The sequence below is a fragment of the Curvibacter sp. CHRR-16 genome, from assembly GCF_018474005.1.
Taxonomy (GTDB): Bacteria; Pseudomonadota; Gammaproteobacteria; order Burkholderiales; family Burkholderiaceae_C; genus Allorhodoferax.
Window position 1 is genome coordinate 1 of the sequence record NZ_JAHCSH010000006.1, and the last position, 56,423, is coordinate 56,423.

General features: G+C 59.2%; 58 protein-coding genes, 1 pseudogene and 1 riboswitch (1 of these 60 running past the window's edge). Of the genes and pseudogenes, 28 read left to right on the forward strand and 31 right to left on the reverse strand.

The window, feature by feature from the left end:
- Positions 1-211: 211 nt before the first annotated feature.
- Positions 212-664, reverse strand: coding sequence for a protein tyrosine phosphatase family protein (locus tag KIK84_RS13335; protein ID WP_214123606.1), 453 nt, complete (start codon positions 662-664; stop codon positions 212-214).
- A gap of 155 nt (positions 665-819) precedes the next feature.
- Here KIK84_RS13335 and KIK84_RS13340 point away from each other — a divergent pair.
- Positions 820-1,668, forward strand: a pseudogene (locus KIK84_RS13340) (integron integrase); the annotation flags it as partial.
- 68 nt (positions 1,669-1,736) lie between these two features.
- Here KIK84_RS13340 and eda read toward each other — a convergent pair.
- Positions 1,737-2,375 (reverse strand): bifunctional 4-hydroxy-2-oxoglutarate aldolase/2-dehydro-3-deoxy-phosphogluconate aldolase, encoded by a 639-nt coding sequence (gene eda, locus KIK84_RS13345; RefSeq protein WP_214123607.1) that lies wholly within the window; start codon positions 2,373-2,375, stop codon positions 1,737-1,739.
- Between the two features lie 44 nt (positions 2,376-2,419).
- On the reverse strand, positions 2,420-4,270 hold the full coding sequence (gene edd / locus KIK84_RS13350; protein ID WP_250207981.1) for a phosphogluconate dehydratase: 1,851 nt from the start codon (positions 4,268-4,270) through the stop codon (positions 2,420-2,422).
- Between the two features lie 206 nt (positions 4,271-4,476).
- On the opposite strand from edd, the gene KIK84_RS16935 reads away from it, so the two are divergent.
- On the forward strand, positions 4,477-6,456 hold the full coding sequence (locus tag KIK84_RS16935; protein ID WP_214123608.1) for a methyl-accepting chemotaxis protein: 1,980 nt from the start codon (positions 4,477-4,479) through the stop codon (positions 6,454-6,456).
- Here the strand turns inward: KIK84_RS16935 and KIK84_RS13360 are convergent.
- Positions 6,404-7,384, reverse strand: coding sequence for an AEC family transporter (locus tag KIK84_RS13360; protein WP_502757565.1), 981 nt, complete (start codon positions 7,382-7,384; stop codon positions 6,404-6,406). The genes KIK84_RS16935 and KIK84_RS13360 overlap by 53 nt on opposite strands.
- Positions 7,385-7,451: 67 nt before the next feature.
- Here KIK84_RS13360 and pdxH point away from each other — a divergent pair, with 67 nt between their 5' ends.
- The 20 genes from pdxH to KIK84_RS13460 all read left to right on the forward strand — a co-directional run bounded on the left by pdxH (position 7,452) and on the right by KIK84_RS13460 (position 29,206).
- A complete protein-coding gene (gene pdxH / locus KIK84_RS13365) occupies positions 7,452-8,111 on the forward strand; it encodes a pyridoxamine 5'-phosphate oxidase (protein WP_214123609.1) in 660 nt (219 codons plus the stop codon).
- A 31-nt stretch (positions 8,112-8,142) separates the two neighbouring features.
- A riboswitch (cobalamin riboswitch) is annotated at positions 8,143-8,387 on the forward strand.
- Between the two features lie 173 nt (positions 8,388-8,560).
- Positions 8,561-9,385: a precorrin-4 C(11)-methyltransferase gene (gene cobM, locus KIK84_RS13370; protein ID WP_349815933.1), complete on the forward strand. Its 825-nt coding sequence runs from the start codon at positions 8,561-8,563 to the stop codon at positions 9,383-9,385.
- Complete coding sequence (locus KIK84_RS13375; protein WP_214123611.1) at positions 9,382-10,422, forward strand: sirohydrochlorin chelatase; 1,041 nt, start codon at positions 9,382-9,384, stop codon at positions 10,420-10,422. The genes cobM and KIK84_RS13375 overlap by 4 nt, the downstream gene beginning before the upstream one ends.
- Positions 10,419-11,129, forward strand: coding sequence for a precorrin-8X methylmutase (locus tag KIK84_RS13380; RefSeq protein ID WP_214123612.1), 711 nt, complete (start codon positions 10,419-10,421; stop codon positions 11,127-11,129). The genes KIK84_RS13375 and KIK84_RS13380 overlap by 4 nt, the downstream gene beginning before the upstream one ends.
- Entirely contained in the window at positions 11,126-12,334 is a 1,209-nt protein-coding gene (locus tag KIK84_RS13385; RefSeq protein WP_214123613.1) for a cobalt-precorrin-5B (C(1))-methyltransferase, read from the forward strand. The genes KIK84_RS13380 and KIK84_RS13385 overlap by 4 nt, the downstream gene beginning before the upstream one ends.
- Positions 12,331-13,686, forward strand: coding sequence for a precorrin-6y C5,15-methyltransferase (decarboxylating) subunit CbiE (gene cbiE, locus KIK84_RS13390; RefSeq protein ID WP_214123614.1), 1,356 nt, complete (start codon positions 12,331-12,333; stop codon positions 13,684-13,686). Before KIK84_RS13385 ends, cbiE begins: the two co-directional genes overlap by 4 nt.
- Positions 13,683-14,513, forward strand: a complete 831-nt coding sequence (gene cobI, locus KIK84_RS13395) for a precorrin-2 C(20)-methyltransferase (protein ID WP_214123615.1) — start codon at positions 13,683-13,685, stop codon at positions 14,511-14,513. The genes cbiE and cobI overlap by 4 nt, the downstream gene beginning before the upstream one ends.
- Entirely contained in the window at positions 14,510-15,298 is a 789-nt protein-coding gene (locus KIK84_RS13400; RefSeq protein WP_214123616.1) for a cobalamin biosynthesis central domain-containing protein, read from the forward strand. The genes cobI and KIK84_RS13400 overlap by 4 nt, the downstream gene beginning before the upstream one ends.
- Entirely contained in the window at positions 15,295-15,774 is a 480-nt protein-coding gene (locus KIK84_RS13405; protein WP_349815934.1) for a cobalamin biosynthesis protein, read from the forward strand. The genes KIK84_RS13400 and KIK84_RS13405 overlap by 4 nt, the downstream gene beginning before the upstream one ends.
- Before the next feature lie 9 nt (positions 15,775-15,783).
- Positions 15,784-16,437 carry an energy-coupling factor ABC transporter permease gene (locus KIK84_RS13410; protein ID WP_214123617.1) on the forward strand — a complete coding sequence of 218 codons (654 nt, stop codon included), beginning with the start codon at positions 15,784-15,786 and terminating at the stop codon, positions 16,435-16,437.
- A gap of 11 nt (positions 16,438-16,448) precedes the next feature.
- Complete coding sequence (gene cobJ / locus KIK84_RS13415) at positions 16,449-17,453, forward strand: precorrin-3B C(17)-methyltransferase (protein WP_214123875.1); 1,005 nt, start codon at positions 16,449-16,451, stop codon at positions 17,451-17,453.
- An 87-nt stretch (positions 17,454-17,540) separates the two neighbouring features.
- Positions 17,541-18,077, forward strand: coding sequence for a sigma-70 family RNA polymerase sigma factor (locus KIK84_RS13420; protein WP_214123618.1), 537 nt, complete (start codon positions 17,541-17,543; stop codon positions 18,075-18,077).
- On the forward strand, positions 18,061-19,002 hold the full coding sequence (locus KIK84_RS13425) for a FecR domain-containing protein (RefSeq protein ID WP_214123619.1): 942 nt from the start codon (positions 18,061-18,063) through the stop codon (positions 19,000-19,002). The genes KIK84_RS13420 and KIK84_RS13425 overlap by 17 nt, the downstream gene beginning before the upstream one ends.
- 86 nt (positions 19,003-19,088) lie before the next feature.
- The gene (locus tag KIK84_RS13430) at positions 19,089-21,890 is read left to right on the forward strand and encodes a TonB-dependent receptor (protein WP_214123620.1); all 2,802 of its coding nucleotides are present in this window, start codon (positions 19,089-19,091) and stop codon (positions 21,888-21,890) included.
- Positions 21,880-24,687 carry a M16 family metallopeptidase gene (locus KIK84_RS13435; protein ID WP_214123621.1) on the forward strand — a complete coding sequence of 936 codons (2,808 nt, stop codon included), beginning with the start codon at positions 21,880-21,882 and terminating at the stop codon, positions 24,685-24,687. The genes KIK84_RS13430 and KIK84_RS13435 overlap by 11 nt, the downstream gene beginning before the upstream one ends.
- Positions 24,688-24,699: 12 nt before the next feature.
- A complete protein-coding gene (locus tag KIK84_RS13440) occupies positions 24,700-26,376 on the forward strand; it encodes an ABC transporter ATP-binding protein/permease (protein WP_214123622.1) in 1,677 nt (558 codons plus the stop codon).
- A 15-nt stretch (positions 26,377-26,391) separates the two neighbouring features.
- The gene (locus tag KIK84_RS13445) at positions 26,392-26,811 is read left to right on the forward strand and encodes a (2Fe-2S) ferredoxin domain-containing protein (protein WP_214123623.1); all 420 of its coding nucleotides are present in this window, start codon (positions 26,392-26,394) and stop codon (positions 26,809-26,811) included.
- The gene (gene cobA, locus KIK84_RS13450; RefSeq protein WP_214123624.1) at positions 26,808-27,563 is read left to right on the forward strand and encodes a uroporphyrinogen-III C-methyltransferase; all 756 of its coding nucleotides are present in this window, start codon (positions 26,808-26,810) and stop codon (positions 27,561-27,563) included. The genes KIK84_RS13445 and cobA overlap by 4 nt, the downstream gene beginning before the upstream one ends.
- A 54-nt stretch (positions 27,564-27,617) precedes the next feature.
- Positions 27,618-28,787, forward strand: coding sequence for a 6-phosphofructokinase (locus tag KIK84_RS13455; protein ID WP_214123625.1), 1,170 nt, complete (start codon positions 27,618-27,620; stop codon positions 28,785-28,787).
- A gap of 119 nt (positions 28,788-28,906) precedes the next feature.
- A complete protein-coding gene (locus KIK84_RS13460) occupies positions 28,907-29,206 on the forward strand; it encodes a zinc finger Ran-binding domain-containing protein (RefSeq protein ID WP_214123626.1) in 300 nt (99 codons plus the stop codon).
- 6 nt (positions 29,207-29,212) lie between these two features.
- Here KIK84_RS13460 and KIK84_RS13465 read toward each other — a convergent pair whose 3' ends face one another.
- From KIK84_RS13465 to KIK84_RS13485, 5 genes are read right to left on the reverse strand one after another with little or no spacing between them, the layout of a single operon-like run.
- Positions 29,213-29,818 carry a DUF3299 domain-containing protein gene (locus KIK84_RS13465; protein WP_250207982.1) on the reverse strand — a complete coding sequence of 202 codons (606 nt, stop codon included), beginning with the start codon at positions 29,816-29,818 and terminating at the stop codon, positions 29,213-29,215.
- A gap of 44 nt (positions 29,819-29,862) precedes the next feature.
- A complete protein-coding gene (locus tag KIK84_RS13470; RefSeq protein ID WP_214123627.1) occupies positions 29,863-30,114 on the reverse strand; it encodes a hypothetical protein in 252 nt (83 codons plus the stop codon).
- Positions 30,115-30,151: 37 nt separating this feature from the next.
- A complete protein-coding gene (locus tag KIK84_RS13475) occupies positions 30,152-31,354 on the reverse strand; it encodes an ABC transporter permease (protein ID WP_214123628.1) in 1,203 nt (400 codons plus the stop codon).
- Between the two features lie 23 nt (positions 31,355-31,377).
- Entirely contained in the window at positions 31,378-32,091 is a 714-nt protein-coding gene (locus KIK84_RS13480; protein WP_214123629.1) for an ABC transporter ATP-binding protein, read from the reverse strand.
- Positions 32,088-32,558, reverse strand: a complete 471-nt coding sequence (locus tag KIK84_RS13485; protein ID WP_214123630.1) for a Fur family transcriptional regulator — start codon at positions 32,556-32,558, stop codon at positions 32,088-32,090. Before KIK84_RS13485 ends, KIK84_RS13480 begins: the two co-directional genes overlap by 4 nt.
- Before the next feature lie 82 nt (positions 32,559-32,640).
- Here KIK84_RS13485 and KIK84_RS13490 point away from each other — a divergent pair, with 82 nt between their 5' ends.
- From KIK84_RS13490 to KIK84_RS13515, 6 genes are all read left to right on the forward strand, one after another.
- Entirely contained in the window at positions 32,641-32,895 is a 255-nt protein-coding gene (locus KIK84_RS13490; RefSeq protein WP_214123631.1) for a hypothetical protein, read from the forward strand.
- Positions 32,892-33,695 (forward strand): zinc ABC transporter ATP-binding protein AztA, encoded by an 804-nt coding sequence (gene aztA / locus KIK84_RS13495; protein ID WP_250207983.1) that lies wholly within the window; start codon positions 32,892-32,894, stop codon positions 33,693-33,695. The genes KIK84_RS13490 and aztA overlap by 4 nt, the downstream gene beginning before the upstream one ends.
- A complete protein-coding gene (locus KIK84_RS13500; protein ID WP_214123632.1) occupies positions 33,692-34,594 on the forward strand; it encodes a metal ABC transporter permease in 903 nt (300 codons plus the stop codon). Before aztA ends, KIK84_RS13500 begins: the two co-directional genes overlap by 4 nt.
- Before the next feature lie 40 nt (positions 34,595-34,634).
- Positions 34,635-35,582 carry a metal ABC transporter substrate-binding protein gene (locus tag KIK84_RS13505; protein ID WP_250207984.1) on the forward strand — a complete coding sequence of 316 codons (948 nt, stop codon included), beginning with the start codon at positions 34,635-34,637 and terminating at the stop codon, positions 35,580-35,582.
- 27 nt (positions 35,583-35,609) lie between these two features.
- Positions 35,610-35,810, forward strand: coding sequence for a hypothetical protein (locus KIK84_RS13510; protein ID WP_214123633.1), 201 nt, complete (start codon positions 35,610-35,612; stop codon positions 35,808-35,810).
- A gap of 400 nt (positions 35,811-36,210) precedes the next feature.
- The gene (locus tag KIK84_RS13515) at positions 36,211-37,929 is read left to right on the forward strand and encodes a S8 family peptidase (RefSeq protein ID WP_214123634.1); all 1,719 of its coding nucleotides are present in this window, start codon (positions 36,211-36,213) and stop codon (positions 37,927-37,929) included.
- Here the strand turns inward: KIK84_RS13515 and KIK84_RS13520 are convergent.
- From KIK84_RS13520 to rpmF, 22 genes are all read right to left on the reverse strand, one after another.
- Positions 37,888-38,487: a rhomboid family intramembrane serine protease gene (locus KIK84_RS13520; protein WP_214123635.1), complete on the reverse strand. Its 600-nt coding sequence runs from the start codon at positions 38,485-38,487 to the stop codon at positions 37,888-37,890. The two genes, KIK84_RS13515 and KIK84_RS13520, sit on opposite strands and share 42 nt — an antisense overlap.
- A 44-nt stretch (positions 38,488-38,531) precedes the next feature.
- Positions 38,532-39,641 carry a beta-N-acetylhexosaminidase gene (gene nagZ, locus KIK84_RS13525; RefSeq protein WP_214123636.1) on the reverse strand — a complete coding sequence of 370 codons (1,110 nt, stop codon included), beginning with the start codon at positions 39,639-39,641 and terminating at the stop codon, positions 38,532-38,534.
- 29 nt (positions 39,642-39,670) lie between these two features.
- A complete protein-coding gene (gene acpS / locus KIK84_RS13530; protein WP_214123637.1) occupies positions 39,671-40,096 on the reverse strand; it encodes a holo-ACP synthase in 426 nt (141 codons plus the stop codon).
- Positions 40,097-40,108: 12 nt separating this feature from the next.
- Entirely contained in the window at positions 40,109-40,855 is a 747-nt protein-coding gene (locus KIK84_RS13535; RefSeq protein ID WP_214123638.1) for a pyridoxine 5'-phosphate synthase, read from the reverse strand.
- Positions 40,856-40,880: 25 nt separating this feature from the next.
- Complete coding sequence (recO, locus tag KIK84_RS13540; protein WP_214123639.1) at positions 40,881-41,642, reverse strand: DNA repair protein RecO; 762 nt, start codon at positions 41,640-41,642, stop codon at positions 40,881-40,883.
- A gap of 12 nt (positions 41,643-41,654) precedes the next feature.
- Complete coding sequence (gene era / locus KIK84_RS13545; RefSeq protein WP_214123640.1) at positions 41,655-42,641, reverse strand: GTPase Era; 987 nt, start codon at positions 42,639-42,641, stop codon at positions 41,655-41,657.
- Positions 42,638-43,327, reverse strand: a complete 690-nt coding sequence (gene rnc / locus KIK84_RS13550; RefSeq protein ID WP_214123641.1) for a ribonuclease III — start codon at positions 43,325-43,327, stop codon at positions 42,638-42,640. Before rnc ends, era begins: the two co-directional genes overlap by 4 nt.
- The gene (locus KIK84_RS13555; protein WP_214123642.1) at positions 43,324-43,677 is read right to left on the reverse strand and encodes a DUF4845 domain-containing protein; all 354 of its coding nucleotides are present in this window, start codon (positions 43,675-43,677) and stop codon (positions 43,324-43,326) included. Before KIK84_RS13555 ends, rnc begins: the two co-directional genes overlap by 4 nt.
- Positions 43,678-43,709: 32 nt before the next feature.
- Complete coding sequence (gene lepB, locus KIK84_RS13560; RefSeq protein WP_250207985.1) at positions 43,710-44,693, reverse strand: signal peptidase I; 984 nt, start codon at positions 44,691-44,693, stop codon at positions 43,710-43,712.
- Positions 44,690-46,501, reverse strand: a complete 1,812-nt coding sequence (gene lepA / locus KIK84_RS13565) for a translation elongation factor 4 (protein ID WP_214123643.1) — start codon at positions 46,499-46,501, stop codon at positions 44,690-44,692. Before lepA ends, lepB begins: the two co-directional genes overlap by 4 nt.
- A 155-nt stretch (positions 46,502-46,656) precedes the next feature.
- The gene (locus tag KIK84_RS13570; RefSeq protein ID WP_250208002.1) at positions 46,657-48,060 is read right to left on the reverse strand and encodes a DegQ family serine endoprotease; all 1,404 of its coding nucleotides are present in this window, start codon (positions 48,058-48,060) and stop codon (positions 46,657-46,659) included.
- Between the two features lie 92 nt (positions 48,061-48,152).
- Positions 48,153-49,142, reverse strand: a complete 990-nt coding sequence (locus KIK84_RS13575; protein ID WP_214123645.1) for a MucB/RseB C-terminal domain-containing protein — start codon at positions 49,140-49,142, stop codon at positions 48,153-48,155.
- A complete protein-coding gene (locus KIK84_RS13580; protein ID WP_214123646.1) occupies positions 49,139-49,732 on the reverse strand; it encodes a sigma-E factor negative regulatory protein in 594 nt (197 codons plus the stop codon). Before KIK84_RS13580 ends, KIK84_RS13575 begins: the two co-directional genes overlap by 4 nt.
- A 4-nt stretch (positions 49,733-49,736) precedes the next feature.
- On the reverse strand, positions 49,737-50,357 hold the full coding sequence (gene rpoE / locus KIK84_RS13585; RefSeq protein ID WP_214123647.1) for an RNA polymerase sigma factor RpoE: 621 nt from the start codon (positions 50,355-50,357) through the stop codon (positions 49,737-49,739).
- A complete protein-coding gene (locus KIK84_RS13590; protein WP_214123648.1) occupies positions 50,350-50,706 on the reverse strand; it encodes a hypothetical protein in 357 nt (118 codons plus the stop codon). The genes rpoE and KIK84_RS13590 overlap by 8 nt, the downstream gene beginning before the upstream one ends.
- A 70-nt stretch (positions 50,707-50,776) precedes the next feature.
- The gene (gene fabF, locus KIK84_RS13595) at positions 50,777-52,021 is read right to left on the reverse strand and encodes a beta-ketoacyl-ACP synthase II (protein ID WP_214123649.1); all 1,245 of its coding nucleotides are present in this window, start codon (positions 52,019-52,021) and stop codon (positions 50,777-50,779) included.
- Positions 52,022-52,156: 135 nt separating this feature from the next.
- Positions 52,157-52,396 carry an acyl carrier protein gene (acpP, locus tag KIK84_RS13600; protein ID WP_214123650.1) on the reverse strand — a complete coding sequence of 80 codons (240 nt, stop codon included), beginning with the start codon at positions 52,394-52,396 and terminating at the stop codon, positions 52,157-52,159.
- Positions 52,397-52,515: 119 nt separating this feature from the next.
- On the reverse strand, positions 52,516-53,262 hold the full coding sequence (fabG, locus tag KIK84_RS13605; RefSeq protein ID WP_214123651.1) for a 3-oxoacyl-ACP reductase FabG: 747 nt from the start codon (positions 53,260-53,262) through the stop codon (positions 52,516-52,518).
- Positions 53,259-54,209, reverse strand: a complete 951-nt coding sequence (gene fabD, locus KIK84_RS13610) for an ACP S-malonyltransferase (RefSeq protein WP_214123652.1) — start codon at positions 54,207-54,209, stop codon at positions 53,259-53,261. The genes fabG and fabD overlap by 4 nt, the downstream gene beginning before the upstream one ends.
- A gap of 9 nt (positions 54,210-54,218) precedes the next feature.
- Complete coding sequence (locus KIK84_RS13615; protein ID WP_214123653.1) at positions 54,219-55,196, reverse strand: beta-ketoacyl-ACP synthase III; 978 nt, start codon at positions 55,194-55,196, stop codon at positions 54,219-54,221.
- A 41-nt stretch (positions 55,197-55,237) separates the two neighbouring features.
- Complete coding sequence (gene plsX, locus KIK84_RS13620; RefSeq protein ID WP_214123654.1) at positions 55,238-56,275, reverse strand: phosphate acyltransferase PlsX; 1,038 nt, start codon at positions 56,273-56,275, stop codon at positions 55,238-55,240.
- Positions 56,276-56,401: 126 nt separating this feature from the next.
- Positions 56,402-56,423, reverse strand: the end of a protein-coding gene (rpmF, locus tag KIK84_RS13625) for a 50S ribosomal protein L32 (RefSeq protein WP_214123655.1). Its footprint extends 161 nt past the window's final position; the window shows 22 of its 183 coding nt (coding positions 162-183); its start codon lies beyond the right edge, outside the window — the gene reads right to left on this strand; it ends in the stop codon at positions 56,402-56,404.

Consider the following 56,423-nt stretch of genomic DNA (forward strand, 5'->3'; position numbering starts at 1 on the left):
CAATAGGCAACGACACAGATCACGCAGTGATAGGCAAGGGGAAGAAGGAATCAGGTTTCGTGGTCAATCGCTGCGCGATTCACCACGATGGGATTCTGTTTGACAAAGGTGGGGAAGCCCTTGTAGTTTGACGTGAGGGGCCGCCGTAGCGGCGAAGCCGCGAAGGGAACCCACAAGCGCAGCTTGTGGGCGGTCCCTCTCGACGGAATTGTTAGCCACGAGCCGCAACCATTTCGCAGAAGTAATTGCTCCAGACTTCGTCAGCCTGCCAAATCTCGGACGCCCATTGATGTGCGGACTCCACCGACCAATTTTCCACGAGGACAAGATAGATTGCCATAAACACCGACACTCGCTTGTTGTGAGCGCAATGGACGAGTGTTTTTCGATCCGTTGCTTTCTTCATTGCAGCAAGAAATTTCTTGAAATCTTCTTGTGTTGGGGCTGCAAACTGAACTGGAATGTGGAGGTATTCGATACCTTGGCTTTCCAGAATTGTTGGCTCTTCAGGTACCGAGTATCGAGGATCATTGTGCAACCCAAGGTTCACCACCAATTTGAATCCTTCTCTCGATAAGTCGGAGAGTTGATCGGCCTTTGGCTGGCCTGCGGTGTGGAGTAGCTCATTAATCTTTACGTACTTGACGACTTCGGAAATGGGCATGTTTTTCTCTCGTGGCTAACGTAATGTATTTCGCAAAGTCTGCAAATTATTCTGGTCGCTGCGTATTAATCTGGTCATGAAAATCCCCCAAGAATGGCTTGAGCATTGGCTTATCGGCCTTGATACTGTATGCATATACAGTTATAAAGTTGCCTATGAAACACCGCAACCCACCACTGCAGTCTACCCGTTTACTGGACCAAGTACGTGAACGGATCCGGTATCTGCATTACAGCTTTAGTACCGAAAAAGTATATTTGTACTGGATCCGGTTTTTCATCCGCTGGCATGGTCGCGCTGGGCAGATGAAGCATCCACGCGAGATGGGGGTGCCAGAGGTGGAAGCATTTTTAACCATGCTGGCCACAGAACGAAACGCCTCCTCCTCGACCCATAACCAGGCGCTTAGCGCTTTGCTGTTTTTGTACCGCGAGGTCTTGTGCGTCGATCTGCCGTGGATGGATGGCATCAACCGCCCAGCCAGCAAGCGGCGCATACCCAGTGTATTGACCAAGGATGAGGTGGCTGGCGTGTTGGCGCAGATGGATGGCATCACTGCGTTGTTGGCACGCTTGCTGTACGGCACAGGCATGCGTTTGATGGAAGGAGTTCGGTTGCGCATCAAAGATGTGGACTTTGATCGCCACGTCATCATCGTGCGCGAGGCTAAAGGCGGCAAAGACCGCGTGGTGATGCTTCCACGTACCCTCGCTCCCGCATTGCGGCTGCAAATGTTGGCGGCACGTGCGCAGTGGGAAACTGACCGCCAAAGCCAACGCTGTGGAGTAGAAATACCCCACGCATTGGAGCTTAAGTATCCCAAGGTCGGCCACACTTGGGGGTGGTTTTGGTTCTTTCCGTCACCTACTTTGTCCATTGATCCACGCAGCGGAGTGGAGCGCCGTCACCATTTGTTTGAAGAGCGTCTTCAGCGTGCGCTCAAAAAGGCCGTAGCGCAGGCGGGCATTCATAAACCGGTTTCTGTGCACACCCTACGCCACTCGTTCGCCACCCACCTGCTGCAAGCGGGCACTGACATTCGCACTGTGCAAGAGCTACTGGATGTGCGCCCCTACTTCTTGCGCAGCCCCTGCGTATCCTTAGCCAGCTGGGTGATCTTGTCCCACTCGCCCTTGGCCATGGCGTCGGCGGGCACTATCCACGAGCCGCCTACGCAGACCACGTTGGGCAGGGCCAAAAATTCGGGGGCGTTTTGCAGCGTTACGCCGCCGGTGGGGCAAAACTTCACGTCAAAAAACGGGCCGCTCCAGGCCTTGAGCATGGCGGGTCCGCCGGCTTGCATGGCGGGGAAGAACTTCAGCTCGGTGTAGCCGTCTTCTTGCGCCATCATGATCTCGCTGCCAGTGGCCACGCCGGGCAGTAGCGAAAGCCCCAAGTCGCGGCAGGCTTGGCCCACGGCGCTGGTGTAGCCGGGGCTGACGGCAAAGCGGGCACCAGCGTTGGCAGCGGCTTGGGCGTCTGCCTTGCTACGCACGGTGCCAGCACCCACCACGGCTTCGGGCACGTCGCGGGCGATGGCTTCCATGCAGGCCAAGGCTTGCGGGGTGCGCAGCGTCACTTCCAGCATGCGCACGCCGCCCGCCACCAGGGCGCGGGCCATGGGCACGGCGTGGGCCACGTCGTTGAGCACGATGACGGGGATGACGGGGGCGTCCTGCATCACTTGCAGGGCGGTGAGTGGTGTGGTCATGGTGGTGTTGTCTCTGGTTCAGTTAAATCTATTACAGCCCGGCATTACAGCCAGGTGCAAGCGCCCTGCTCGGCGGCCAGTGCGTTGCGGCGCATGTTGGCAAACAGCTCGCGGCCCATGCCTATGCCATTGGCGGTGCGCAGGCTCTCGGGCATGGTGGCCAGGGGGCGGGCGTCCCATTCGGCAGCGCTCACCAGCACTTGCAGCGTGCCAGCGGGGGCGTCCAAGCGGATCAAGTCGCCGTCTTGCACCTTGGCCAGCGGGCCACCGCTGGCAGCTTCGGGCGATACGTGGATGGCGGCGGGCACTTTGCCCGATGCGCCGCTCATGCGGCCATCGGTCACCAGCGCTACCTTAAAGCCCTTGCCCTGCAGCACGGCCAGCGGGGGGGTGAGCTTGTGCAGCTCGGGCATGCCGTTGGCTTGCGGGCCTTGCCAGCGCACCACGCACACCACGTCACGCTCCAGCTCGCCCGCGCTAAAGGCTTTTTGCAGCGCCTCTTGCGAGTCAAACACGCGCGCAGGCGCTTCGATGATGTGGCGCTCCTCCGGCACGGCAGACACCTTGATAACGCTGCGGCCCAAGCTGCCCTGCAGCAGCTTGAGCCCGCCTGTGGCGCTGAATGGCTTGCTGGCTGGGCGCAGCACGCTGTCATCTTTGCTGGCACCGGGGTCGGCCCATTGCAGGCTGCCGTCAGCCGTAGCGTGGGGCACGGTGGCAAAGGCGCGCAGCCCTTCGGGGCGCACGGTCAGCACGTCGCCGTGCATGAGGCCTGCATCCAGCAGCTCGCGGATGATGTAGCCAGGGCCGCCTGCGGATTGGAAGTGGTTCACATCGGCGCTGCCGTTGGGATACACGCGGGCCAGCAGGGGCACTACGTCGGACAGAGCCGAGAAGTCATCCCAGTCGATAACGATGCCCGCCGCACGGGCCACAGCCACCCAGTGGATGAGGTGGTTGGTACTGCCGCCCGTGGCCAGCAGCGCCACCATGGCGTTGACGATGCAGCGCTCGTCCACCAACTGACCTATGGGGGTTTTGCTGCCCAGCACGGTACGCACGGCTTCGCGGGTCAGCTCTGGGCGCAGACCGTTGGCAGGGTTGATGAAGGCTGTGCCGGGCACGTGCAAGCCCATGGCTTCGAGCAGCATTTGGTTGCTGTTGGCCGTGCCGTAGAAGGTACAGGTGCCTTCGCCGTGGTAGGCGGCGCTCTCGGCCTTGAGTAGCTCGGGGCGGCCCACCAAACCTTGGGCGGCTTGTTCGCGCACCTTGGCTTTGTCATTGTTGGACAGGCCCGATGTCATGGGGCCAGCAGGCACAAACACGGTGGGCAGGTGGCCAAAGTGCAGCGCACCGATCAAGAGGCCGGGCACGATCTTGTCGCACACGCCCAGCATGAGGGCGCAATCAAACACGTCGTGGCTGAGCGCAATGGCAGTGGACATGGCGATGGTGTCGCGGCTAAAGAGGCTCAGCTCCATGCCGGGGTTACCTTGGGTTACACCGTCACACATGGCAGGCACGCCGCCAGCCACTTGCGCAGTGGCACCGTTGTGGCGGGCTTCGTCTTTCACCACGTCCGGGTAGTGCTGGTAGGGCGCGTGGGCTGACAGCATGTCGTTGTACGCCGTGACGATGCCGATGTGCGTGGGGCGCTGGGCTACCACGGCAATGTCGCCCAGCCCACTGGCGCGCACCTTGTCGTCTTGGGGCATGGCGGCAAAGGCGTGGGCCACGTTGGCGCAGCCCATGCGCACCGCACCGGGCTTACGGGCTGCGGCTTGCTCCAGTTGGGCCAGGTAGCTGCTGCGGGTGGCTTGGCTGCGCTCCACGATGCGCTGGGTAACGGCTTGCACCACAGGGTGCATGGTGGGGGCGGAGTTGGGTGCTGTCATGGTGATCCTGTAACCAAATTACAGCGAGCATGGTAACTCGCCACACCCCGTTTACACCCTAGGGCCGTTACTAAGCGGGTACGAACATCGACAGGCAGGAAACGTCCATTCTGTGTATCTTTATTAATAAGAAATTAAATTCACAAAATTAAACCTATTGCATAACCAACATACAATTTAAAAGAATAAATACAGGAGAATTTGCAGTGAGCAACGCTTTAATCAGCGATTCAAACCAAATCCAAGCACCCAAAACGGGCTTGTGGAACAGGCTATCGCTCAGAACCCGCTTTTTTGCAGCAGCAGCCATTGCGTTAGCGGCAACAGTTCTCTTGGTGGTCGTTTTCCAATCCATTCTTACCAGCCAGCAGCAACGCAACCGCCTAGAAACCTATGAATTGCCAGCGCAATTGCAGTCGGTAGCGGGACGCATCCAATCCCAGCTCAATTTGGCCATAGCAGGCTCCGAAGCACTGGCCAACAACACCTTTATCCATGCTTGGATAGCCGCAGGTCGCCCGGCCGACCAGCAACCCGCTATTGAAGCGGCCATGGCGCAAGTACAAAAATCACAAAAAGCCGTGGTGGTGTCCTTTACCGTGAGCACTCCCGATGGCCCTCAGTACTACCACTACTCCGATGGGCACTTTGCGACCCGCACATTGCAAGCATCAGAAGCCAAAGACAGTTGGTACTTCAACTTCATCAAAAAACAAGCGCCTTACGAGCTGAACTTGGACGTGGACAGCATCGGCAACAAGCTGCTGATGTTCATCAACTACCGCGGCATACCCAACGCTGCCGATGGCAAATCACCGTTGATGGTGGCCGGTGGTGGCATGGGCATGAACCAACTCTCCGAGCTAATCCGCAGCAACAAGGTGGGCGAATCTGGCAGTGTGATGCTGGTGCGCAGCAACGGTGTGGTGGATGTACACATCAACCCCGCGCTGGCTGGCAAGCTTGATTTGAGCAAGGAAGACACTTATGCCGCGCTGGTAGACCAAGACTGGAAACTGGTGCGCGACAAAGGCAGTGCGGTGGTGGAAAGCCAAACCAACGGCGTGCCCGTCTATTTGGCGGCCATGTACCTGCCAGACCTGAACCGCTACTTGGTTGCCGAACTGCCTGCGGCAGAACTGACCCAGAGCGTGGCCCATGCGCGCTGGTATGCACTGGCTGCAGGCATGGTGCTGTTGATGGTCGGCCTAGCCATTTTGTACCCTCTGTCTGGCCAGCTACTGCGCCCACTGCTTTCTTTGCAGCAGCAAATGGCGGAAATCACCGATAGTCTGAATCTCAATACCCAATTGCGCTCAATAGACCAAGCGGAAATTGGCAGCATTTGCTCCCAGCTCAATCGGTTTTTAGAGCGTCTGCGCGTTGTGGTCGGTGGGGTTAACGACAGCACGGATAGCATTCACACCCGCTCCTCCACCATTGCCCACGGCAACCGGGAGCTCTCTGGACGAACCGAAGCACAAGCTGCGATGCTGGAACAAGCGGGCCAAAGCATGCAGCAGCTCACCAGCTCGGTGGAGCAAAACGCACAGAGCGCCAACCAAGCCAGTGCGTTGTCGGCCGATGCATCCGACATTGCCACCCAAGGCGGCGAGTTGATGGCCCAAGTGGTGGAAAACATGCGCTCGATTGCGCAAAGCTCCGAACGCATCACCGACATCATCAGCGTGATCGACTCCATCGCATTCCAAACCAACATCTTGGCGCTCAACGCTGCGGTAGAAGCCGCTCGCGCCGGCGAGCAAGGGCGCGGCTTTGCGGTGGTGGCAACTGAAGTGCGGGGACTGGCTCAGCGCTCTGCGAATGCAGCGCAAGAGATCAAGCAACTGATTTCGGAATCCTCCCAGCGTGTGCGCACCGGCGCTGACCGCGTGGAAGAAGCGGGCAATACCATGTCGCAAATCGTAGCGACCACGCGCAAAGCATCCGAGTTGATCCAAGCCATTGCAGTAGCAACGCAAGAGCAGGCGCGCAGCCTGAGTGAAATCACCCAAGCATCGGCGCAAATGGAAGGGGTGACCCAACAAAACGCTGGCATGGTGCAAGAAGTCGCTACGGCCGCCGAGCACCTAGAGCAAGAAGCTGCCAAGCTGCACAACCTGATGGGCCAATTCAAACTGAGCCGCTCAGCAGCGCCATCAACGACATGGCTAGCGTTACGCTGACCAAGGCCACCAGCGTGGAGACAGCCACGCTGGCAGTCACCAAGTCTTCGGCCTTTTGGTAGCGCTGCGAGAACAAAAACACATTAGCTCCAATGGGCAAGGACGCGGCAACCACCAGCACCGTAAGGGACAGGCCGCGCAAACCAGCCGCATAACCCACCAGTGCCATGAGCGCAGGATGCAGCAGGGTTTTGACCGCCGATATGACCAAAGCACCCCGCAGATTGGCGCCAATGGACGCATTGGCCAAGGTCACCCCCACCAGCACCAGTGCCACAGGGCCGAACGAATTGCCCAACAACTGCAGGGGGCGATCCACCACATCGGGCAGACCCCAGCCAGTTTGGGCGTAAAGCAAACCTGCCATGATGGGCATGGGCACCGGGTGAACCACCGCATTGCGCACCGCCAACCACACCGATTGCAAAGGGTGCCGCGTTGGGCCAGCGCTGGCTGCACTGTGCTCGCGGGCGCTGAGCAGCTCCAACACCACGGTAGCAAAAGTGAGCAACACCAAAGCGTGCAGCGATATGAGGGTAAAGAGCAGCACCAGCGCTTGCTGCCCATAGGCCAACCCGACCAGCGGGATGCCAATCATCACCGTGTTGCTGAAGGTGCCTGACAGGGCAATCACCGCCGCCCGACTGCTAGCCCCCTGCACCAGCAGCATGGCAATGAACAAGCCCGCTGCCACGGCAAAATAGAGCGACACAGGGGCAAAGTCCAGCTCTTGCACCCGCACATTGCACATGGTGCGAAACAGCAGCGCTTGGGTGAGCACCAAGAAGACCAGATTGGTCAAATCGCGCACCGCCTCTTGGCGGATGAGCTTCATCTTGCCTGCCACAAATCCCACCACGATGAGCAACACCACAGGCAAGAGCGAAGAAACTACCGGATGATCCAAAGCCAACAAAACTACCCCCATTGTTCCAAGCAGGTACACACCTGCTTCAGGCCCCAAGTATGCCGCCCGCACCGCTACACTTGGGCGCATGCGTGACCTCCCCTCCTCTATTGCCGACCTGCGCAAAAGCTACGAACGCGCAGAGTTGGATGAACAAGCCTCCCATGCCAACCCGCTGCTGCAATTTGACCAATGGCTGCGCGAAGCCATAGAAGGCCAAATCCCCGAGCCCAACGCCATGACGCTGGCTACAGTGGGCAGCAACCTGCGGCCCTCCACCCGCGTGGTGCTGATCAAAGGCTATGACGAGCGCGGCATTGTTTGGTATACCAACTACGACAGCCGCAAAGGCCAAGAACTGGCTGGCAACCCGTTTGCCGCGCTGCAATTCCATTGGGTGGAGCTAGAGCGCGTGGTGCGCATAGAGGGCCGGGTAGAAAAAGTCAGCGCCGAAGAAAGCGATGCCTACTTTGCCAGCCGCCCGCTGGACTCGCGCATAGGCGCTTGGGCCAGCCCGCAGAGTCAGCCCATCGACTCACGCACCCTGCTGGTGACCAATGCGGCCAAGTACGCGGCCCAATTTTTGCTGCAACCGCCGCGTCCCCCACACTGGGGCGGCTACCGCCTAGTGCCGGATCGATGGGAGTTTTGGCAAGGCCGCAAAAGCCGCCTGCACGACCGCCTGCGCTACGAGTTACAAGGCTCGGGCGAGGCAAGCCAGTGGACGCGCCAGCGCTTGGCACCTTGATATACCAGCCCGCCCTGCAAAACCCACGTATACTTTTCCCCAAGTTTTTGGTGCTCTTGGGCCGTTCGGCGCACAGAGTGAAACGGGAAGTCGGTGCGTGGCTGTCTTAGCTACCGTCACCAAGCCGACGCTGCCCCCGCAACGGTAGGCAAGCCAAGTTCAACCCACTACGCCACTGTGCAGCACTCTGCATGGGAAGGCGGTTGAACCGGAACAGCGCACAACGCCGCTGCTCCACTTGCAAGCCCGGAGACCGGCCAAGAGCAAACAGGTTGACATTGCGGTGGGCGATTGACCGACTCTGAACTCTCTTTACAGCTGGGCTGATGGCTTGGCTGCTTTGGCTTTTAGCGTTGCGTTGGCGGCATAGCTACGCCCCTCAGCAGTGTCTGGTTCAACCACCAGAGGCTTGGCCATGCCCGGCCGTCTCTGGTTTGTGGGGATACACCGTGCAGGGAAGCGTTTGGTTTGTAGGTGCAGGGCCGGGAGACCCGGAGCTCATCACCGTCAAAGGCCGCCGCCTCATCGAAGAGGCTGGGGCCATTTTGTTTGCAGGTTCCTTGGTCAACGAAGCCATTACCCGCTGGGCACCCGCAGACTGCGAAGTACTCGACAGCAAAGACATGACCCTGCCCGAGATGGCCGCTTGGCTCATCGCTGCAGCACAACGCCACACTACCGTGGTGCGCCTGCAAACGGGTGATCCTGCGCTGTACGGTGCCCTCATCGAGCTGGTGCAGCCGCTGGACGCGGCCGGCGTTCCCATCCAAGTGGTGCCGGGCGTGTCTTCGGCCATGGCGTCGGCCGCAGCAGCGGTAGAGAGCTTCACCCTGCCCGAGGTGACGCAAAGCGTCATCTTCACCCGCGTGGAGGGCCGCACACCCATGCCAGCGGGCGAAGACCTGGCCACGCTGGCCCAGCACCATTGCACGCTGTGCATATTCCTCTCCATCACGCTGCTCTCCAAGGTGCAAAGCGAACTGCGCGCTGCGGGCTGGGCCGAAGATGCGCCCATCGTGGTGGTGCACAAAGCCAGCTGGCCCGATGAACAAAAAATCATCCGCGGCACACTGGCTGACATAGCCCAGCGCTGCCGCGATGCCAAGGTGGTGAGCCAAGCCATGATCATCGCCAGCCCCACGCTGGGCGCACGCCATTGGCCCGAGCTGGTCAAGTCCAAGTTGTACGACCCCAGCTTTACCCACCGCTTTCGCAAAGCCAGCGTCCCCACCCCCGCAGACAATAGCCCCGCCAGCCCCCAGGAGCCCGTATGAGCGACCACCACCATCCGCACGACCACGCCCATGAACATGTGCATCACCACGCTCACCATGTAGTACCTTGCCACAGCAGCGTGGATGCACCGCACACCGTGCTGCTGGTGGGCCATGGCTCGCGCGAGACGTCGGGCAATGACGAGATAGAGCGCTTTGCCCAGCAGTGGCGCAGCCAGCGCCCGCACTGGCACATCGAGGTGTGCTTTATCGAGTTTTCCGACGCCACCATGAGCGTAGGCCTGAACCGCGCTGCCGAACACGCCAAACAGCAAAGCGTGCCCGCTGCGCAAACGGTGCATGTAGTGCCGCTCATCCTGAACGCCGCTGGCCACGTGAAGATGGACATACCGCAGGCCATAGCCGGGGCGCGCCTGCGCCACCCCGGCGTGCAGTTTGCTTACGCCCCGCACCTGAGTGCCTGCGACGAAATCCTGACCGTGCTGCGCCGCCGCCTGCGCAAAGCCATGAACGAGCTGGATATGCCCGACCCCACCAACACCGGTGTGGTGCTGCTGGGCCGTGGTTCGTCTGACCGCCAAGCCAACGGCGACATGGCCAAGATGGCGCGCTGGATCATGGAAGAGACCGACCACGAGCTGGTGGACTTGGCCTTTACCGGCATCACCCACCCACGGCTGGAAAAAGTCGTGCAGCGCCAGGTGCTGCTGGGCATGAAGCAGGTGGTGGTTCTGCCCTACTACCTGTTCACCGGCACGCTGGTGCAGCGCATCGACCGCCAAGTGGAGCACCTGCGCAGCCAATACCCCACCGTGCGCTTTGCCTGCACGCAGTACTTTGGCTTTGAAAAAGAAATATTCGCCCTCTTGGAAAAGCGCGTGACCGAGCTGCAAGATCCGCAGCACGCCATGCCCTGCGACGGCTGCAAGTACCGCCAGTTTGCCCAGGACAACGGCATGGGCGGCCACCACCACGACAATGGCCACACGCACCACCACCATGACCATGCACACGATCACCAGCACGATCATGCGCATGACCACGCCCATCCGCATCCCGTGGGAGTGCCCGCATGAGCACACCCATCCAAAGCCAGGGCAACACCGTCACCGAACAGCTCACCCAAGCCGGGCGGGCCATCGAGCACGACTCGTTTGCCACCATAGACCGCGAAGCAGGCCCACACCACTACGACAGCGGCCAGTGGGCCGTGGTGCGCCGCATGATCCACGCCAACGCGGACTTTGACTTCAACGGCCTAACGGCCTTTCACCCCGCTGCCGTACAGGCCGGGGTGGACGCCATCCGCTCACGCAAGAGCCGCATCGTGGCCGATGTGGAGATGATTTGCGTGGGCCTGTCCAAACCGCGCTTGGCCCACTTTGGCATGGGCACGCACCAGTTCATCAGCGATGAGGACGTGATCGCCACCGCCCACGCCGAGAACACCACCCGCGCCGTGCAAGCCATGCGCAAAGCGCACCGCCACGGCCTGCTGGATGGGGCCATCGTGGGCATAGGCAATGCGCCCACCGCCCTGCTAGAACTCATCCGCCTGATACAAGAAGAAGGCGCCCGCCCGGCGCTGGTGCTGGGCATGCCAGTGGGGTTTGTATCAGCCGAGGAGTCCAAAGACCTGCTGGCGCAGTTCCAAGACGCCACGCCACCTGCACAGCAAGTGCCGTGGGCTATCATCCGGGGCCGCAAGGGTGGCTCCACGCTGGTGGTGGCCGCCATCCATGCCCTGCTGGGCTTGGCCGAAGCGCAGGAGCGCCAAGGGTGAGTGCAAACAAAGCAGCAGCCCAAGCCCCGGCAGAAAAACCTGCCAGAGGCACGCGCACCGGGTTTACCACCGGCGCGTGTTCGGCTGCGGCTGCACGGGCTGCCGTGCTGGGCCTGCTGCACGGCCATGTGCCTGAGACGGTGGAGTGCCTGCTGCCCAATGGCCAGCTGGTCACCTTTGCCGTGACGGACGGCCATGTGCAAACAGAACAGGACAAGGCCAACGCAGACGAGCGCTGTTGCGCCGCCCATGCGGTGGTGGTCAAAGACGCGGGCGACGACCCCGACTGCACCGACAAGGCCCGCCTGACGGTGGACGTGCGCCTGCTGCCCGACCAGCCCGGCGCTGTGGTGCTGGCTGGCGGCCCCGGTGTGGGCGTGGTGACCCTGCCCGGCTTGGGCCTGGAGCTGGGCCAACCGGCCATCAACCCCGTGCCGCGCCGCAACATCGAAGCCAATGTGCGCGCCGTGGGCGCCAGCCTGCTGGAGCGCTACGGGCTGCGCATCACCATCTCGGTGCCACAGGGCGAAGAGATGGCCAAAAAGACCACCAACGCCCGACTGGGCATCTTGGGTGGCATCTCCATTCTGGGCACCACAGGCATTGTGCTGCCCTACTCCACAGCGGCTTTCAGAGCCAGCGTGGTGCAAGGCGTGCACGTAGCGGGCACTTTGGAGCACAGCACCGTGGTGCTGACCACGGGCGGGCGCACCGAGACATTTGCCATGCGCGAGTTGCCCCACTTGCCGCCCACCGCCTTTGTGCAGATGGGCGACTTTTTGCGCTACGCGCTGGGTGCGGCGGTCAAGGCGGGCATACGCCATGTCGTCATCGGCGGCATGGTGGGCAAGCTGACCAAAATCGCTCAGGGTGAAACCATCACCCACGCCAACCGGGCTGAGGTCAACACCGACCTGCTGGCCGACATCGCCGCCAGTGTGGGCGCGCCCGAGGCCGTGTGCGCCGCCATCCGTGGCAACGAAACCGCCCGCTTTGCAGGCGAACAAATGGACGCGCTGGGCTTGGGCGAGGCCTTTCACACTGCACTGGCGCAGCGCGTCATCAGCACCCTGCGCGAACGCTACCCCGACCAGTTCACCCTGCAAGTGCTGGTGTGCGACTTTGACGGCAAGCGCATCGCGCAAGCCGGTGACAGCACACAACCCAACAACGACACCCCCGACATTCCTCCCCCTCACCCATGAGCAACGTGATCACCCCCCATACCACGCGCGGCTTTCCTCGCTGCCAAATACTGGGCGTGCTGGACGATGGCCACGCCAGCCTGAGTGCACAAGCGCTGGCCCACTTGGCCAGCGCGGACGTGCTGATCGGCGCTGGCCGCACCCTGGCCCTGCTGCAAAGCGCCTGCCCCGCCCATGTGCAAGTGCGCGACCTCACCGGGGCGCTGAGCCAAGTGCCCGAGTGGATACGCCAAGCGCTGGAGCAAGGCCAGCGCGTGGTGGTGCTGGCCACGGGCGACCCGCTGTGCTACGGCATCGCCGCCTACCTGGCCAGCCACCTGTGCGTAGAAGCCTTGGAAATAGTGCCCAATGTGTCCACCATCCAGCTGGCCTGCGCCCGCCTGAGCCTGCCGTGGCAGGACATGCGCCTAGCCTCCGTGCACAGCGCCGATGCAGGCGAATGGAGCGTGGGCGCAAGCCCTGAGCACAAGCTCTACGCCCTGCTGCAAGACATCCGCCAGTACGACCGCTTGGCCGTGCTGACCAGCCCGCACAACACCCCCGACCGCTTGGCCCGCATGCTGCTGGCCGAAGGCCTGCACGACGACTGGCACTTGGCCGTGGCCGAGCGCCTGTGCCAAGCCGACGAGCGCGTGTGGAGCGACCTGAGCGTGGAGCAAGCCGCGCAGATGCAGTTTGCCCAGCCCAACGTGCTGCTGCTGTGGCGGCACACGCCGCGCCAGCACCCCGTGGTGCTGGGCCTGCCCGATGCCAGCTACGAGCAACGCCAGCCCGACAAGGGGCTGATCACCAAACAAGAAGTGCGCGCCGTGTCGCTGGCACGGATGCAACTGCGCGCCAACAGCGTGGTGTGGGACATTGGTGCAGGCTCGGGCTCGGTCGGGCTGGAAGCGGCCCGCCTGTGCCCGCGTGGGCATGTGTACGCCATCGAGAAAAACAGCGAGGACTTCGCCATCGCCCAGCGCAACCACCGCCGCATGGGCGTGAGCAACTACACGCTGGTCAACGGCAAAGCCCCGCAAGGGTTGGAGACGTGGGCCGACCCGCATGCCGTGTTCATAGGCGGCTCGGGCGGCGAACTGGCGGAATTGATCAAGCTCATCCTCAAGCGCCTGCGCCCCGGTGGCTGGCTGGTGATGAACTTTGTCACACTGGAAAACCTGGCCACTGCCACGGCCACGCTGGCTGAACTGCCTGCCCAATGGGACGTGGTGCAACTGCAAGCGGCGCGCAGCAAACCCATACTGCATATGCACCGCATGGCTGCCGAAAACCCCGTGTGGGTGGTGTGCGCGCAAGCGGCTGATGCCAACGCGTCCGCAGCCACGGATACCGCAGGAGGTGCTGCATGAGCACCACCAACACTCCAAGCCCAAACTGGGGCAAGCTGATCGGCGTATCCCTCGGCCCCGGGGATCCCGGCCTCATCACCCGTGCGGCCTGGGCGCAACTGCAGCGCCGCGACACGGTGTGGACTTACCCCGTGCGCAGCGGCAAAACGCCCAGCTACGCGCTGGACATTGCGCTGCGCGCCGAACTGCAACCGGTGGACGGGCACATGGCGCTGCTGTTTCCCATGACGCACGACGGCGAGAAGCTGGCCCGCGCGTGGCTGCGCGCCACCGAACAAGTGCTGCCACTGCTACAGCAGGGGCGCGATGTGCTGTTTTTGGTCGAAGGCGATGCCAGCACCTACGCCACCTTTGGCCACTTGGCGCGCACGGTGCAAACCCACGCGCCTGCGGTGCAGGTGCAGACCATCGCGGGCGTGAACTCTTTCACCGCCGCCTGCGCCCAGCGCAATGTGCCGCTGGCCGAGCAAGACGACACCGTGGCCATCGTCCCTGCGGCCTACGGCATCGGCGCGGTGGACAGGCTGCTGCCCGACTTTGACACGCTGGTGCTGATGAAGATCAAGCCCCTGCTAGAAGACCTGCTGGACTGGCTGGAGCGCCGCCAACTGCTGGAGCACGCCACGCTGATAGAGCGTGTGGGTGCACCCGACGAGCGCAGCCTGCACGGAGCCGAACTGCTGAGCCTGCGCGGGGGCAAAGTGAGCTACCTGTCGCTGCTGCTGCTGAAAAACCCTGAGCGCGTGCGCGGCGAGCGCATCCAAGGCTGCCTGAAGAAAAAAGACACCGTGACGCCTGTCACCTCCAACCCATCTGACGACGAATGAGCACTACTGCCCCCTCCACTGCCGATACTGCCGCTCCCACCGATACCCACGCGGTGCGCGTCTGCATCGTGGCTATTACCCGCCACGGCGCTGCCATGGCGGGCCAACTGGCCCAGCAACTGACCGACGCCCACCTGTGCGTGGCTGAAAAATTCGCCAGCGGCTTGCCCGCTGGCTTGCCCAACACCGTGCACGCCTACAGCGGCGCGTTCAAAGACGAAATGCCACGCCTGTTTGCGCAGTACGACCAGATCGTGTTCTTCGTCTCGCTGGGCGCGGTGGTGCGGCTCATCGCCCCCCACCTGAAAAGCAAGGACGAAGACCCCGGCGTGCTGGTGGTGGACGATGCTGGGCAGTTTGTCATTCCGGTGCTGTCGGGCCACGTGGGCGGGGCCAACGCCATGGCCGAACTGGTGGCCCACCTGCTAAAGGCCACCCCGGTGCTGACCACCGCGTCGGACGTGGGCAAAACCATCCCCGTGGACATTCTGGGCCGCGAGCTGGGCTGGAAGGTCGAGGCGCCCAAGATCAACATCACCCGCGTATCGGCCCATGTGGTCAATGGCGAGCCGATTGCTTTTGTGCAAGAGGCTGGCAGCCCACACTGGTGGACGCGCCCCACGCCACTGCCCGCCAACATCCACCGCTTTGACACACTGGAGGCGGTGGACTTAGCCCGTTTTGCCGCCGTGCTGTGGGTGACCCACCACCCCGTGAGCGATGCCCTGTGGCAGCAACTGCACGAAAAGCTGGTGGTGTACCGCCCGCCACAGGAGAGCGTGTGAGCGAAGTGACTGCGCCTGCCACCGTAGCGGCCCCTGCCCTGTACCTCGGGCTGGGTTGCGACCGCGGCACCAGCTTGGCCACGCTGGAGCAAGCCGTGCGCGATGCGCTGGCGCTGGCCAGTGCCAAGCTGGCACAGGTACAAGTGCAGGTGCAGGCTGTGGCGAGCATCACCCTCAAAGCCGACGAAAGCGGCCTGCTGGCATTGGCCCAAGCCCATGGCTGGCCGCTGTGCTTTTACACCCCGGCAGAGCTGGCCACTGTGCCCGTGCCCAACCCGTCTGAAACCGTGCGCCGCTATACCGGCACACCCTCAGTCAGCGAAGCCGCTGCGCTGCTACTGGCCGGTCACCACACCGGTTTGTCCCACGCCCTGCCCGCCAGCCATTTGCTGGTGGAAAAACACAAACACCTAGGAGCCGATGGCAAGAACGCCACCGTATCTGTCGCTGTATCTCTTTTCTCTGACCAACCTTAAGGAGTTTTTATGCACATCGAAATCGGCATCCTTACCGACGACAAACTGCTCTACGCAGGCGTGGCCGCTACCGCTTTGGTAGCCGCCCACTTGCCCACCGTGGTGCGCAAGCCCGCCAACCTGCTGCGCACTGCGTTGGCAGCGTTTTTCTTCTCGCTGCTGATGCAGGCATGGCACTTGCCTATTGGCCCGTCCGAACTGCACATGGTGGGCGCTATGCCGATCTACCTGCTGTTTGGTTTTGTGCCCACCCTGCTGGGCTTTGGCGTGGGCTTGTTTTTGCAAGCGGCGCTGTTTGAACCGCAAGACATGCTGCACTTGGCGGTCAACTTCCTGAGTCTGGCTGTTCCATTGATGGCAGTGCACCACACCCTGGGCCAACGCCTGCAGCAACTGAGCGTGCGCAAGGTGTTGCAACTGGATGGTGTGTACTACACCGGCGTGACGCTGATGGTGGGTTTCTGGCTGTCCATCAGCACAGAAACCACTGCATTTGCTCAATGGGCAGCTTTTGCGGCCAGCTACATCAGCTTGGTGCTGCTGGAGCCTGTGCTGACCATGGGCATAGTTGCATTGGGTAGTCGCATGCAAGGCAAGGCACCCCGCCTGCTGCAATGGGCGCTGGATGAAGCGTGGCTGAAACGCACGGCAGTTACAGCATGAGCAACGAACGCATGACCCAACCCGGCAAGATCATGCTGGTGGGCATTGGCCCCGGCAGCGTGGAACACATGACCCAACGGGCCCGCGAGGCCATTGCCGAAGCCGACACGGTGATTGGCTATGTCACCTACATCAAGCTGGTGGCCGATTTGCTGGAAGGCAAAGAGATCATCCGCAAATCCATGACCGAAGAGCTGGACCGCGCTGTGGAAGCGTTGGAGCGGGCGCGTCAGGGCAAAAAGGTGGCGCTCATTTCCTCGGGCGATGCGGGGGTCTACGGTATGGCCGGACCTACCTTTGAAGTGCTGTTCCAAGCCGGGTGGAAGCCACCGCGGGAAGGCGATGGCGCACCGCAAGATGTGGAGCTGGAAGTGGTGCCAGGAGCCTCGGCGCTGAATAGCTGCGCAGCCCGGGTGGGTGCACCGCTGACGCACGACTTTTGCGCCATTTCGCTCTCGGACTTGCTCACGCCTTGGCCGACGATTGCCAAGCGCCTGAACGCTGCGGCGCAGGCCGACTTTGTGGTGGCGCTCTACAACCCCAAGAGCGGGCGACGCACACGCCAGATTGTGGAAGCGCAGCGCCTGTTCTTGTGCCACCGCGACCCCAACACGCCGGTGGCCATCGTCAAGAGCGCATACCGCCGCCGCGAGCGCATCGAGATGACCACCTTGGCCCATATGGTGGATGCCGACATTGGCATGCTGAGCACGGTCATCATTGGCAACAGCAACACCTTTGTGCAGCACGGCCTGATGGTGACGCCACGCGGCTACGCCAACAAGTACGACCTGCAAGACGGCCAAGCCCACACGGGCGAGCGCCCCGGTCGCTCCCTGTCCACAGGGCTGAACGGCTGGCTGGACAACCTGTTTGCTGACCACGATGCGGGCGACAGCGTAGAGCTATTGGCCCAGCGCTTCGGTTTGCCTGCTGGCTACATCCACCAAGTGCTGCAAGAGCCGCTGGAAGTGAGTGCGTCCCCCCACGAGACGGAGGCGGCTGACGAAGCTTGATAAGGAGGGGGTGGCTTAACCCTACAAATGATATTAATTCTCATTTGTGTAAAATTCGCCGTCTTTGGAAAGAAATACAAGCACTCCATGTCGGCCAGCATTGCCACCGCCTCCTCTGCCTCACTCGAACAAATGTACCGATTGGAGTGCGGCTGGCTCACAGGCTGGCTGCGCGCCAAGATGGGGGTTCACCCCGACCGTGCAGCCGACCTGACACAAGACACTTTTGTGCGCGTGCTGCTCGATACATCGCGGGCCGAGATTCGCCAACCCCGCAGCTACTTGGCCACCATTGCACGCGGGCTGGCCATCGACCTGTTCCGGCGACAAGACTTGGAGCAAGCCTATGCCGACTATCTGGCGCACACCAGCCTAGACACCTACCCATCGCCAGAAAGCCAAGCACTGGTGCTAGAGGCTTTGCATACCGTCGATCGCTTACTTCAAGGGCTCAAACCCAAAGCACGCGAGGCATTTTTGCTCTCGCAACTGGAGGGTTTGACCTATGCCGAAATTGCCAAAACACTGGACTTATCGGTCTCATGCGTGAAAAAGTACATGGTGCAAGCTGTAACCCATTGCCTGCTTCACCCCGACTTGCAAGCCTATGCCACCGAATGCTGACCACCAGGTTCTGCAGCAGGCTGCGCACTGGTACGTGCAGCTAGGCTCCCCCGACTGCACCGACCAAGACCGCCACGCTTGGCAAGTTTGGTTGGAGCAAGATAGCCGCCACGCACACGCGTGGCAACGCGTACAAGCGCTGCACCAGCACCTAAGCCCCATACCCAAAGGGATGAGCGGCGCGTTGACCCGCCGACCCAGCATAACGCGACGCCATGCCATCGGTGGTTTGGCTTGTGCACTGCTCGGCTGGGGAACTTGGCAGATAGTGGAACGCCAAACCGATTGGCTAGCCCCCAGCCAGCGCTACAGCACCGAGCGCGGACAACGTCAACGTTGGGTACTGCCTGACGGCAGCCGAGTGCTGCTCGATACCAACAGTGCTGTGCTAGTGCGCTATGGAAACCAGCAACGCACCGTGTACCTAGAGCGAGGACGCATCCAGATAGAAACCGCTCCAGACACCGCGGCAAACGCTCGCCCCTTTGTGGTAACCACGATGCATGGTTCGATTGTGGCCTTGGGCACCCGCTTTACCGTGCAACAAGAAACGGGCTACACACGGGTGGCTGTGCAAGAGCATGCGGTGCAACTGCAACCCGTGACAGGAGCCCCGCTGCGCGTGGAAGCTGGGCAAAGCGCTGATTTAGAGCGCGGCGATGCCCGCATGCGGGCCACCATGCCCGAGGCTACAGCGTGGACTACAGGGCGGCTGCTAGCGCTGCAACAACCGCTGGCAGTGTTTGCACTCGAACTATCGCGCTACAGCCAACGCCCATTCGAAGTTGACCCTCAAATAGCGCAGTTGCGCATCTCTGGTTCTTTTTCATTGGATGACCCGCTGCGCTCAATGCTCACCGCCTTGGACAGTGTGCCGGCTCAATTGGTAGAGCACACGCATTACTGGCAAATCACCCCGCGCTAAGAGCCATCACACCTGCACTGTGTCCTTTTTTGCATCTCGTTCGGCCCCACCCCTGAAGACACATCGATATTTTGGAGGTTGGGTTCATGAAGTGCTGCAGTTTGTTGGACATTCGCCGCGGATGCGCATGCATGCTGGTAGCCGCCGGGGTGGCAGGCCCTTGCTGGGCACAAACATCCGCAGGCGCTAGCTCTGCAAGCCCACACATCGACAGCACCAAGGCGTACGCCATACCAGCGGGCCCATTGCTGCAAGTACTGATGCGCTTTGCCGCCGAAGCAGACATCAATCTGTCGTTTGATGCGGAACTGCTGGCCAACAAACAATCGACCGGACTGCAGGGACGCTATAAGACCTATGAGGGCTTGAGCACACTGCTGCACGGACATGGCTTGCGGGCACAAAGCACACAACATGGCTTCACGGTGGTGAAAGACCAAGACACCCGTCGCACTAGCCAAGAAACGGTGGGTGAGCTGCCTACCGTTACCGTAGTAGATACAGCCATTGGCTCCACCAATGCCCTCTCCCGCGAGATGCTGCAAAGCCTGCCCAGCCTCAATGGCGACTTCACCAGTCAACTCAAAATCAATCCCAACATCCAGTTTGCGGAAACACAGCTGTCATCCCAAACGGGGGGGGAAATCAGCCCGGCCGAGATCAGCATCCACGGCTCCAAGCCATACCAAAATGAAATACTGCTCGATGGCTTTTCGATTGCCAACGACATCGACCCTGGCAGCAAAGGGGTGACCTCTACGCAAGACCCTGAGTTCATTCCTGCGGGCTCACAGGCTTTGGCGGTAGATGCCGATTTGCTATGCAATGTCACCGTCAAAGACAGCAACGTATCGGCCGAATACAGCCGTTTTACAGGCGGCGTGGTAGAGGCCGAGCTGTGCAAAGCCCGCAAAGCCTTTGGCGGCAAAGTATCGGTGGGCTATAGCGGCTCCAACTGGACACACTTGATCATTGATCCCGCCCAAGAAGCGGAATTCAACAATTCCTCCAGCGCCGACAACCAACCCCAATTTCGCAAATGGACTTACAAAGCCAGCGTCGAAACCCGCCCCAGTGCGGATTGGGGCTTGGCCATTAGCACGGTGCGCCGCACCTCTGACATTCCCCTCATCCAATACACCGCCACAGGTCAAACCAATACCCAAACGCGGGTCAATGACACACTGGCGATCAAAGCAGATTGGAGTCCGCAAGGCAGCCGCGACAGCGCGGACTTGACTATGGTCTATGCACCCAGCGAAGGGCGCTATTTCATCAAAAACGCCAAGGACAGCGACTACACCTTGGTCGGTGGCGGCTTGGCTTTGTCCGCCCGTTTGGTACGCGGGTTGGAAGCACAAACTCTCACACAACAACTCAGCTTCACACAAACACAGCAATCGCGCCAATCCGACACCGATTACTACACCCCCTGGCGCTGGTCCACCGCCAAAAACTGGGGCGATCGGTCTTTGTCCAGCAACGCGGTCACCACCACCAGCATTGAGGGCAGTTTTGGCAATGTGGAGCAGCAGCTCCAAACGTGGAATTACAAAATCAAATCCCAGCTCGATAGCTGGGATTGGGGCAAAGCCCAGCACCGCATGAGCACAGGCTTGGATCTCAAGCAGCAAAATGCCAAATACCAGCGCGTCAACGACTTCACCCAGTATTACGGCAACCCTACGCAAATCACCGCATGGACCAGCTCTCTGACGCAAGCCGGTTGTGCACTCGATATCCATGGTTGCTCCACCTCCCCCACGCTAACCAGTGGTAGCTTGGGCCAATACTTTCGCAACCGCTACGTGTACAAGGCCGGTACGCTGGATGTCGATGCCCAATCCTTCGGTGCGTTTGTAGAGGATCAAATCCGCTGGAACGACTGGACGTGGACACTGGGGGCACGGGTGGACTACGACTCTTTGGTAGATGACACCAATGTGGCACCTCGCAGCAAAATGGACTGGGATGCCACAGAGGACCTGCGCCTGACTGCTGGCTTGAATCGCTACTACGGGCGCTCCCTCATGGCTTATGCCTTGCAAGAGCGTGTGCGCAGTCTGCGCTACACGCAAACACGCAATTCCGGTTCACTCACTTGGAATACAGCAACGCAAAACCGCCCTGCCAACCGCTTGCAAGACATCGACAGCCCTTACGACGACGAGTTGTTCCTGGGCATGCAGTGGAATTTGCAAACATGGGGAACTTGGGAAGCGGGCCTTACAGGGCGTGAAGGAAAAAACCAAATCGTCAAAAAAATCTACCGCAACCAAACCGGATGCGACGCCAACCAGTGCTATGTGTACACCAACAGTGGGGGCAGCACGACGGTGGATTTCACGTTGGGTTGGAGCAGCAACGAGCATTGGAACTGGGGCCCGACCGAAACCACTGCATGGGCCTCGTTCAACAAAAGCGATGTGCGCAGCAACTACAGCACCTATGCGGACACCTACAGCGCCACGGATGACGAAATCGTCCAATACAACGGTCAGTTCATGCGCTATGCGGACATGCCCGCAGACAACTACAACCGCCCGTGGACTCTGCGCTTAGCAGCAATGACCAAAGTGCCACGGCACGATCTCACCATCACCAACGTGCTGCGCATTCGCGCCGGTTATGAGCAAATGACACAGACGGGCACCACCACCTACAACGACACCACCGTCGATGTCTGGTCTAGCACCAAGCTGGCAGAGGCGGTAACGCTGGACACCGTGCTGCAGTGGACCCCGTATGTCCGCAAAAAACAGCAGCTGGATGTGAAGCTCACGATAGAAAACATCTTGGATCGCGCCAATATGACCACCACCACGAGCAGCTATGCCACCTATGAACGCGGACGTACTTTTATGCTGGAGGTGGGTTATGTGTTTTGAGTCCGTGTCTCGCTGGTTGAAGCAAAGCGCTGTTTGGACATGCTGGGCGCTGCTAGCCATCCATGGCAGCCATGCCGGTGCACAAACCCCACTCCAATGGGATGCCAAGGTGGTGCGTGGTGAACTGCCCAATGGGCTGCAATACTTTGTGGTTCCCAACACCGCACCGCACAAGGCAGTGCAAATGCAGCTATTGGTAAAAGTGGGGTCACTGGATGAAACTGCCCAGCAATCCGGGGTTGCACACATGGTGGAGCACATGGTGTTCCATGAAAGCCAAGATTTCCCCCAAGCACTGCATGGGCGCATTCAAGAGCTGGGTTGGCGCATTGGTAGCCAAGTCAATGCGGTCACCAATTACGAGCGCACGCTCTACATGCTGCAATTGGAAGGCGCGCAATCGCAGCAGTGGGACGAAGGCCTGCACTTGCTCTCACAAATAGCGGGCGGGGCCCGCATCCTTGGCCCCAGCTTGGACAAAGAGCGCCGCATTGTCTTGGAAGAGTGGCGCGGCAAACTAGGCATCACTGAACGCATGGAACGCCAGCGCCGCGAACTACTGCGCGCAGGCTCACTCTACCCAGAACGCCCCACCATCGGTAGCGAAGCAGGTATACGCCACCACAGTGCACAGACCTTGCAGCAGTTCTACCGCACCTGGTATCACCCCAACAACATGGCTTTGCTGATTGTGGGAGAGGTGGATGTTGCGCAGGTACAGCAACGCATTGCGCATTGGTTCGCTGCTTGGCAACGAGCCGACCTACCAGCGCGTGCTAACCCTGACCCCGTGCTAACGCCCGGTTTACGCATCGCCCGCATGCAAGACCCCGAAAGTGGCTCCAGCCAAGTGGCGTGGGTATACCGCTTCCAGGGCGATGAATCCGCCACCGAAACAGGCTTACGAGAGCGCTTATTGGATATGGCGACCAATGCCCTGTTGGTACAGCAAGTACGGCGACTCAACACCCAACTACCCACTGACGTAGAAAGCCTGACCACAGCCAAAGGCCAAATAGGGCGCACAACATTCACCTTGGCGTTGGCAGCCAGGGTATCGGTCAATGGGCATGCACAAGGTTTGCGCACCCTCTTAGAGACATTGGAGCGGCTGCGCCGGGATGGTTTCTATGCCAGCGACTGGGACAATCTGCGCACGCAATACCAGCAAAGCAATGCCCAAACCGTACTGCGTGCTCAGCAACGCGATAACCAGCAGTGGATTCAGCTTTTGGCAGAAGTGGTGACCCAAGAACGGATACTGCAAGATCCGGTGCAAAAGCAAACCATGGTGCAAAACGCGCTGGACTCGCTCACCCTGCAAGACATCAACCACCGCTTGCGCACATGGCTTGCCAGCGCGGATCAATTGCTTTTCATGATGGCACCGGGCACTACCGAATTGCACCTGCCCACGCACAGCGCCGTGCAAGACCTGCAACACCAAGTAGGCCAAGCCAACTGGCCTGCTTTGCCATTGGCCACGCAAGCCCAAACAAACACCTCCGCACTGCCCACACCGCCAGAGAGCCAACTGTCAGGCAGCGTGCTAGCGCGTCAACGATTCGGTGATGTGGTGCACTGGCAATTGAGCAATGGCGACCAACTGGTTTGGCTGCAGCGTGCCAATCAAGGACAAACGATGTACTTTGCCGCCGAATCGGCAGCAGGCTATCGACTACCGGGTCACGCAGCATGGCAAAACCAACTCGCCCAGCAACTGGGCGCACAAAGCGCGCCCCAAGGGTGGAGCCAAGAGCAATTCACACGCTGGCTGCAGCAGCAACCCCGCCTTGACAGCACGCAAACCGCCACGGCATGGACATGGCAATCACAAACCAAGGCCAGTCAATTGCGCCAGTTATGGCACCAATACTGGCTGCGCCAAAGCATGACACACATCAGCGACACGGCCTTGCTAGAGAGCACGCGCAGCTTGGCACGCCAAATCAGCCGCAGCAGTACCAGCAGCAAAGACCAAGCGGCCTTGGCCATGGCTGCCATGCGCTGGGAACTGCAAAGCCAAGATGCCCCACCCGACGCCCTGAGCCTGCAAAATTTGCAAGCTAGCAGCTTGCAAACCCTGTGGGCAGCACACACGGCTCTGCCAGTCACTTACTACCTGAGTGGACAAGCCGATGAACAAGAAGTGCAGCACTGGGCCGAGCGCTACTTGGCCAGCCTGCCACGCCGCCAAACAGACCCACCAGCACCTACCGCCCAAGCGCTGCCAACACACCGAGGGACGCAAGAACAAGTGCTGTCCATTGGGTTGGAGCCACAGGCCTCGGTACAAGCCTATGGGGCCACGCCGATGGTGTGGGATCCACTGGTTGCTATGCGTGTCAAAGTGCTGTCACAGGCGCTCTACCGCGCACTGCGCCACGAACTGCGCGAAAAAGAGAACGGCATTTACCGCCTGCGTTTTAACCTCACGCTCAACCCCAGCACCCAGATGCTGGAGAGTGAAATAGCCTTCACAGCCGATCCAGAGCGCATGCCCCAGCTATGGCAACGCGCCCAAACCTTGCTGGCCCAACCGGCCAACTACATCGACCCAGCGCAACTGCCAAGCATCAGCCAAACCCTGCAGCAATCGGAAGCACAGCGCCAGCTCGACGATGCCAGCTGGTTTTTGCGCCTGCAACTGAGCTGGCAACACTACCGCGACGCCCGTTATCTGCAACAAGCCCCCCAACTGGCTGCTCAACTGAGCAGCAGCAGCGTGCTGGACTTGGCCCGCACCATCGACCTGCGCCGTGACTTGGCCAGCGTGCTGGTTTATCCCCGCCCTTGAGACTGTTTCTGCATGGACACTTTGCGCAATTTTTATTCCTTGGCCCGCCCCTTTTGGGGCGATAAGAAAAACTGGCGGGCTTGGTTACTGTTGCTCAGCATCATTGGCCTAGGGTTGGTGCTGGTACGCATGAACGTGTGGTTCAGCTTTTGGAACAAAGAGTTTTATGACGCCTTGGCTGCGTTGGATACGGACAAAATTTATCCCCTGTTAGGACAGTACTGCTTGCTCATTGCCGGGGCTGTGTTGGTGGCGGTATACGTCGATTGGCTGCGCAAGCTGCTCATCCTGCGCTGGCGTGAAGCGCTCACTGCCAGCCTGATCAGCCAATGGTTGCAGCACCACGCCTTCTACCGCCTAGGCTTGCAAAACGAACCCGACAACCCCGACCAACGCATCGCTGAAGACGCCAACCTCTTGGTCACCGACAGCTTGGATATCTTGCGCTCCTTTATCAACGCAGTAGCCAAAATCGTGTCCTTCGTCGGCATGCTGTGGGTCATGTCCAGCCAATTGATGCTGCCCTGGAATGGTCAAGACCTGCACATCCCGGGCTATCTGGTCTGGTTCAGTTTGGGCTACGCCTTGTTGGGTGCGGTCATTACCCACGCCATCGGTAAGCGCTTGTTCCAACTGAACTGGGAACAGCAACGCAGCGAAGCCAGTTTTCGCGCATCCCTGCTGCGCAAACGCGACCATGCCGAGCAAATCGCCCTGTATGGAGGCGAAGCACGCGAGCAACAACACTTGCTACACCAATTTCGCAGCATTGCCAGCAATTGGGTCGCCCTCATGAACCGCGAACGCATGCTGGGCTTTTTCACCGTCGGCTACAACCGGGCCAACTCGATGGTGCCGCTGTTTGCTGCCATGCCCGCGTTTTTGCACAAGTCCATCAGCTTTGGCGACATGATGCAAATCAGCACCGCCTTCATGCAAGTGAGCACCGCCATGAGTTGGTTTGTGCAAGCCTATGACGAACTGGCCAAACTCTCGGCCACTATCCAGCGATTGGCCCAATTCCAGCGTGCCATTGGCAGCGAACACCAGCAATGGAAACCACCAAGCACTGCACCCCAACTGCGCACCAATGCCTTGGTAGTACACAAACCCAATGGCATGGCGCTGCTGGCGCCGACCACGCTCTGCGCCCAAGCAGGCCAATGGTTGCACCTGCATGGCCCCAGCGGACTGGGCAAATCCACCCTGTTGCGCACCCTGAGCGGCATCTGGCCCTACTACCAGGGGCACTACAACACTCACGCGGGGCGCACCTTGTTGCTGCCCCAACAACCTTACTTGCCCGAAGACAGCTTGCGCGCCCTGCTGCAATACCCAGCCCCCAGTTCCACAGTAGTGGACAGCGCCATACTGCACCGAGCTTTGAGCTTGGTTGGTTTGGCTCACTTGCACGACCATTTGGAAACACACCAAGAGTGGCAGCGGGTGCTATCGGGCGGAGAGCAGCAGCGCCTGTCCATCGCCCGGGCCTTGGTCTACCAGCCCGACTGTTTGCTATTGGACGAAGCCACCAGCCAACTGGACGAAACTGCCAGCCTGCAACTCATGCACACCCTGCGCCAGCAGCTACCCCAATGCGCTGTGCTGGCCATTACCCACCAAACGGTGCTGCATCCCGTGTTTGACGAGCGCATCAGCTTGCAGCCAGCCAGCACCCAGGGTCACTAAAATCCCCCGCTCACCATGAGCGAAACATCCTCCCCATCCGTCAACACCACCGCCCCTGCCCCGGCAGAGGTGGTGAAACCCAAAATTGGCAGCTACCGCCGCCATTTGCTGATTTGCACCGGCCCGCGCTGCACCCAAGACGGACAGTCACAAGCACTGTTTGACAGTCTGGGACCCAAGTTCAAAGCCGCTGGGCTGGACGCGGGCGATCTGCGCGTCAAACGCTCGCGTGTGGGCTGCTTTGCCGCCTGCAAGGGCGGGCCTATTGTGTGCGTGCAGCCCGATGGCACGTGGTACTACAACGTGACCGAAGCCAATATGGATCGCATCATCCACAACCACTTGGTTCATGGCGAAGTGGTGGCCGATTTGGTGTTTCATCAGGGGCCCGATGGTTCTGGTGAATCAGGCAAATCCTGCGGAGACGCAGCATGAGCCTGTCCAATTTGTCGGTGCAAACACCGGGCACAGTGTCACTGGTAGGGGCTGGCCCCGGTGACGTGGAACTGCTCACACTGCGCGCATGGCAGCGCCTGCGCATGGCCGATGTGGTGCTGTACGACAACCTCGTCAGCCCCGAAGTGCTGGCGCTGGTCAACCCACAGGCCAAGCAGGTGTACGTGGGCAAGAAAAAGTCCAACCACACCCTGCCGCAAGAGGACATTTGCCAGCTGCTGGTGGACGAAGCGCGCCAAGGCGTGCGCGTGGTGCGCCTCAAAGGCGGTGACCCCTTTGTGTTTGGCCGCGGAGGTGAGGAGCTGGAATTTGTCGTACAGCACGGTATTGCCGTCGAGGTGGTGCCCGGCATCACCGCCGCACTGGGCGCGGGGGCGGCGTTTGGCTTTCCACTCACCCACCGTGACCACGCGCAAAGCTGCCTGTTCGTCACCGGCCATGTGCAGGACAACGGTGTGCCGCTGAACTGGCCCGCCTTAGCCCAGCCCAACCAAACGCTGGTGTTCTACATGGGCATCACCGGGCTGGACGAAATCGCCACCCAACTGCAAGCCGCTGGCCTGCCCGCCACCACCCCTGCTGCCTTGGTCTACAAAGCCACTTGGCCTGAGCAGCGCATGGTGGTGAGCAGTCTGCAGCACTTGGCGCAAGACGCGCAGCAGCACGCCATCAAGCCCCCTGCTTTGCTGGTGGTGGGGGGGGTGGTGAGCTTGACGAACATCAAGCGCTAGGGCTACACCCTCTCCTATGCTGCAGCTTGGTTGCAGGACAGGAGAGGAGACGCCATGAGCACCATCAACCCACCCACACTACCCATACGCCGCATCGCCATCAGCACCGGGGGTGGCGATGCCCCAGGGCTCAATGCCGTGATCCGCTCCGTGGTGCTGGCCGCTACCCGTTTGGGCTGGGAGTGCATTGGCATCCGCGACGGCTACAACGGAGTGCTGCAGCCCGACCAGTACCCGCATGGCGGCACGCTGGTGCTGGACCGCGAAGCCGTGCGCGGCATAGCCCACTTGGGTGGCACCATTTTGGGCTCCACCAACAAAGGCAACCCCTTTCACTACCCCGTGCGGCAAGCCGATGGCAGCGAGCGCGATACCGACCGATCCGACGAATTGCTGGACTGGTTCGCCCGCCACGGCGTGGACGCGTTGGTGAGCATAGGCGGCGATGGCTCGCTGACCATTGCCGATGGCTTGCAGCGCAAAGGCTTGCGCGTGGTATGCGTACCCAAAACCATAGACAACGACTTGGACAAAACCCAAAACACCTTTGGCTTTGACACCGCCGTGGCCTTTGCCACCGACTGCTTGGATCGCCTGCACAGCACGGCGCAAAGCCACCACCGCGTGATGGTGGTGGAGGTAATGGGCCGCTACGCCGGCTGGATTGCGCTGCATGCGGGCATGGCCGGCGGGGCACACGCCATACTGATCCCCGAAATCCCGTTTGACATAGAAGCCGTGGCCGCCAAAGTGCGCACGCGCGAAGCCGCTGGCCGCCACTACACCCTGGTGGTGGTGGCCGAGGGTGCCCAACCCCAGCAAGGTGAGCGCGCCGTGGCGCAGGCCGCCCGCATAGGCCAAGCCGAGCGGCTGGGCGGCATAGGCGAACAAGTGGCCGAGCAACTGGCCACCCTAACGGGCAAAGACACCCGCACCGTGGTGCTGGGCCACCTGCTGCGTGGCGGCAGCCCCACCGCGTTTGACCGCATCACCTCGCTGCGCTTTGGCAGCGCCGCCGTGCGTGCACTGGTGCAAGGCCTGTCAGGCGTGATGGTCTCCTTGGCCTACCCCAACGTGGTCTACGTGCCACTGGGCGAAGTAGCTGGTCGCATGAAAACCGTGCCTGCCGACAGTGACACCTTGCGAACGGCACGGGATATTGGAATTTGTTTGGGGGAGACCGCACTTAGTGCTGCCGAACGGTTGTCTGCTGCGGGGGGGTAGCGCACCGGATATGGCGAATATTCCACGACGACAATACTAGTGAGCAACTAATTTGCACAAAGATAATTGGCATGGGATGCAGCTTTGCTCCGTGCTAATCGCCAATGAAGGAGAAGACAATGTTTTGCCCCACCTGCAACACCCAAAACTCCGCCACATCAGTTCGCTGCTTCCAATGTGGCACCACACTGATAAACGAAGCAGTCCAAAGCAAAGCCTCCCTTGACGCAGAGAAATCCTTGGATGCACGACTCTATGGCCACATAGGTGCTATTGCAGGTTTTGTATTGGGCATGGCTGCCAACGCAATAATTCCCGGTGTTCTTTTGGAAACTCGCTACACCCCAATAGCCAGTGCAGTTTTAGGCTTTGCAATCGGGCGCTTTTTCGCATGGCAACGGTGGAAAGATTGGCACTAAAACGCCTCAATCGACCGCTTTGGCCCCCGTCATGCGGTAGTACAACCCATAGGGATCGTCTTCCAGCACAGCGAATTGGCCTTCCACGACCACGGGGGCCATGGTGTATTTGATGCCACGATCCATCTTCACTTCAATCATGCTCTCAGGACCACCGGGCAAGCAAAAAGGGCACGTCAGCGGCACGGAGCTGACCAAGAAATGGGTTTGTTTCTCGCCCGGCTCCAGGGGCATCATGTAGCCCTGCACACGCAAGGTTTTGCTGTCCAGGTACTGGATGTCATCGGGAAACACGGGCAGCAAGCGGTTTTTGATGCGCTTGGTCTTGACGGCGGTGAGCAAGCTCCAAGGCAGCACATCGTTGCGCTCTTTGAGGGCGGGAAACAGGCTGTGCTGGCTGTACACACCCGCACCAGAGCCAAGGCGGGTGGCGTCGCCCACTGCAGCGGGGGCGGCGTTTGCACCGCCTGCTCCAGCCCCTGCTGTGGCGTTGGCTGCCGAGGACTGGGCTTGCGCGTCGCCACTGGTACTGCCCAACATGAAGGTAACGCCCAGCACCATGAAAACCAGCAAGCCAAGGCTGGCGACGATGGTTTTGATCAATGCAATCATGGCGGCCCCTCAAGAAAATGGTCTAGCACAAGCCGCAATGGTACTCAGTGCTCGTGTTTCATGCCGCAGTATTTGCCAATGGCGATGCCTTTGCAGGCCATTTCAAGCTGCTTAAAGCAGGTTTGCTCGTCTTTGCCTGCTTCGCGGCATTTGGCGGCGGCTTCGTGGGCGGCGGCGATGGCACGGTGGCGGGCGATGTCTTGCTGGGTATCCGCATCGGACTCTTTTGCTACAGAAACTGTAGCTGCTCCAGCAATCAGCAGTAGGGCTAGAAGGCGTTTTGGCATATAGGACATGGTTGCTTCTCCGGTTCAGGGTGGTGGATGGATGGGGTTAACTGCGCTGCAACTGCTGCAGCACGCTGATGCGGTACACGCTCCACACCGGCAGCAGCGCCGCCAGCAGGGCTACGGCCAGTGCCACCACGGGCACCAGCCACAAAGTACTGAGCCACGCTAGGCCAGCGATGAGCAGGGTTTGGTCCAGCGCCATTTGGTGGGCCAGCAGCCACGCGCCGCCCTGCCCCAGCAGCAAGCCCAGCGCAGCCGCCAGCATGGCCAACCAGACCGCCTCAGCCAGCAGCAAGCCAGCCAGTTGCGCGGGCGATGCCCCCAGCATGCGCAGCAAGGCTAGGTCGGCCTGGCGTTCGCGCACGGCGCTCCACAGAGCGATAAAGACGCTCATGCCCGCCGTGGCCAGCATGACGATGGCAAAGCCCTGCAGCACGTCGGTGCCCAGCCCCATCATGTGCAGCAAGCGGGTTATCTCAAAAGCGGGGGCGGCCGCTTGCATGTCGGTCTGCGCATTGACCCAGCGTGGAAAGGTCACGGCTGCCAGCGGCGTGTTGTAGCGCACCAGCGCCATGGTGACTTCGCGCTCTTCTTGCAGCACTTTGAGGTCGTCGGCATCGTTGGCGGTGGCCGCTTCGTGCACTTTCCACACGCTGGCGGTGTCGGTGAGGATGAGCCTATCGACCACGCCGCCGGTGGGCTTGAGCACGCCCACGATGTCGTACGGGAACTCACCGTGCACATGGCCGCCCATGCCCAAACCGTGGCTGCCCACAAAGCGGTCACCCAGCTTCATGCCCACAGTTTTGGCCACCGCTGCGCCAATGACCGCTTGCATGGGCCCGGTCCACAGTTGGCCCTCTTGCAGTTCTACGCCATAAAGCTGGGCGTAGTCGGTGCTGGTGCCGACGATGCGAAAGCCACGGAAGTTGTCGCCCAAGCTAATGGGGATGACTTGCTGCACCTGCGGGTTGCTGCGCAAGGTGCTGAGCGCTTTGAGCGGAATGTTGCCCGGTGGAATATCGATGTGCAGCACCCCGCTCAGAATGAGCTGCATGGGGCTGCCTTTGGCACCCACCACGGCGTCGATGCCGTGCAAATCGCGCTTGAAAGCCTGGTCGATCTGGTTGATGGTCATGAGCACAAAGGCCATGGACGCCAGCCCGAGCGAGAGCAACACCAAATTGAGCACCGCCGACAGCGGCCGTGACCACCAGTAGCGCCAAGCGAGGATCCAAGTTTGCATCATGGCGTATTACTCAATTGCTATTATTTTGATAGCGCACCCAGCTTGAAGGACATGCTGTGCAGGCTGTTTTGATCTATATCTTGGGCACGCAGCCAGTGCGCCACGCGGGCGTCGTGGGTGGCAATGACCAAGCTGGCATTGAGCCGCTGCGCGGTTTGGTAGAGCAAACCCAGTGCGGCGTGGGCGGAGTCGTCGTCCAAGCTGGCGGTGGGCTCATCGGCCAGCAGCACCTGCGGTGCCTGCAGCACGGCGCGCGCCAGTGCCACGCGCTGCGCTTGGCCGCCCGAGAGCTGGGCCGGTTTGCGTCCCGCCAGCGCGGCCACATCCAGCACGTCCAAGGCTCGGTGGATGGCCTGTTGGCGCTCGACACCGCTTTGCTGGCTGCGCGCCGCCCACTGGGCCAAGGCCAGGTTTTGCTGCACCGTCAGCGCCGGGCTCAGGTGCAGCTTTTGCGGCAAGAAGCCAATGGCACGGGCACGCCACGCATCAGCCTGCTGGGGGGCCAGTTGGGCCATGTTTTGCCCGGCGACCACAAATTGCCACGCATCGGGCGCGGCCAAGTCCGGTGCCTGCACAGGCATCAAACCCGCCACCAAAGCCAACCAGGTGGATTTGCCACTGCCAGAGGGGCCACTCAACAAGAGGGTGTGGCCTTGTGGCAGGTCTATGTCGGGGAAGGACAGCGCGTGCTGGGTGCCGGGGTAACGGTGGGACAGGCTGCGGGTGGTAATCATTTTTCAGCGCAATCCACGCACAAACCGCGTACGGCCACATCCACGTGCAAATCGCGGTAGCCCAGCGACCGCAGGGCCTCCACCGCCATTTGGCTGGCGCGCTCCAATGCCTCTTGCTGGTCATGCAGCGCTTCTGAAAGCGGTTTGTCTTGGTGGCAGCTCTGGCACTCAAAGTGGGGCAAAGCCAGCACGCTGGCAGGCATGCTTTGGTAGCGGCGCACGCGGTTGGCATCGACACGGCACAGCAGCAAGCCTACTTGGGTGAGGCGATCTACCAAGCGGTAGAGGGTGACTTTGTCCACGGCCACGTCCGGGTCGGCACTCAGCGCATCGAGCAACTGGGCGTGGGTAAAACTGGTGTCGGGGTGGGCCAAGAACCAGCCCAGCACGCGCCGCCCCATGGTCGTGCGGCGCAGGCCGTGGGCAGCCAGCAGGGCGTTGATGGGATCGTTGGCATCGGCAGTCATGGCGCAAGCTCCGGGTTGGGGCAAATTTGTATTGCAACAAAGTTGCGATAAACTATACCGCAATTAGGTTGCAATTTCTAGCATGAATTCTCACCCCCACGATCACCACGCGCACCCCCACCATACCCACGCTGAGCACCATCACCCAGTGGCGGCCAGTTGGCTAGAGCGTGCGCAAGACTGGCTGCAATCACAATCGTTTTTGGCACTGGCCAGTTGGCAGCGGGTGCTGCTGATCTGCCCGGTTCTGGCGCTGCTGTGGCTGGGCGTATGGTGGGCGATGGCGTGGGTCAACCCCGACATGGGCCATGCCAGTGAGGCTGGAGTCACCCCATGACCCTGACCGCCATGGCCGCCACGCCGCCACAGTACACCATTGCCACCTTGCGCAACTTGACGGTGAGTTACCACCGCCACCCTGCCCTGCACCACCTGCACGGGCATTTGCAGCGCGGCACACTCACTGCTGTGGTGGGCCCCAATGGTGCGGGCAAAAGCACCTTGCTCAAAACGCTGGCTGGTTTGCTGCCGTTTGAAGGGGAACTGGCCCTGCAAGTACCCCGCCAAAGCGTGGCCTACTTGCCGCAAGCGGCGTCGTTGGAGAACCAGTTCCCCATCAGCGTGCGCGACTGCGTGCTGCTGGGTAGCTGGCAAAGCGCTGGGGCGTGGGGCCGACTCTCCTTGGCACAACGCGCCGCCGCAGACCGGGCGCTGCAGGCGGTGGGTTTGCAGGGCTTTGAGCAGCGGCTTATCGGCAGCCTCTCGGGCGGGCAATTCCAGCGCATGCTGTTTGCCCGGCTGATGATGCAAGAGGCCGATCTGATCTTGCTGGACGAACCCTTCAATGCCGTGGACACCACCACCACCGCGGCGCTGATGAATTTGCTGCACCAATGGCGGGCCCAAGGCCGCTGCGTGGTGGCCGTGCTGCACGATGACCACTTGGTGGCCGAGCACTTTGACCAAACCATCTTGCTGGCCCGCGAATGCGTGGCTTGGGGCAAGACACGCGATACCCTGACGACCCAGCACTGGCAGCGCGCCCGCGCCATGGCGGAAGCATGGGATGAACACGCAGCAGACTGCCAGCCAGGCACCGCACCAGTACATGCGCACACAGCACAGGAGGCGGCATGAGCGTGCTCAACGACCTCTACACCAACCTGTTGCAACCGTTTGGTGAATTCGCCTTCATGCGCCGTGCCTTGGTGGCATCGGTCGCCCTGTCAGTCAGCGCAGCGCCTCTGGGCGTGCTGCTAAGCCTGCGCCGCATGAGCCTGATGGGGGACGCGCTGAGCCACGCGGTGCTGCCGGGTGTGGCTATTGGTTTTATGGTGGGTGGGCTATCCATCACCGCCATGGCACTGGGAGGCATGCTGGCAGGCATGCTGGTGGTGGCTTTGGCGGGCTTGATTAGCCGCGCCACCACACTCAAAGAAGACACCAGCCTTGCCGCCCTCTACCTGCTGGCGTTGGCGCTGGGGGTGATGCTCATTGCCAGCAGCGGTAGCCAGCGCGATGTGCTGCACATCTTGTTTGGCCGTGCGCTGGGGGTCGATGACAACGGCTTGCTGCTGGTAGCGGGCGTGGCCACGGTCACCATGCTGTCACTGGCCATGCTCTACCGTGGTTTGGTGCTGGAAACGCTGGACCCACTGTTTCTGAGCACGCAAGACCACGGACGCCTGAGCACGATTGGCTGGCAACAGGCTTTCTTGATGCTGGTAGTACTCAACTTGGTCGCAGGCTTTCAGACACTGGGCACGCTCATGGCCGTGGGCTTGATGGTGGTGCCAGCTGTCAGTGCTCGCCTGTGGTGGCCCACCTTGACCGGACAAATGGTACTAGCAGCCCTGCAAGCGGGTTTGGCCAGTGTGGCAGGACTGCTGATTTCTTACCAATGGGACACACCCACGGGCCCCACCATCATCGGCTGCACTGGCGTGCTGTATGCGCTGGCATTGCTGCTGGCACCCGATGGATGGCTGCGCCGCTACCTGCAACCATGGCAAGCACCACGCCACCGCGTGGGCTAGATAGCCCGACTGTTTTTCTTTTCTATCTGAGAGTTACACCATGCAACACCACTTCCTATCCCTGCCTGTGTCACGTCGCCACTGGTTGCTGCGCACGGGCGCTGGCTTGGCTGCAGGCAGCATCGCGCTGGGCGCAGCCTCTGGCAGCATGGCCCAAACCACGCTTGCAACCAAGCTCAAAGTGCTGGTGAGCTTTAGCATCTTGGCCGATCTGGTCAAGGTCGTAGGGGGCGATGCGGTCGAGGTCAGCTCCTTGGTTGGGGCCAATGAAGACGCCCACGTATTCGAACCCAAACCCAGCCACGCCAAAACGCTGCTGGGCAGCCAATTGCTGGTGGTCAACGGTTTGGACTTTGAGCCGTGGATGACCAAGCTGGTGCGCTCTGCCAGCTACAAAGGCAAAACGGTGGTGGCCAGCCAAGGCGTCAAACCACTGACCATGCAAGAAGATGGTCACACGGAAACTGACCCACATGCATGGCAAAACCCACTCAACGTCATTCTGTACGTCAACAACATCGCCCAAGCACTGGCTAGCGTTGACCCAGCACATGCAGCCGACTACCAAGCCCGCGCGCAAGCCTATGTGCAACAGCTACAAGAGCTCGATAGCTGGGCACAGAGCATGTTCAAAGAAGTGCCCAAAGCGCAGCGCAAGATCATTACCTCACACGATGCGTTTGGCTACTTTGCGCAGCACTACCAAATCCAGTTCTTGGCTGCCCAAGGTCTGAACACCGAGAGCGAGCCCAGCGCTCGCCAAATTGCCAAACTGGTGCAGCAGATGCGCCGCGAAAAAGTGCGCACCGTGTTTTTGGAGAACATGAGCAACCCGCGTTTGATCACCCAACTGAGCAAAGAAGCAGGTGCCCAAGTGGGCGCTACCCTGTACGCTGACGCCTTGTCCGCGCCCGATCAGCCAGGAGCCACGTATTTGGGAATGATGCGCCACAACATCGACAAACTGGCACAAAGCCTTAAGCCATAAGCATCCTGTTAGGAGTAGTATTTGCGTATGGTCAAACGCAAGGATCCCCTCTGGAAAACGGTTTTAAAGCTCACCACAGGCGCTATCGCCATAGCCCTGTTGGTGTGGCTGGTTCTGTGGTATTTCGCCCAAGCGATGAAAGACCAACCGCTGTCGGTGGATAAAAAAGTGAAATCCGGCCCCGTGAGCGATTGGGGCATCGTGAGTGATTCGCCACTGAGGCGGTGATTTATAGATAGTTGTGCTGCGATAGAAAGTTGTTGCAAAATGCAACAATGCTTCTGCCAAACCTACGCGATTCCCTTAAAAAACTGTTTCTTGTGGCCACGCTTTGCCTAATGGGGTGTGGCGCCAACCAAGCTCAAAGCACGAATACACGCACTTTGCGCATGATTATTGGTTTTCAGCCAACAGTCACTGAACAGCAACTGCCCGCAATCACACGAGAAATCTGTCAAGTAGTCCCAACAGAAAAAATAGAGCTTGTTACTGGACTAACAGACTCTCGAGCTGTCTTTGTTCTTTTCATTCAAGGTCAAACTCAGGCAGATTTGGAAGAGCGCCTCTTAAAACTGCCTTACATCCGTTTCGTCGAAATAGACGGTTTAGCATTCCCTACACGATAGCCATGCCTATAAATACCAAGACCGTTCTTTGTACTGCGCTTGCCTTTTGCCTTTACAGCACCATCAGTGCTCAGCAGCCAAACACTGCACCTAAGCTATATGCAAAAGCACAAACCAGCGAGAAGCAATATTCTCGACTCATCATCAAATTCAAGCAGACCGCAAGCACAGAAAAACTCGCAGCATCCTCGCTTGGCATACAAACACGCATTGCCGAGATAGCATCTACAGGAAAGCTACAAGCACAATCAACACAACAAACTGTTGGCTTGCAATATGTTCGCCCCTCAACAACGCTTCAACACGTTGTCAAAACCGACAAAGTGATGACGCATGCAGAGTTAAAGCAAGTTGCAGAACAAATTGCAAAACAGCTAGATGTCGAATACGTCGAGGTTGACGAGATCCTGTACCCAACCAGTTTTACTCCCAACGATAGCTACTACGCATCAGATTTATGGGGGATGAAATCCAGTTCTAGCGCAACAGGTGGGGCTAATTTCATCAGTGCATGGAACCGAACCGTTAACAGCACGGGAGCTGCTCTTAATGGATCGGGGGTAATTGTTGCTGTGCTTGATACAGGCTACCGACCTCACAGTGATTTAAGTTGCAATCTTCTCAGTGGCTACGATTTTGTTTCTGCAGACTCCACTGGAGTCTACACAACAGCCAACGATGGAAATGGCCGCGATTCTGATGCTTCCGACCCTGGTGATTGCACCAGTTCAACCACTTCATGCAAAAAGTCAAGCTGGCATGGAACACACGTTGCAGGAACTATTGCAGCAGTGGGAAATAACTCAAAAGGGGTTATTGGTGGTGCCTATGGTGCCACCATATTACCGCTGCGGGTTCTTGGGGTAGGTGGTGGGTATACATCCGATATCGCTGACGCAATCCGATGGGCCGCTGGCCTCAGCGTTAGTGGCATCAGTACGAACAGCAACGTAGCCAAAGTAATCAATATGAGTTTGGGAGGTACATACAGTTGCCCCACCACCATGCAATCTGCTATTACAGCAGCTATCAATGCTGGCAGCAGTGTTGTCGTCTCCACTGGAAATGAAAGCAGCACTAGCCTTACTAGCTCCCCAGGCAACTGCACGGGAGTGATTGCCGTAACAGCTCACACTTCAGCTGGCTTACGCCCCTATGACAGCACAGAGGGCTACTGGGCCAATACAGGAACAGGAACCACGATCAGCTCGCCAGGCGACACCATTCGCTCCACCTACAACAGCGGTACTTATTCGCCCGGATCAGATGCTTATGCCGATAAGTCAGGCACCAGCATGGCAGCTCCGCATGTCTCAGCGGCTATTGCACTGATGCTACAAGCCAATTCGACACTAACACCTGCCCAAATTAAAACCATTCTGCAAAACACAGCGCGCTCTTTTCCATCAGGTAGTTATTGCGCCAGTGTGTCGACCTGCGGTGCAGGTTTGTTGGACGTGGATGCTGCCATCAGCTCTTTAGGCACAACCACCGCCACAACCAGCCTCAGTGTGGCAGCCAATACCAATACCTGCCCCACCAGCATCAGCAGCACAACCAGCAGCACAACCAGTAGCTCTAGCAGCGGTGGAGGTGGTGGAGGTGGCAGCTTGGAATGGACCGATGCAGCGCTACTGGCACTGTTGGTAGGTCAAATCTGGTACGTGCGTCGTCGTCGCTCAAGCAGAAGCAACCATAAACCGCCGACCAGCAAGCATTAAGACCATAGCAGTCAATCCACCACTCACCCCGGCCACATGGGCTGGGGTGTAGATAGGCACTACGCTGGAAAGTGCAGGCAGCCCAAGCAGCCATTGGGCCTGCCACAGCAACTTGAGACACAGCACCACCAACGCAGTAACGGCCACACCACGCTGATTACCCACTCCGATACACCACAACAGCAAACCAGCAAGCCAGCCGTGCAAGGCACCTGAGATACCAGCGTAGTAGAGGCACTGCGCGTCCCAAGCCAAGACCGCTGCCACTGCAAACATGGCCGCTAGCAGCGCAACAAAGCTAACCAATGCTGGAGCCATGTGTTTGGCAATCCACGCCAGCAACGCCGCTGCTGCGGCATTGCCCAGTGCATGCGCCCAGCTCAGGTGGACAAATTGCGAAGCAATGAGCTGCCACGCGGCATAGCTGCCGTCGGCAGCGCGAACAAAGCGCCAAGCAATCCATCCCGATTGCTCCAAACCTTGCAGCACCAGCAGGCACAGTACGGCCAGTGCAGCCACTGCCTGCCAGGGTCGCATGACTTGGCGCAGGAACTGCATGGCGTGTGTGACTCGGTTTGGTGTCTAGCTGCGCTGTGCGTTCTTTACAGCACCCAATCGAGCGCTTGCATATACGCTGGCTGCACCATCAGGGCATCCCAGCCCACTGCTGGTTTGCTAGGCAGCAAGGCACGGCGGCGCTCTTCACTGGTTTCGCTGGCGTGCCACTCGTTCTTGAGCAGGGCTTCGGTCAAACCGGCAATCAGCTCATCAACAGGCTCGCCCTTGCCGACCGACTGGTTACACAGGAGAACCAAGTCGCAACCCGCTTGCAGCGCGGCCACGGCGGCTTGGGTATAGCTCACCACTTGCCCGTCCAAGCGGCGTGCGCCTTCCATGGACAAGTCGTCGCTGAAGATAGCGCCGGTAAAACCCAACTGCCCACGCAGAATGTCGCCCAACCACTTGCTGGAAAAGCCCGCTGGGCGTTTGTCTACCTTGGGGTAGATGACATGGGCAGGCATCACACTGCTGGTGACGCTGCCCAGCCAGCGGTAGGGGGCGGCATCGTCGGCCAAGATGGCTTTGAGGCTGCGTTGATCCACCGGAATTTCGGTGTGCGAATCGGCCGCCACAAAGCCGTGCCCGGGAAAATGCTTACCGCAGTTGGCCATGCCGCTTTGCAGCAGGCCATGCATGAGGCTCTTGGCCAGCAGACTGACCACACGCGGGTCGCGGCCAAAGGAGCGGTCGCCAATCACCCCGCTGCTGCCGTAGTCCAAATCCAGCACCGGGGTAAAGCTCATGTCCACGCCACAGGCGCGCAGTTCTGCCCCCAGCACATAACCGCAGGCGCTGGCCGCTTGGGTGGCGTCCAGTGGCCCGGCCTTTTTGCTGGACGCCGTGCCAGCGGGTTCGGCCAGCCACATCTCACCCAGCGCACGCATGGGCGGCAAGTGGGTAAATCCATCGGTCTTGAAGCGCTGCACACGCCCGCCTTCGTGGTCCACACAAATGAGCAAATCAGGGCGCAGCTTTTTGATGCTCTGGCACAGCGCAGTGAGCTGGGCCCGGTTTTCCCAGTTGCGGGCAAACAAGATCAAGCCCCCCACCAAGGGGTGCTGCAAGCGTTGCTTGTCCACTTTGGATAAGCTGGTGCCTGCTATGTCGATGATGAGCGGAGCATGGATGGCAGAAGCGATGGTCGATGGCATAGGTGGTTCAGGATGGAATGCTAAAAAAGCTATACAGGCGGCTGCGCGGCAGGCCCTGTACCGCTGCGGTACTCGACCACGCAAAAACTGGCGGCGTAGTCGGTTTCGTCGGTCACGGTGATGTGGGCTTGCAATTGGTGGGCCTCAAACCAGTCTTTGAGTTCTCCATGCAACACGATGACAGGCTTGCCCGAGGCCTCATTGGCTATTTCGCACAGTCGCCAAGTCATGGGCATGCGCATGCCCATGCCTATGGCTTTGCTAAACGACTCTTTGGCGCTGAAACGCGTAGCCAAATAGCGCAAACCGCGCTCAGGCCAACGGGCGCTGCGGGCTTGCCAAGTGCGCAACTCGGCATCGCTGAGCACCTTGCGCGCAAAACGCTCGCCGTGGCGCTGCACGCTCTCGCGGATGCGGCGCACATCGCAAATATCGGTACCAATGCCGTAAATCATGGTCGGTGGTTCTCAGGCCAAGCAAGCCAAATAAGCCTGCACTGTGGCGGCATAGCCCAGCTCCAGCGCGTCACCGATGAGGGCATGGCCTATGGAGACTTCCTGCAAGCCCGGCACCGCTTGGGCAAAGGCACGCAGGTTGTGCAGGTTCAGGTCATGACCGGCGTTGATACCCAGACCGGCATCCAAGGCCGCTTGCGCCGCTTGGGAAAAACGCTGCAATTGCGCGGCCTGATCGGGCGTCCCCCATGCTGCAGCGTAGGGTTCTGTGTAGAGTTCTATGCGATCAGCCCCCAGCGCTTTGGCAGCGGCCATGGCGCTGGGGTCGGCATCCATGAACAAGCTCACGCGCAGCCCCAAAGCTTGGGCCTGGCTAATCAGTGGACGCAGGCGCTGCGCGTCTTGGGCGATGTTCCAGCCATGGTCGCTGGTGAACTGGTCTTCACTATCGGGCACAAAAGTGACCTGGTGCACCGGCAGACCACGTGCTTTGAGGTCGCGCACCACATCCATGAGGTTCTGGAAGGGGTTGCCTTCAATGTTGTATTCGCGGTCCGGCCACGCCTGCAGCAGCTCGGCCAGTTCCAGCACATCGTGGCTGCGGATATGGCGCCCATCGGGCCGTGGATGCACGGTAATGCCCTGTGCCCCAGCTTGCAGGCAGAGCAACGCAGCACGCGTCACGCTGGGAATGCCCAAATGGCGCGTGTTGCGCACCAATGCCACTTTGTTGACGTTGACGGAGAGATGGGTTTTCATAGACACAAGCCTTACAAAGCACACACTACAGAGCGTGCAATTCGCGCATTACTTGCCGGGTGCGCAGCTGCCGAACTCCGCAATGGTAGTGCAAGCAGTGCCGCAACAAGGGTTTGAGCGCACTGGGCATATCGGTACACGCCGTCAGCGTAGCCAGCCAAGCATCGGGGGCATTGAATGCCGTTTGCAAAGCCAGCCAGTGCGCGCCCAGCATGGCATGGGCATCGTGCTCAGTGGCTTCGCGCAGCCCCCCTTCTGGCACCAGCGTGTAGGGCATGTCTGGCTCTATCGGTGCAAGCGTATGCGTCTGCTCATGCAACTGGGGTAGCAAACCCAAGCGGTGCAAAAGCAGCAACTCGAACCCGCGCAGAACGGGCTGCAGCAAACGCGAATCGCCCTGCGCCAATAGCTGCACCACACGGGCATAGTCGTCGTACAGCAGGGTATGCGGGTCATCGCGCGCCAGCAGGGTTAGCAGCAACTCATTGAGGTAGCAACCGGCCAGCAACGCATCGCCCCGGGGCATGACATGCCCGCCCTGCCATTCGGCACTTTTGAGGGTGCGGATTTCTGCATCCCCGCCGTAGGTGATGGTGATGGGCTGCAACAACAACAGCACCGCCCGAAAGCTGGAGGTAGGCCGCTTGGCCCCTTTGGCCACCAAGGCCACGCGGCCATGCTGGCGCGTGAAAGTTTCCAGAATCAGGCTGGTCTCACTCCAGTCGTAACGGTGCAGCACAAAGGCCGATTCGTCCGCCACGCGGTAAGTGGAGCGTGCGCCAGCCATGCGGTGCCGGGCTTACTCGTAGCCGAAAGAGCGCACGCGGGCTTCGTCGTCGGCCCAGCCGGAACGCACCTTAACCCACAGCTCCAAGAAAACCTTGGCATCGGCCAGCGTCTCCAGCTCTTGGCGCGCTTCCATGCCAATGCGTTTGATGCGCTCGCCCTTGTCACCAATCACCATGGCCTTGTGCCCATCGCGCTCCACGATGATGGTGGCGGCAATGCGCAGCAGGCGTTTTTGGCCTTTGCGCTGGGGTGGCTCTTCGGCAAATTGCTCGATCACCACGGTGGAGGTGTAGGGCAGCTCATCGCCCGTGAGGCGGAACAGTTTTTCGCGCACCAACTCACTGGCCAAGAATTTTTCGCTGCGGTCAGTCAGCTCTTCGGGGTCGTACCAAAAGTCCTGCTCGGGCAGGTAGCGGCCGCAGACTTGCAGCAAATGCAGCACGTCTTTGGGATTTTTGGCCGACAGAGGGACAAATTCCACAAACGGGTATTTGGCCTGCATGCCCTTGAGCCACGGAGCCAGCTCAGCGCGCTGCTTGACGTTGTCGAGCTTGTTGGCAATGAGCATGACCGGGATGTCTTTACCCAACAGCGAGAGCACTTTTTCGTCCGCCCCGGTAAAGCTGCCCGCTTCCACCACAAACAGGATGAGGTCCACATCGGCCACCGCACCCACTACGGTTTTGTTGAGCGACTTGTTCAGCGCGTTACCGTGCAGAGTCTGAAAGCCCGGCGTATCGACAAACACGTATTGCACCGCGCCTTCGGTACGCATGCCCGTGATGCGGTGGCGCGTGGTCTGCGCCTTGCGCGAGACGATGCTGATTTTTTGCCCTACCAAGGCATTGAGCAGCGTGGACTTGCCGACATTGGGCTTTCCCACGATGGCCACGAGACCACAGCGGGAGGGTTGTTCAGTGTTTTCAATTTCTGAAGCCAATGGGCCTGTAGAGCTTGCTGCATCTACTGGAGGCGCTATATTTTTAGGAGCATTCATGTTTTATTCCTCGCTTGGATGGTCTGCAGCATGGCCGCTGCAGCGGCTTGTTCAGCGGCCCGGCGCGATGCCCCCAAGCCGCGTTCGGTCAGGCGCAAATCGGGTACCACGCATTCCACATCAAAGTTCTGCTGGTGTGCCAGCCCGGTCGTCGCCACGATGGTGTAGACGGGCAAGCGGTATTTGCGGCCTTGCAACCATTCTTGCAAAGCCGTTTTGGGGTCTTTGTCGCGCGCTGTCATGCTGGTGGTGAATTCCACCTTGGCAAACAAGTGCTTCACAACAGCATGTGCCGCATCAAAACCGGCATCCACATAAACAGCACCAATAATGGCCTCTAGGGCATCGGCCAATATGGAAGCACGGCGTGCACCGCCGGAGCGCATTTCCCCTTCCCCCAAGCGCAGCAGCGTGGGCAACTCCAAGCCCAAAGCGAGCTTGTGCAGGGTTTCTTCACGAACCAAATTGGCCCGCACGCGGGATAGGTCGCCCTCTGGCAGCTGTTGTAGCTGCTGGTAGAGCATGTCTGACATGACCAGCCCCAACACAGAATCGCCCAGAAACTCTAGGCGCTCATAGTGGTCGGAACTGAAACTGCGGTGGGTAAGTGCCCTTTGCAAGAGCTCGGGCTTGCGAAAACTGTGCTGCAGCCTGTGCTGCAGACTTGCCAAACCATCACTACTCACTTGGATTGGCCAGTGTATTTGAGCGTCAAGTAAGCAGGCCCGACCAAATGGATTTCACGCTGGTACGCAAAGCTGACATTGTTCTTCTCATTCACGCGGGTAATGACCAAGTCTTTGCCGCTGATGGATTTGATGTCGTTGATGTCCGCTTGCTTGTCAAAAGCCATGCGGGCATCGGTGATCGACTCCGCTTGCCGTGCGGCATCGACCGCACGCTGCACAGCGATGTACTCCACTACCGTGGGAAATGCTTGCGCGAGGACTACGCCCAAGCAGGCAAATACCGCGCCATAAAACAAAAGACCGATGAAACCAATACCACGCTGACGTGCCGGGGATTGCCGTGCCATTGCTGTACTCCTAGTTGTATGCAGTAGCGAACTTAATGGAAAGACCCAATCCGCTTGAGGTTACCGAAATTCATCCAGACAAAGAAGGCCTTACCGACAATATTTTCGTCTGGGACAAACCCCCAGTAGCGAGAGTCCAACGAGTTGTCGCGGTTATCACCCATCATGAAATAGTGCCCTTCAGGCACTTTGCAGCGCACACCCGTGTCAAAGTAGCTGCAGTTTTCCATGCCCGGAAACTGGCTCACGCCCGCCACCATGGCGGGGCGATTTTTGTCATTCAAAATGAAATGATGCACTCCCGCTAGCTGCTCTTCAAATTGGCTGCTGTAGCTATTGGATGAGTCGTCCAAATAGTCCGGGATCGGACTGGTAGGCACCGCCTGGCCATTGATGGTCAAGCGCTTGTTGATGTACTCCACCGTGTCACCAGGCAACCCCACCACACGCTTGATGAAGTCTTGATTGGGATTGGGGGGGAAGTGGAACACCATCACATCACCCCGCTGTGGGGGGGTTCCTTGGGTGATCTTGGTGCCCAACACTGGCAGGCGGATGCCGTAGGTGAATTTGTTCACCAAAATCAAGTCACCAATTTGCAGCGTCGGAATCATGGAACCCGACGGAATCTTGAACGGCTCGAACAAGAAAGAACGCAAAACGAACACCACTACGATGACGGGAAACAAGCCTGCCGTCCAATCCAGCCACCAAGGCTGCATCAGCAACCGTTGCTTAGCAGGTTCCAGATCCACGTTATCGTAAGCAATACCTTGCTGCTCTAGCCCTTGGCGGCGCATTTGTTCTGCCTCTTGCAGCTGCTGGGCAGCCAAACGGCGCTGGGGGGCAAAGTGATAGCGCTCTGCCAACCAGTAGCCACCTGTGACAACGGTAGCCAAGAACAAAGCCAATGGGAAATTACCTTCTGTCCAACCTTGGAATACCGCCACGCCATAGAGTGCAAAAGCGCCCAAAACCACCGCCGTAGCGGCTTGCATAATTTTGTCAATATTCATTCTTCCACCTGCAAAATGGCCAAGAAAGCTTCCTGGGGCACTTCTACTGAGCCGATTTGTTTCATGCGCTTCTTACCCGCTTTCTGCTTCTCGAGCAGCTTGCGCTTGCGGGTAATGTCACCGCCATAGCACTTGGCCAGCACGTTTTTGCGCAAGGCCTTCACGGTTTCACGGGCGATGATGTTGGCGCCAATGGCGGCCTGGATCGCCACGTCGTACATCTGGCGGCTGATGATCTCGCGCATCTTGGCCACCACGGCGCGCCCCCGGTAAGCCGACTGGCTGCGGTGCACGATGATAGAGAGCGCATCGACCTTGTCACCGTTGAGCAGGATGTCCACTTTCACCACATCGGATGCGCGGTACTCCTTGAACTCGTAGTCCATGGATGCGTAGCCACGGCTCACGCTCTTGAGCTTGTCAAAGAAGTCCAGCACGATCTCACCCAACGGCATCTCGTAAGTCAGAACCACTTGGCGGCCTTTGTAGGCCATGTTCACTTGGATGCCACGCTTTTGGTTGGCCAGCGTCATCACCACGCCCACGTATTCCTGCGGCATATACAGGTGCACGGTCACGATGGGTTCGCGAATTTCGGCCGTCTTGCCAACCTCGGGCATCTTGGAGGGGTTTTCCACCATGATGACTTCGCCATCGTTGCGCATCACCTCATACACCACGCTGGGCGCTGTGGTGATCAGATCCTGATCGAACTCACGCTCCAAGCGCTCTTGCACGATTTCCATGTGCAAGAGCCCCAAGAAACCACAACGGAAACCGAAACCCAGCGCTTGCGACACTTCGGGTTCGTAGTGCAACGAGGCGTCGTTGAGCTTGAGCTTCTCCAGTGCATCGCGCAGGGAGTCGTATTCGCTGGCCTCGGTGGGGTACAGCCCTGCAAACACCTGCGGCTGAATTTCCTTGAAGCCCGGCAGCGGCTCTTGCGCGGTAAACGCTGCGCCGCCCGAACCGGCCTTGATCAGGGTCACGGTGTCCCCCACCTTGGCCGCTTGCAATTCTTTGATGCCGGCGATGATGTAACCCACCTCGCCCGCTTCCAGCGATTCACGCGGCTGGTTGGCGGGCGTGAACACGCCCAGCTTTTCAGCGTTGTAACTAGCCCCTGATGCCATCATCTTGATGCGCTCACCCTTGACCAATCGGCCGTCCACGACACGCACCAGCATGACCACGCCCACATAGGCATCAAACCAGCTGTCGATGATCATGGCGCGCAAGGGGCCATCGGGGTTACCACGGGGCGACGGTATGTTGGCGACGATGGTTTCCAGGATGTCGTCGATACCCAAGCCAGTTTTGGCCGAGCAAACTATCGCTTCAGTGGCATCAATACCAATCACGTCTTCGATTTCACTGCGCGCGTTGTCTGGGTCGGCATTAGGCAGGTCAATTTTGTTGAGTACGGGCAACACTTCCACATTCAAATCGAGCGCGGTGTAGCAGTTGGCCACCGTTTGGGCTTCCACGCCTTGGCTGGCATCAACCACCAGCAATGCACCTTCGCAAGCCGAGAGGGAGCGACTCACCTCGTAAGAAAAGTCCACGTGTCCGGGGGTGTCGATCAGGTTCAGGTTGTAGACCTGACCGTCCTTGGCTTTGTATTGCAGGGCCGCCGTTTGCGCCTTGATGGTGATGCCGCGCTCTTTCTCAATGTCCATGGAATCGAGCACCTGCGCCTCCATTTCGCGCTCTTCCAGACCACCACAACGCTGGATCAGCCGGTCGGCCAAGGTCGATTTGCCATGGTCAATGTGGGCAATGATGGAAAAATTTCGGATGTGCTTCATCAACGCTACGCTTTGTCGGTTACGGCCCTGCCGTGGGCGATCTTGCTAGGAAACAAAAAGGGCGCGTCGTTGGCAGACACGCCCCGCCGGGATGGGCCCTGTTGGGCTAAATGGGGCGATTTTAGGCTATAGCGCAGCCGCCCCGCCCCTGCGCCTTACTTGCTCACAGGGCGAATCACCGTGAATTGGCTCCAATCCCCACGGCGAAACAACACGCTCACGGCTTTGTTCTTGTCTTGTTTGGACAGCACCTCCTCCAGCTCCTTGACACTGGCTACTGGAGTATTGGCCACTTGCACAATCACATCACCGGGCTGCAGGCCACTGCGTGCGGCAGTGTCGGTGATAGCGGTCAAACGCACACCACCCGTTTTTAGCTCTTTTTTCTGTGCATCAGTCAAGTCAGCCACCGTCAAACCCCACGTTTTGGTCAACGCCGAGGAGGGTTTGGGCTTTTCCACAGCAACAGGCGCACTGGCCGTTTTGTCAGTGCTCAACTCCACCACATTGACTTGCAAGTCCATGCTCTTACCACGGCGAAATACGGTGATGGTGTGAGTGCTACCCGGTGCTGTACTACCAACCATGCGCGGCAAATCAGACGCTTTCTCGACTGCCTTGCCATCGAACTTGGTAATGATGTCACCCGCTTGCACACCGGCTTTTTGTGCTGGCGATCCCTCTTCGACGACCTGTACCAAAGCCCCCATGGGTTTACCCAAGCCAATGGAATCGGCCACTTCCTTGCTCACTTGGTCAATCTGCACCCCGATGCGCCCGCGCGTGACCTTGCCATTGGCACGCAACTGATCGGCCACCCGCATGGCCTCGTCGATGGGGATGGAGAAAGAGATGCCCATGAAACCACCAGAGCGGGAGTAAATTTGGCTATTAATGCCTACCACTTCACCACGCATATTGATGAGCGGGCCTCCCGAGTTGCCGGGGTTGATGGCCACATCGGTTTGGATCAAGGGCAGGTAATCTCCGGTATCGCGCTGTTTGGCACTGACGATGCCTGCAGTAACCGTGTTTTCTAGGCCAAAGGGCGACCCAATAGCCATCACCCATTCACCGACGCGTAGACGCGATACATCCCCCACTTTTACAGCCGGCAAACCTGCTGCATCGATCTTGACCACCGCCACATCGGAGCGTTCATCGGCACCCAAAATGCGGGCCTTGAATTCGCGTTTATCGGTCAGCGTGACCACCACTTCGTCTGCCCCTTTGACCACGTGGGCATTGGTCATGATGACGCCATCGCTGGTCAAAATAAAGCCCGAACCAACGCCCGTGGGTTGGACTTCCTCGCTGTCGGGCTGCTGCTTGCGCCGTGGTGTTTGCTGCTTGGGCACATTGGGCACGGGGATGCCAAAGCGGCGGAAGAATTCCAGCATATTGGGATCCATACCGTTCTGGGCCGTGTCGCTGGTGCTGACTTTTTCCAGTGTGCGGATATTGACCACCGATGGTCCCACTTGATCGACCAAATCGGTGAAATCGGGCAAAGCGCGGTTTTGCGCATGCGCTGCTTGAATGGTCATCAGGCTGGCCATGCTGTAGGTGCAAACCAACGTCAACCCGGCTAGCCAACGGCGGGTACTGGCAAAACTATTCCATTGCATCGTATGAACTCCCGTAATAACTCTCACTGCAAACGCTCTATGCCTTGCGCCATTTGGCGCAAGGTTGCCATCGGCACTTCGCCCACGGCGGTGATCCACCAGTTGTTGTGCCGCCGTGTCCAAATATGGGTGGAGCCTCCTGTCTCAAGCCCCCCCTCCCGGGTATGGCGTAGCGGATCAAAACGCTCCACAAAGACCGACACCGTGGCCAAACCATCGGAAAAAATCCATTGCAGCGCTGTGCTGCTGTCAGTTGAAGCCGCCATGGGGGTGGGCCGTATATACGCTGCAGATGTCTGGAAGCCCACCACCGTTTGCGTCTGTTTCCAGCCTTGTGCTTCTGCATTGGTTTTGGTGACTTCGCGCTGCACCAACCGAAACCCCTCTGGCAGTTGCATTTGGGCGGCCAAAGCAGCGGGGCTAAACGGAACGCCCATTTGCAACTCTGAGAATGCTGCTTGCTCCAGAATGCGCCCCTCCGCATCCATGGTTTGCATGCGCAGCACCATGCCTGTGTGCTTATCTGCCCACACGGTATAGCCGTAGCGCAGTGCATCTTTGGGAGCGATGCGCATGACCTCGGTTGTCATACCCGCAATGCGCTCCTCGCCCAAGGGTTTGAGTTGGTACCACTGCCCTACTTGGGCATTGCCCGGGCGTAGTTGCAAAGGATAGTCCTTGAGAGACTCACGGCTCTCCACCACCGCTATTTGATTTGCGGGGAACAAAGTCATCACTTGCTGATTGCGGCGCAAGGTAATGCGGGGTTTGCCTGACAGCGCCTCGATTCGCTCCACCTGCAAATCCCCTTCACTGGCATGAATGATGCGTGCCGAATACATGCGTCCCGATGAGGAGACCACAAAGGTTCCCACATAAGAGTTTTGGCGTGAAGCATCGTAAGTACGCTTGAGCCATGTTTGCAAATCGACCGCATCCTGCGCCCATGCGGCGACAGAGAGACAGCACAAAACCACCAACAAAACCCAGCGACTGCGCATGGCAATGCTCATGGGCTACTCCACTCCAAAGTTGCGTTGCGGATAAAACCAGCGGGCATTTGCAAAGCCGAGTGTCCACCGACTTCTTGATGTGCTTCCAAAAGAGCATCCAACTCAGGATCACGCAGCATCACGGCTTGCTCACCATTGCCTGCCGCTGAGGCCAACTCTTGCCCTCCCACACCACGGCCAACCGTTTGGGTACCCCAGACGTACCACCCGACAGAAACCACCAGCACACTGGCAGCAACACCACCCAGCCAACGCCATGTCTGGTTGGCCGCAGGACGACTGGCCCAATGTTTGAAACGTGCTTCTGCTGGCACAGGAGCCGCCTGAATGGACTCCATAGCCTGCGCTGCGAGCAACTGCCCCTGCAACTTAGTCCAAAAAAGTTCGCTGTCTTGCAGCGATGAGGCAGGCAGGGAATCACGCAGCACATCACCAATAAGCAGGTAGCTAGCCACCTGCTCTTGCGCGTGCGCATCTTGGGCATAGGTGTGCAAGAGCTGGCGCGTTTGCTGCTCGGACAACGCTCCATCGAGCAAAGCACTCCATTGCTCATTGAGCGGTTTATTCGAAGCGGTTATTGTGTCTTGCATACCCTCACCAGCGCTTTCCTGTTTGTTTGTCCAATAGTGGTTTGATCTTGGCCGAAATAGCTTCCCGAGCACGGAAAATACGCGAACGCACCGTCCCGATAGGGCAACCCATCACTTCTGCGATGTCGTCGTAGCTCAAACCCTCCATCTCACGCAATACAACAGCCTGTCGCAAGTCCTCTGGCAACGCATCCAGCGCCTGATTGACTGCTGCCGCAATTTCTTTGGCAGCCAGTTCAGATTCCGGTGTAGCCTCAGTACTTGGTTCTGGCTGGTTGGAAAAAGTTTCATCGTCATCGGCACCCGGAGTTTGCCAATCCAATTGCACCGGATCACGGCGTTTGTCCATCAGGGCCTTTTTGGCCGTATTGACCGCAATGCGGTACAGCCAGGTATAAAACTGCGCCTCGCCACGGAACTGCGGCAAAGCGCGGTAGGCACGGATAAACGTCTCCTGCGCCAAGTCCTCCACCCAATCGGGATCACGCACCAAACGGGCGATCAAGCGCTGTACACGCCGTTGGTATTTGAGAACGAGCAAGCGAAATGCCTGTTGATCGCCCTGCACGGTCAAGGCGACCAATACTTCATCCGGATCTCCGGCTTGGGCTTTGATATCACTCATGGGTTTGGGCGAGGATGAGCGTAGAGCGCAAGCTGTGCCAATGTGCAGGGCTATACCAATCTGCCTGCAGCACCAGCCAACGCCAACGACCTGTTTCGGAAACGGTTCTCAGCAGCAACAAACGCTGCCAGTCGCCGTCTATGACTACGTACTGTAACCCAGCTCCACCATGCTGCCAGCCTTGCCCAGTCCACGCCAAAGTGGCAGGCTGGGTGCGGAACCAAACCCAATAGGCCTGCAGCGTCAACCCGGTTTGGAGCAACAGCAGCAACAGGGCTGTCACCCACGCCAAACCGGTGTAACAAGCCAATGCAATCGCGGCATAACCTGCAAGGGTGATGAGCGCCAAAACAAAACCCCACCAGCAAGATCGGTAAACGATCCATGCAGCGTGGGGTTGTGCAGTCGCGAGCAGAGCGTTAAATGCGCTTGAACACCAAAGTGCCGTTGGTGCCACCAAAACCGAAGTTGTTTTTGACAGCGTAATCAATGCGCATGTCGCGAGCGGTATTGGCGCAGTAATCCAAATCGCACTCAGGGTCTTGGTTTTGCAAATTGATGGTCGGTGGGCTCTTTTGGTTGTGCACCGCCAGCACCGTGAAGACCGATTCCAAACCACCCGCACCACCCAGCAAGTGGCCCGTCATGGACTTGGTGGAGTTGACCACGACCTTCTTGGCATGGTCGCCCAGCGCCGCTTTGATGGCGTTGGATTCGTTCACATCGCCCAATGGCGTGGACGTTCCGTGGGCGTTGACGTAATCCACTTGATCCGCATTGATGCCCGCGTTGCGCAACGCCAGCACCATGGCACGGCGTGGGCCATCCATACTGGGCGCCGTCATGTGACCGGCATCGGCACTCATACCAAAACCAGCGACTTCGGCATAAATTTTGGCACCGCGTGTTTTGGCGTGTTCGTACTCTTCGAGCACCAGTACGCCGCTGCCCTCACCCAGCACAAAACCATCACGGTCTTTGTCCCACGGGCGTGAAGCGGCTTGGGGATCATCATTGCGAGTGGACAAGGCGCGCATGGCCGCAAACCCACCAATTCCCAACGGCGAAACGGTCGATTCGGTACCGCCAGCAACCATCACATCGGCATCACCGTACTCGATCATGCGGGCCGCTTGGCCAATGCAGTGCAAGCCCGTGGTACAAGCGGTGACGATGGCCAAGTTAGGGCCCTTGAAACCATAGCGCATGGAAATGTGGCCCGACACCATGTTGATGATGGAAGCAGGTACAAAGAAAGGCGAAATGCGGCGTGGGCCCCGGTTGGTGTATTCGGCGTGGGTTTCCTCAATCATGGGCAAACCACCAATGCCCGAGCCCACCATGCAGCCAATGCGCACAGCCAAATCATCGGAAAGTGCCTCACCGATGGGCAAACCGGCATCCACCACAGCCTGCATGGCCGCTGCAATACCGTAATGGATAAAGGTATCCATGGTGCGAGCTTCTTTGCTGCCGATGTAAGACTCCAACTGGAAGTCTTTGACTTCACCTGCAATCTGGCAAGCCATGGCAGACGCATCGAATTTGGTGATGCGACCAATACCGGACTGGCCAGCAAGCAATTGAGACCATGCTTCGGTCACGGTGTTACCCACCGGACTGATGCAACCTAAACCTGTAACTACAACGCGGCGACGGGTCATAACAGTCAGTAATGTGCTGATCGGGGAAAAATGCCTTGCAGAAACGCAAGACACTGGAAATCTGGGGAAATCGGGCAGCACAACGCCGCCCCGATTTCTGGTTGATACAACGCTGGCACAGCGTTGTCCGCCTGATTAGGCCTTTTGGTGTGCTTTCGCGTAGTCGATGGCGTTTTGCACAGTGGTGATTTTTTCAGCATCTTCGTCAGGGATTTCAATGCCAAATTCGTCTTCCAAAGCCATCACCAATTCCACGGTGTCCAGGGAGTCGGCACCCAGATCGGCCACGAAGGCTTTTTCGTTGGTGACTTGAGACTCTTCAACGCCGAGTTGTTCGGCAATGATTTTCTTGACGCGTGCTTCGATATCGCTCATGGTTCCCTCTAAGGGTTGTAAAAGAAAAGAAAGTCGGATTCTACCTGCGCTAGAGCGGATTCTCTAACTGGGTCAAACCCGATTCGATTGCAGGGCGCATTGTAGTGCCCCGCCCTGACTCACATATACATGCCACCGTTGACATGCAACTCTTGTCCTGTCACGTACGCAGCTTCCGGGGAGGCCAAGTACGCCACAGCATGGGCCACATCCTGGGGACTGCCCAAACGGCCCAATGGAATTTGCCCCAACAAGGCTTTGTGCTGCTCGTCGCCCAAGGCGGCGGTCATGTCGGTGTCAATAAAGCCAGGGGCAACGCAGTTGACCGTGATCTGGCGCGAACCCAACTCGCGCGCCAATGCTCGGGTCATACCGGCCACACCCGCTTTGGCAGCCGCATAGTTGGCTTGCCCGGGGTTGCCCGAGGCCCCCACCACCGAGGTGATGCTGATGATGCGACCATAGCGTTGTTTCATCATAGGGCGCAGCACGGCACGGCTCATGCGGAACACGCCTTTGAGGTTGGTGTCCTGCACAGCATCCCAGTCATCATCCTTCATGCGCATGGCCAAGGTGTCACGGGTAATGCCTGCGTTGTTGACCAGAATGTGCAAAGCGCCGAATTCTTTCACCAAAGCATCCACCAAAGCCTCGCCTGCAGCGCCATCGGTCACATTGAGCACGCGGCCATCGCAACCGGGAAACTCAGCCAAGGCGGCTTTGATATGGGCAGCTCCACTCTCGCTGGTAGCAGTGCCCACCACCTTGACACCGCGCTGGGCCAATTGGCGCGCAATAGCAGCGCCAATACCGCGCGAAGCGCCTGTTACCAAGGCCACTTGCCCTGTTATTTGCACATCACTCATGCCAACAATCCTTTCACTTCTTCCAATGTTGTGGGGTCGTACAACGCAGCCGCTTGCATCTCGGCATCGATGCGCTTGACCATACCGGCCAATACCTTGCCGGGACCACACTCAACCATGGTCGAAACCCCACGGGCTTTGATAGCCTGCACGCATTCGACCCAGCGCACTGGGCCAAAGGCTTGGCGGTACAACGCCTCGACGATGGCGACTGGCTCGGTGTTGATCGCCACATCGATGTTGTTGACCAACGCAATGGCCGGAGCTGCCAAGTGCAGGGTTTGCAAATGGGCTTTGAGTTTTTCCGCCGCAGGTTTCATCAAGCTGGAGTGAAATGGCGCCGATACAGGCAATGGCAAGGCGCGTTTGGCACCAGCAGCCTTGAGCACTTCGCACGCTTTATCCACAGCCGCTTTGGTACCGGCGATGACAGTTTGCGCTGCATCGTTGAAGTTCACAGCCTCCACAACCTCAGTGCTATTAGGGCCAAAAGAGCTTGCTGCTTCTGCACAGCCTGCTATCACTTTGATAGCATCGAGCCCCAAAATGGCAGCCATAGCTCCCACACCCACAGGCACTGCATCTTGCATGGCTTGGGCGCGCAAACGCACCAGCGGAGTCGCTTGACTCAAAGTCAGCACACCTGCGGCAACCAAGGCGGAGTACTCGCCCAGCGAATGGCCTGCCACCACTTGCGGGACGACGCCCACTTCGTGCATCCAGACGCGGTAAGCCGCCACACCAGCAACCAGCATCACCGGCTGGGTGTTGGTGGTCAGCGCCAAAGCCTCTTTGGGGCCTTCGTGGATCAAGTGCCCAATATCCTCACCCAAAGCGTCGGACGCTTCTTGCACAGTGGCTTTGACAACAGGGTGATCACCCCATGCATCCAGCATGCCCACCGACTGGGAGCCCTGACCGGGAAATACAAAAGCAAAAGGTTTCATCGTGTGTCCTTATAAAGTCAGCAGCACCGCACCCCAAGTAAAGCCACCGCCCACGCCTTCGAGCAAAGCAGTTTGTCCAGCTTGAATGCGACCCGAGCGCACCCCATGATCCAGCGCCAAAGGAATGGAAGCCGCCGAAGTATTGCCGTGCAAATCGACCGTGACCACCACCTTGTCCATCGGCATCTTGAGCTTGCGCGCTGTGCTTTGGATGATGCGGAGATTGGCTTGGTGCGGTACCAAGCAATCGATATCGGCTTCGGTTTTACCCGCCTTGGCCAATACCGCGCGGGCTGCATCTTCCAGCACCCCCACCGCTAGTTTGAATACGGCTTGACCATCCATCTTGAGCAATGGATCACCCAAAATATGGCCATTGGCCACATGGCCCGGCGTGCACAAAATGCCCACGTGCTTGCCATCGGCGTGCAAATCGGTGGCCAAAATACCAGGCTGCTCTGACGCTTCGAGCACCACAGCCCCTGCGCCATCACCAAACAACACGCAGGTGGTGCGGTCTTGGAAATCGAGCAAGCGCGAAAACACTTCAGCGCCCACTACCAACGCTTTGGTGGCACTGCCGACGCGGATCATGGCATCGGCCACACTGAGGGCATAAATAAAGCCACTGCAGACGGCTTGCACGTCAAACGCTGCCCCCCCAGCCGCCCCCAGTTTGCTCTGCAAGATGCACGCAGTGGACGGGAACACCATGTCCGGTGTCGAGGTGGCCACGATGATGAGGTCAATGTCTTGCGCGGTGCGGCCTGCGGCCTCCAATGCATTGCGAGCAGCATGCAAGGCCAAGTCGCTGCTGAAAACGCCATCGTCTGCAAAGTGGCGATTGCGGATGCCCGTGCGCTCCACAATCCATTCGTCCGATGTTTCGACACCTTGGGCAGCCAATTGGGCAGCCAAATCAGCGTTGGTCAGGCGGCGTGGGGGCACATAACTGCCCGTGCCTGTGATACGGGAAAAAAGTCTCATGGTATTTGTCTTGTACGGCGCAACCTTACGGCGTGCCAGTTTCAGGGCGTGACCACAGTTGGCTCAGGCGGGGCTTGCACAGCGGCCGCATTGGCGGCAATGCGCTGCTGCAACTGCTCAAGCAACTGGTTGCGGGCCGCATCATACGCCCGCTCCAAGGCATGACCGAAGGCCACAGCATCGGCTGATCCGTGGCTCTTGAACACCAATCCGCGCAAACCCAGCAAGGCTGCGCCGTTGTAGCGACGGTGGTCGTAGCGCTGCTTGAAGACCTGCAAGACAGGCAAGGCCACCAAAGCTGCCAACTTAGTCCAAATGCTGCGGGAAAACTCAGCCTTCAAAGCATTGCTGAACATAGAGGCTAAACCTTCGCTGGTTTTGAGCGCCACGTTGCCCACAAAACCATCGCAGACCACAATTTCCACCGTTCCTTTGAAGATGTCATTGCCTTCCACATTGCCGAAGAAATTCAGCGCGCCCGCTTGTCCAGCTTGACGCATCAGTTCACCGGCCTGCTTGATGACTTCATTGCCCTTGATGACTTCTTCACCAATATTGAGCAGCCCTACCGTGGGCGCTGCACTACCACTTTGGGCTGACACCAAGGCCGACCCCATGAGGGCAAACTGCAGCAAATGCTCGGCCGTGCAGTCCACGTTGGCGCCCAAATCGAGCATAGTGGTGGCTTTACCCAATGCATTGGGGATTTGCGATGCAATAGCGGGGCGCTCAATCCCATCCAAGGTTTTGAGCACATAGCGGGAAATCGCCATCAAAGCGCCCGTATTGCCCGCTGAAATAGCGACTTGCGCGGCACCGTCTTTGACCTGCTCGATGGCCACGCGCATCGATGAATCTTTTTTCTTACGCAGCGCCACTTCCAGCGGGTCATCCATAGCGACCACTTCGCTGGCCTGCACATGGCGCACCCGCGCATGGCTAAAGCCCTGCAGCACATCGGGCAAACCCACCACAATCAGGTGGGCATCGGGATGGTTATCCAGAAAAGCCCGGCATGCAGGCAAGGTAATTTGAGGGCCATGATCGCCCCCCATACAGTCCACAGCGATGGTGATCATGCGGTCAAACCAGGTCAGAAGAGGGAGTTGGCGGCAAGAAGCTAGGCTGCAAGCCTAAATGCCAAAAATGACAAAAGCCCGTCGCTACAAGGGTGCAGCTTCGGGCTTTGGTAGTTAGAAGCCTAATTAGGCTTCAGACTTGGTCTTC

Coding starts and splice junctions, on each gene's coding strand:
- fabF (WP_214123649.1), bottom strand. CDS start 52,021: ATGACCCGTCGCCGCGTTGTAGTTACAGGTTTAGGTTGCATCAGTCCG.
- aztA (WP_250207983.1), top strand. CDS start 32,892: ATGACCCTGACCGCCATGGCCGCCACGCCGCCACAGTACACCATTGCC.
- cobJ (WP_214123875.1), top strand. CDS start 16,449: ATGACCCAACCCGGCAAGATCATGCTGGTGGGCATTGGCCCCGGCAGC.
- KIK84_RS13335 (WP_214123606.1), bottom strand. CDS start 664: ATGCCCATTTCCGAAGTCGTCAAGTACGTAAAGATTAATGAGCTACTC.
- KIK84_RS13460 (WP_214123626.1), top strand. CDS start 28,907: ATGTTTTGCCCCACCTGCAACACCCAAAACTCCGCCACATCAGTTCGC.
- KIK84_RS13480 (WP_214123629.1), bottom strand. CDS start 32,091: ATGATTACCACCCGCAGCCTGTCCCACCGTTACCCCGGCACCCAGCAC.
- KIK84_RS13475 (WP_214123628.1), bottom strand. CDS start 31,354: ATGCAAACTTGGATCCTCGCTTGGCGCTACTGGTGGTCACGGCCGCTG.
- KIK84_RS13440 (WP_214123622.1), top strand. CDS start 24,700: ATGGACACTTTGCGCAATTTTTATTCCTTGGCCCGCCCCTTTTGGGGC.
- KIK84_RS13490 (WP_214123631.1), top strand. CDS start 32,641: ATGAATTCTCACCCCCACGATCACCACGCGCACCCCCACCATACCCAC.
- edd (WP_250207981.1), bottom strand. CDS start 4,270: ATGACAGCACCCAACTCCGCCCCCACCATGCACCCTGTGGTGCAAGCC.
- KIK84_RS13425 (WP_214123619.1), top strand. CDS start 18,061: ATGCCACCGAATGCTGACCACCAGGTTCTGCAGCAGGCTGCGCACTGG.
- nagZ (WP_214123636.1), bottom strand. CDS start 39,641: ATGCCATCGACCATCGCTTCTGCCATCCATGCTCCGCTCATCATCGAC.
- KIK84_RS13380 (WP_214123612.1), top strand. CDS start 10,419: ATGAGCACACCCATCCAAAGCCAGGGCAACACCGTCACCGAACAGCTC.
- cbiE (WP_214123614.1), top strand. CDS start 12,331: ATGAGCAACGTGATCACCCCCCATACCACGCGCGGCTTTCCTCGCTGC.
- lepA (WP_214123643.1), bottom strand. CDS start 46,501: ATGAAGCACATCCGAAATTTTTCCATCATTGCCCACATTGACCATGGC.
- KIK84_RS13535 (WP_214123638.1), bottom strand. CDS start 40,855: ATGAAAACCCATCTCTCCGTCAACGTCAACAAAGTGGCATTGGTGCGC.
- KIK84_RS13410 (WP_214123617.1), top strand. CDS start 15,784: ATGCACATCGAAATCGGCATCCTTACCGACGACAAACTGCTCTACGCA.
- KIK84_RS13465 (WP_250207982.1), bottom strand. CDS start 29,818: ATGATTGCATTGATCAAAACCATCGTCGCCAGCCTTGGCTTGCTGGTT.
- KIK84_RS13375 (WP_214123611.1), top strand. CDS start 9,382: ATGAGCGACCACCACCATCCGCACGACCACGCCCATGAACATGTGCAT.
- fabD (WP_214123652.1), bottom strand. CDS start 54,209: ATGAAACCTTTTGCTTTTGTATTTCCCGGTCAGGGCTCCCAGTCGGTG.
- KIK84_RS13505 (WP_250207984.1), top strand. CDS start 34,635: ATGCAACACCACTTCCTATCCCTGCCTGTGTCACGTCGCCACTGGTTG.
- KIK84_RS13485 (WP_214123630.1), bottom strand. CDS start 32,558: ATGACTGCCGATGCCAACGATCCCATCAACGCCCTGCTGGCTGCCCAC.
- KIK84_RS13615 (WP_214123653.1), bottom strand. CDS start 55,196: ATGAGACTTTTTTCCCGTATCACAGGCACGGGCAGTTATGTGCCCCCA.
- KIK84_RS13515 (WP_214123634.1), top strand. CDS start 36,211: ATGCCTATAAATACCAAGACCGTTCTTTGTACTGCGCTTGCCTTTTGC.
- KIK84_RS13510 (WP_214123633.1), top strand. CDS start 35,610: ATGGTCAAACGCAAGGATCCCCTCTGGAAAACGGTTTTAAAGCTCACC.
- era (WP_214123640.1), bottom strand. CDS start 42,641: ATGAATGCTCCTAAAAATATAGCGCCTCCAGTAGATGCAGCAAGCTCT.
- KIK84_RS13420 (WP_214123618.1), top strand. CDS start 17,541: ATGTCGGCCAGCATTGCCACCGCCTCCTCTGCCTCACTCGAACAAATG.
- rpoE (WP_214123647.1), bottom strand. CDS start 50,357: ATGAGTGATATCAAAGCCCAAGCCGGAGATCCGGATGAAGTATTGGTC.
- KIK84_RS13500 (WP_214123632.1), top strand. CDS start 33,692: ATGAGCGTGCTCAACGACCTCTACACCAACCTGTTGCAACCGTTTGGT.
- KIK84_RS13435 (WP_214123621.1), top strand. CDS start 21,880: ATGTGTTTTGAGTCCGTGTCTCGCTGGTTGAAGCAAAGCGCTGTTTGG.
- KIK84_RS13455 (WP_214123625.1), top strand. CDS start 27,618: ATGAGCACCATCAACCCACCCACACTACCCATACGCCGCATCGCCATC.
- KIK84_RS13570 (WP_250208002.1), bottom strand. CDS start 48,060: ATGGCCAGCCTGATGACCATTCAAGCAGCGCATGCGCAAAACCGCGCT.
- KIK84_RS13555 (WP_214123642.1), bottom strand. CDS start 43,677: ATGGCACGGCAATCCCCGGCACGTCAGCGTGGTATTGGTTTCATCGGT.
- fabG (WP_214123651.1), bottom strand. CDS start 53,262: ATGAGTGATGTGCAAATAACAGGGCAAGTGGCCTTGGTAACAGGCGCT.
- KIK84_RS13520 (WP_214123635.1), bottom strand. CDS start 38,487: ATGCAGTTCCTGCGCCAAGTCATGCGACCCTGGCAGGCAGTGGCTGCA.
- KIK84_RS13575 (WP_214123645.1), bottom strand. CDS start 49,142: ATGAGCATTGCCATGCGCAGTCGCTGGGTTTTGTTGGTGGTTTTGTGC.
- KIK84_RS13360 (WP_502757565.1), bottom strand. CDS start 7,384: ATGGGGGTAGTTTTGTTGGCTTTGGATCATCCGGTAGTTTCTTCGCTC.
- cobA (WP_214123624.1), top strand. CDS start 26,808: ATGAGCCTGTCCAATTTGTCGGTGCAAACACCGGGCACAGTGTCACTG.
- pdxH (WP_214123609.1), top strand. CDS start 7,452: ATGCGTGACCTCCCCTCCTCTATTGCCGACCTGCGCAAAAGCTACGAA.
- acpS (WP_214123637.1), bottom strand. CDS start 40,096: ATGATTTACGGCATTGGTACCGATATTTGCGATGTGCGCCGCATCCGC.
- lepB (WP_250207985.1), bottom strand. CDS start 44,693: ATGAATATTGACAAAATTATGCAAGCCGCTACGGCGGTGGTTTTGGGC.
- recO (WP_214123639.1), bottom strand. CDS start 41,642: ATGGCTGGCGCACGCTCCACTTACCGCGTGGCGGACGAATCGGCCTTT.
- acpP (WP_214123650.1), bottom strand. CDS start 52,396: ATGAGCGATATCGAAGCACGCGTCAAGAAAATCATTGCCGAACAACTC.
- KIK84_RS13445 (WP_214123623.1), top strand. CDS start 26,392: ATGAGCGAAACATCCTCCCCATCCGTCAACACCACCGCCCCTGCCCCG.
- KIK84_RS13470 (WP_214123627.1), bottom strand. CDS start 30,114: ATGTCCTATATGCCAAAACGCCTTCTAGCCCTACTGCTGATTGCTGGA.
- KIK84_RS13430 (WP_214123620.1), top strand. CDS start 19,089: ATGAAGTGCTGCAGTTTGTTGGACATTCGCCGCGGATGCGCATGCATG.
- cobI (WP_214123615.1), top strand. CDS start 13,683: ATGAGCACCACCAACACTCCAAGCCCAAACTGGGGCAAGCTGATCGGC.
- KIK84_RS13400 (WP_214123616.1), top strand. CDS start 14,510: ATGAGCACTACTGCCCCCTCCACTGCCGATACTGCCGCTCCCACCGAT.
- KIK84_RS13580 (WP_214123646.1), bottom strand. CDS start 49,732: ATGCAAGACACAATAACCGCTTCGAATAAACCGCTCAATGAGCAATGG.
- plsX (WP_214123654.1), bottom strand. CDS start 56,275: ATGATCACCATCGCTGTGGACTGTATGGGGGGCGATCATGGCCCTCAA.
- eda (WP_214123607.1), bottom strand. CDS start 2,375: ATGACCACACCACTCACCGCCCTGCAAGTGATGCAGGACGCCCCCGTC.